This is a genomic window from Halomonas sp. ALS9 (assembly GCF_001651035.1).
In the GTDB taxonomy this organism is placed as follows: domain Bacteria; phylum Pseudomonadota; class Gammaproteobacteria; order Pseudomonadales; family Halomonadaceae; genus Vreelandella.
Window position 1 is genome coordinate 1 of sequence record NZ_LXRG01000231.1, and the last position, 57,671, is coordinate 57,671.

Annotated in this window: 42 protein-coding genes (1 of these 42 running past the window's edge); 24 read left to right on the forward strand and 18 right to left on the reverse strand. The window is 51.6% G+C overall.

The window, feature by feature from the left end; genetic code table 11:
- Window positions 1–477: 477 nt before the first annotated feature.
- Complete coding sequence (locus tag A6R74_RS22455) at window positions 478–633, reverse strand: metallothionein (protein ID WP_082906767.1); 156 nt, start codon at window positions 631–633, stop codon at window positions 478–480.
- A 79-nt stretch (window positions 634–712) separates the two neighbouring features.
- On the reverse strand, window positions 713–1,492 hold the full coding sequence (locus A6R74_RS20155; protein ID WP_064236249.1) for a CLCA_X family protein: 780 nt from the start codon (window positions 1,490–1,492) through the stop codon (window positions 713–715).
- Between the two features lie 93 nt (window positions 1,493–1,585).
- Here A6R74_RS20155 and A6R74_RS20160 point away from each other — a divergent pair, with 93 nt between their 5' ends.
- Window positions 1,586–2,272 (forward strand): type 1 glutamine amidotransferase domain-containing protein, encoded by a 687-nt coding sequence (locus tag A6R74_RS20160; protein WP_064236250.1) that lies wholly within the window; start codon window positions 1,586–1,588, stop codon window positions 2,270–2,272.
- Between the two features lie 1,069 nt (window positions 2,273–3,341).
- Here A6R74_RS20160 and A6R74_RS20170 read toward each other — a convergent pair.
- On the reverse strand, window positions 3,342–4,691 hold the full coding sequence (locus tag A6R74_RS20170) for a M20/M25/M40 family metallo-hydrolase (protein WP_064236252.1): 1,350 nt from the start codon (window positions 4,689–4,691) through the stop codon (window positions 3,342–3,344).
- 81 nt (window positions 4,692–4,772) lie between these two features.
- Window positions 4,773–5,657: a LysR family transcriptional regulator gene (locus A6R74_RS20175; RefSeq protein ID WP_064236253.1), complete on the reverse strand. Its 885-nt coding sequence runs from the start codon at window positions 5,655–5,657 to the stop codon at window positions 4,773–4,775.
- Window positions 5,658–5,815: 158 nt separating this feature from the next.
- Between A6R74_RS20175 and A6R74_RS20180 the strand changes: the two genes are divergently transcribed.
- From A6R74_RS20180 to A6R74_RS20205, 6 genes are all read left to right on the forward strand, one after another.
- Window positions 5,816–6,781: a TAXI family TRAP transporter solute-binding subunit gene (locus tag A6R74_RS20180; protein WP_064236254.1), complete on the forward strand. Its 966-nt coding sequence runs from the start codon at window positions 5,816–5,818 to the stop codon at window positions 6,779–6,781.
- Between the two features lie 21 nt (window positions 6,782–6,802).
- Window positions 6,803–8,713 (forward strand): TRAP transporter permease, encoded by a 1,911-nt coding sequence (locus A6R74_RS20185; protein ID WP_240488284.1) that lies wholly within the window; start codon window positions 6,803–6,805, stop codon window positions 8,711–8,713.
- A complete protein-coding gene (locus tag A6R74_RS20190; protein WP_064236256.1) occupies window positions 8,710–10,116 on the forward strand; it encodes an acyclic terpene utilization AtuA family protein in 1,407 nt (468 codons plus the stop codon). The genes A6R74_RS20185 and A6R74_RS20190 overlap by 4 nt, the downstream gene beginning before the upstream one ends.
- On the forward strand, window positions 10,103–10,456 hold the full coding sequence (locus A6R74_RS20195; RefSeq protein ID WP_064236257.1) for an AtuA-related protein: 354 nt from the start codon (window positions 10,103–10,105) through the stop codon (window positions 10,454–10,456). The genes A6R74_RS20190 and A6R74_RS20195 overlap by 14 nt, the downstream gene beginning before the upstream one ends.
- A gap of 115 nt (window positions 10,457–10,571) precedes the next feature.
- Window positions 10,572–11,795: a YbfB/YjiJ family MFS transporter gene (locus A6R74_RS20200; RefSeq protein ID WP_064236258.1), complete on the forward strand. Its 1,224-nt coding sequence runs from the start codon at window positions 10,572–10,574 to the stop codon at window positions 11,793–11,795.
- 116 nt (window positions 11,796–11,911) lie between these two features.
- A complete protein-coding gene (locus tag A6R74_RS20205; RefSeq protein WP_064236259.1) occupies window positions 11,912–13,375 on the forward strand; it encodes a sodium-dependent transporter in 1,464 nt (487 codons plus the stop codon).
- Window positions 13,376–13,379: 4 nt separating this feature from the next.
- On the opposite strand, the gene A6R74_RS20210 is transcribed toward A6R74_RS20205, so the two are convergent.
- Genes A6R74_RS20210 through A6R74_RS20220 form a run of 3 tightly spaced genes read right to left on the reverse strand, consistent with a single transcriptional unit; the run spans window position 13,380 to window position 16,322 of the window.
- Window positions 13,380–14,489, reverse strand: coding sequence for an LBF_2804 family protein (locus A6R74_RS20210; protein ID WP_064236260.1), 1,110 nt, complete (start codon window positions 14,487–14,489; stop codon window positions 13,380–13,382).
- 42 nt (window positions 14,490–14,531) lie between these two features.
- Window positions 14,532–15,833 (reverse strand): Y-family DNA polymerase, encoded by a 1,302-nt coding sequence (locus A6R74_RS20215; RefSeq protein ID WP_064236261.1) that lies wholly within the window; start codon window positions 15,831–15,833, stop codon window positions 14,532–14,534.
- 45 nt (window positions 15,834–15,878) lie between these two features.
- Window positions 15,879–16,322 (reverse strand): LexA family protein, encoded by a 444-nt coding sequence (locus tag A6R74_RS20220; protein WP_064236262.1) that lies wholly within the window; start codon window positions 16,320–16,322, stop codon window positions 15,879–15,881.
- Window positions 16,323–16,491: 169 nt separating this feature from the next.
- Here A6R74_RS20220 and A6R74_RS20225 point away from each other — a divergent pair, with 169 nt between their 5' ends.
- The 8 genes from A6R74_RS20225 to A6R74_RS20260 all read left to right on the forward strand — a co-directional run bounded on the left by A6R74_RS20225 (window position 16,492) and on the right by A6R74_RS20260 (window position 29,196).
- On the forward strand, window positions 16,492–17,895 hold the full coding sequence (locus A6R74_RS20225; RefSeq protein WP_064236263.1) for a hypothetical protein: 1,404 nt from the start codon (window positions 16,492–16,494) through the stop codon (window positions 17,893–17,895).
- A gap of 171 nt (window positions 17,896–18,066) precedes the next feature.
- Window positions 18,067–19,332: a serine hydroxymethyltransferase gene (gene glyA / locus A6R74_RS20230; protein ID WP_064236264.1), complete on the forward strand. Its 1,266-nt coding sequence runs from the start codon at window positions 18,067–18,069 to the stop codon at window positions 19,330–19,332.
- Window positions 19,333–19,980: 648 nt separating this feature from the next.
- The gene (locus A6R74_RS20235) at window positions 19,981–21,747 is read left to right on the forward strand and encodes a type I secretion system permease/ATPase (RefSeq protein ID WP_064236265.1); all 1,767 of its coding nucleotides are present in this window, start codon (window positions 19,981–19,983) and stop codon (window positions 21,745–21,747) included.
- Window position 21,748: 1 nt separating this feature from the next.
- Window positions 21,749–23,128, forward strand: coding sequence for an HlyD family type I secretion periplasmic adaptor subunit (locus A6R74_RS20240; protein ID WP_064236266.1), 1,380 nt, complete (start codon window positions 21,749–21,751; stop codon window positions 23,126–23,128).
- The gene (locus tag A6R74_RS20245; RefSeq protein ID WP_064236267.1) at window positions 23,128–24,582 is read left to right on the forward strand and encodes a TolC family outer membrane protein; all 1,455 of its coding nucleotides are present in this window, start codon (window positions 23,128–23,130) and stop codon (window positions 24,580–24,582) included. The genes A6R74_RS20240 and A6R74_RS20245 overlap by 1 nt, the downstream gene beginning before the upstream one ends.
- Window positions 24,583–24,592: 10 nt before the next feature.
- Window positions 24,593–25,972 carry an undecaprenyl-phosphate glucose phosphotransferase gene (locus tag A6R74_RS20250; protein WP_064236268.1) on the forward strand — a complete coding sequence of 460 codons (1,380 nt, stop codon included), beginning with the start codon at window positions 24,593–24,595 and terminating at the stop codon, window positions 25,970–25,972.
- 356 nt (window positions 25,973–26,328) lie between these two features.
- Window positions 26,329–28,374: an autotransporter outer membrane beta-barrel domain-containing protein gene (locus A6R74_RS20255; protein WP_165603411.1), complete on the forward strand. Its 2,046-nt coding sequence runs from the start codon at window positions 26,329–26,331 to the stop codon at window positions 28,372–28,374.
- 144 nt (window positions 28,375–28,518) lie between these two features.
- The gene (locus A6R74_RS20260; RefSeq protein WP_165603412.1) at window positions 28,519–29,196 is read left to right on the forward strand and encodes an alpha/beta fold hydrolase; all 678 of its coding nucleotides are present in this window, start codon (window positions 28,519–28,521) and stop codon (window positions 29,194–29,196) included.
- Between the two features lie 187 nt (window positions 29,197–29,383).
- Here A6R74_RS20260 and A6R74_RS20265 read toward each other — a convergent pair whose 3' ends face one another.
- From A6R74_RS20265 to A6R74_RS20290, 6 genes are read right to left on the reverse strand one after another with little or no spacing between them, the layout of a single operon-like run.
- Complete coding sequence (locus A6R74_RS20265; protein WP_064236271.1) at window positions 29,384–30,316, reverse strand: glycosyltransferase; 933 nt, start codon at window positions 30,314–30,316, stop codon at window positions 29,384–29,386.
- Window positions 30,317–30,322: 6 nt separating this feature from the next.
- Window positions 30,323–33,778, reverse strand: coding sequence for a glycosyltransferase (locus A6R74_RS20270; protein ID WP_064236272.1), 3,456 nt, complete (start codon window positions 33,776–33,778; stop codon window positions 30,323–30,325).
- A 24-nt stretch (window positions 33,779–33,802) separates the two neighbouring features.
- Entirely contained in the window at window positions 33,803–34,708 is a 906-nt protein-coding gene (locus A6R74_RS20275; RefSeq protein ID WP_064236273.1) for a PIG-L deacetylase family protein, read from the reverse strand.
- A gap of 30 nt (window positions 34,709–34,738) precedes the next feature.
- Window positions 34,739–35,698: a GNAT family N-acetyltransferase gene (locus A6R74_RS20280; protein ID WP_064236274.1), complete on the reverse strand. Its 960-nt coding sequence runs from the start codon at window positions 35,696–35,698 to the stop codon at window positions 34,739–34,741.
- The gene (locus A6R74_RS20285) at window positions 35,691–36,971 is read right to left on the reverse strand and encodes an ABC transporter ATP-binding protein (protein ID WP_064236275.1); all 1,281 of its coding nucleotides are present in this window, start codon (window positions 36,969–36,971) and stop codon (window positions 35,691–35,693) included. Before A6R74_RS20285 ends, A6R74_RS20280 begins: the two co-directional genes overlap by 8 nt.
- Complete coding sequence (locus A6R74_RS20290; protein WP_165603413.1) at window positions 36,961–37,755, reverse strand: ABC transporter permease; 795 nt, start codon at window positions 37,753–37,755, stop codon at window positions 36,961–36,963. The genes A6R74_RS20285 and A6R74_RS20290 overlap by 11 nt, the downstream gene beginning before the upstream one ends.
- Before the next feature lie 452 nt (window positions 37,756–38,207).
- Here A6R74_RS20290 and A6R74_RS20295 point away from each other — a divergent pair, with 452 nt between their 5' ends.
- The 7 genes from A6R74_RS20295 to A6R74_RS20330 all read left to right on the forward strand — a co-directional run bounded on the left by A6R74_RS20295 (window position 38,208) and on the right by A6R74_RS20330 (window position 47,331).
- Window positions 38,208–41,330, forward strand: a complete 3,123-nt coding sequence (locus A6R74_RS20295; protein WP_064236276.1) for a hypothetical protein — start codon at window positions 38,208–38,210, stop codon at window positions 41,328–41,330.
- Between the two features lie 164 nt (window positions 41,331–41,494).
- Window positions 41,495–42,298, forward strand: coding sequence for a SapC family protein (locus A6R74_RS20300; protein ID WP_064236277.1), 804 nt, complete (start codon window positions 41,495–41,497; stop codon window positions 42,296–42,298).
- Window positions 42,299–43,271: 973 nt separating this feature from the next.
- The gene (locus tag A6R74_RS20310; RefSeq protein ID WP_064236279.1) at window positions 43,272–43,484 is read left to right on the forward strand and encodes a DUF6447 family protein; all 213 of its coding nucleotides are present in this window, start codon (window positions 43,272–43,274) and stop codon (window positions 43,482–43,484) included.
- A 119-nt stretch (window positions 43,485–43,603) separates the two neighbouring features.
- Window positions 43,604–44,002, forward strand: coding sequence for a GtrA family protein (locus A6R74_RS20315; protein WP_082906770.1), 399 nt, complete (start codon window positions 43,604–43,606; stop codon window positions 44,000–44,002).
- A gap of 5 nt (window positions 44,003–44,007) precedes the next feature.
- The gene (locus A6R74_RS20320; RefSeq protein ID WP_205634231.1) at window positions 44,008–44,937 is read left to right on the forward strand and encodes a glycosyltransferase family 2 protein; all 930 of its coding nucleotides are present in this window, start codon (window positions 44,008–44,010) and stop codon (window positions 44,935–44,937) included.
- Window positions 44,927–46,222 carry a DUF6056 family protein gene (locus tag A6R74_RS20325; RefSeq protein ID WP_064236281.1) on the forward strand — a complete coding sequence of 432 codons (1,296 nt, stop codon included), beginning with the start codon at window positions 44,927–44,929 and terminating at the stop codon, window positions 46,220–46,222. The genes A6R74_RS20320 and A6R74_RS20325 overlap by 11 nt, the downstream gene beginning before the upstream one ends.
- Before the next feature lie 119 nt (window positions 46,223–46,341).
- Window positions 46,342–47,331, forward strand: a complete 990-nt coding sequence (locus tag A6R74_RS20330) for an acyltransferase family protein (RefSeq protein ID WP_064236282.1) — start codon at window positions 46,342–46,344, stop codon at window positions 47,329–47,331.
- Window positions 47,332–47,460: 129 nt separating this feature from the next.
- On the opposite strand, the gene A6R74_RS20335 is transcribed toward A6R74_RS20330, so the two are convergent.
- Together A6R74_RS20335 and A6R74_RS20340 are read right to left on the reverse strand one after the other, a co-directional pair.
- The gene (locus tag A6R74_RS20335) at window positions 47,461–48,168 is read right to left on the reverse strand and encodes an outer membrane beta-barrel protein (protein ID WP_064236283.1); all 708 of its coding nucleotides are present in this window, start codon (window positions 48,166–48,168) and stop codon (window positions 47,461–47,463) included.
- A 19-nt stretch (window positions 48,169–48,187) separates the two neighbouring features.
- Window positions 48,188–54,184 carry a DUF4347 domain-containing protein gene (locus tag A6R74_RS20340; protein WP_064236284.1) on the reverse strand — a complete coding sequence of 1,999 codons (5,997 nt, stop codon included), beginning with the start codon at window positions 54,182–54,184 and terminating at the stop codon, window positions 48,188–48,190.
- A gap of 941 nt (window positions 54,185–55,125) precedes the next feature.
- Between A6R74_RS20340 and A6R74_RS20345 the strand changes: the two genes are divergently transcribed.
- Together A6R74_RS20345 and A6R74_RS20350 are read left to right on the forward strand one after the other, a co-directional pair.
- Window positions 55,126–55,671 (forward strand): phage tail protein, encoded by a 546-nt coding sequence (locus A6R74_RS20345; RefSeq protein ID WP_064236285.1) that lies wholly within the window; start codon window positions 55,126–55,128, stop codon window positions 55,669–55,671.
- Window positions 55,672–55,726: 55 nt separating this feature from the next.
- Complete coding sequence (locus A6R74_RS20350) at window positions 55,727–56,047, forward strand: DUF6916 family protein (protein WP_064236286.1); 321 nt, start codon at window positions 55,727–55,729, stop codon at window positions 56,045–56,047.
- On the opposite strand, the gene A6R74_RS20355 is transcribed toward A6R74_RS20350, so the two are convergent.
- The 3 genes from A6R74_RS20355 to A6R74_RS20365 form a co-directional block, all read right to left on the reverse strand.
- Window positions 56,040–56,555: a GNAT family N-acetyltransferase gene (locus A6R74_RS20355; RefSeq protein WP_064236287.1), complete on the reverse strand. Its 516-nt coding sequence runs from the start codon at window positions 56,553–56,555 to the stop codon at window positions 56,040–56,042. The genes A6R74_RS20350 and A6R74_RS20355 overlap by 8 nt on opposite strands.
- A gap of 85 nt (window positions 56,556–56,640) precedes the next feature.
- Entirely contained in the window at window positions 56,641–57,231 is a 591-nt protein-coding gene (locus A6R74_RS20360) for a FlgO family outer membrane protein (protein ID WP_064236288.1), read from the reverse strand.
- Between the two features lie 4 nt (window positions 57,232–57,235).
- Window positions 57,236–57,671, reverse strand: the 3' portion of a protein-coding gene (locus A6R74_RS20365) for a hypothetical protein (RefSeq protein WP_251041046.1). Its footprint extends 230 nt past the window's final position; 436 of the gene's 666 nt are visible here — the last part of the coding sequence; its start codon lies off the right edge, out of view; the stop codon is at window positions 57,236–57,238.

Here is a 57,671-nt window from a genome sequence, read left to right on the forward strand (position 1 = left end):
ATGTTTGAACTCTTCATTATGTTTCGCCATGAAAAACACCCCAATCGTTGGAGGAGTGTCCAACTTTTGGGGTGCAGTTCACAAAGCGGGGCTTTTTTTGCATCTATAAAAGAGGTTTCGATCCAAACGTTTGCGGTTACTAGCCCTACTTTCTAAGCACTAGAATCTCTAAGCACCAGAAATAAACCTAGCTTTTATACGCTTTCTAAAAAGGCAGCACGCCGCTGAAGCCGACACCGAGTACGGCAACGATAACAACAACGATAACGACGATGGTAGTAGTAGACATTTTCTCTTCCTTTGAGTAGTGGGCATTGCTAAAGCTTAGTCGTGATCACGCTATTTCACACGTAAGCTAAAAACACAGCAATCTTTCCTTGAAGGCAGGAAAATACCTGCCAAGACGCCTTACGGCTAAGTTTCAAATTACCCGCTGTAAGGCGTTAGTAAAATAGCAGAAAATATCCAGTAGCGGGCTTATTTTCCACACTTACAGTCGTGGCCGCAGTCGTTGGAGCCATCGGCATGGCCGGTGGCGCAAGACTCGCAGCAATAGAGTTTGCCATCTTTCTCTACGGCTTTGCTGTCGACCGCGCATTTACACTTGGGGCACGCACACTCTTGTTGAGCCATGTTGAATCTCCTGTGTTAGAGATAAAGTGTAGACCCGCTCCCAAGTGTTATGTCATTGCATTTTATCAATTCCAAGCTGCTAATTTTCACGCCCCAACGCTTTACCCAATCTTCCAAAATAGTCGCCAAACGCTGCATTAACCCGCTCTCGTTGCTTTCCTTGCGGGTAAAGACCCACCTCCGCTTCGGGGGAGGCTTTGGTGCCTTTGACTAAGAAGTGGTTGGTGATAGCGGCGTCTTGTACAAAGGCCTCAAAGGCGCGGGCGCAGAGCTCTTCGGGTTTGCTGTAGTAGAGTTGACTTAGCTTTTTATCCACTTGCACCGAGTGCTGAAACAGCTCGCTAGGCTGATTGCCTGTTGGCTGCAGCAGAATAGCTTTGAAGCAGTCCATCAATAATTGATTAAGCGGGTGGGCGATGGGAGCCGCATCGGCTAGCCACGCGGTGGAGGCGAACATACCGTTGGGCGTACCGCGAAAACATTTTGTGGCGATGTAGTGGTCGAAAGCGTGAAACCACTCATGGGCGATGCTGCCAGGGCCTGCGTTTTTGGCCAGCGCAAAGCTGCGTTGGCTGGGGTCGTAGTGGGCAGAAACGCCCGGCCGACCACCGCTGCCGTACTGCAACGCTATTGTGCCGCGCAGCGAAATCAGCGCCTCTGGCCCCTGGAGAATCAACATAAGATCGCAAAGCGCATCGTGGAAAAGCTCAGCGGCCCGGTCACGCTCGGCACTGGTGACCCAGCGGCCAATCTCAATCGAGCGAAAATCAAACTGGCGCCGAATCAATGCAAAGCTGCTTGCCTGCCCATGACGATGGTCAGGCCCACTGCGGTAAAAATCCCGCGCTTCAATGCTCACTTATCATTTCTCCTTGTATTCCTCCATCCAGGCCCCCACTAACTAACCGTAACGCATTTTAATAGCCTCATTTTTCACCGTATGGAGAGAGTTATGAGCAAGCGTATTTTAGTGGTACTGACGTCACACGATCAGTTGGGTGATACCGGCAATAAGACCGGTTTTTGGCTCGAAGAGCTGGCCGCCCCTTATTATGTCTTTAAAGATGCGGGTGCTGAAGTAACGTTGGCATCGCCCAAGGGAGGGCAGCCGCCGCTGGATCCCAAAAGCGATGCAGAGGATAGCCAAACTGATGAAACGCGCCGCTTCAAGCAGGATGAGCATGCCAATGCTGAGCTTGCCGCTACCCATCGCTTGAGCGACATGAAGGCTGATGACTTCGATGCGGTGTTTTACCCCGGTGGCCATGGCCCACTGTGGGATCTCGTCGACGACGCGGACTCTATTCGCCTGATCGAAACCTTTATCGCCCAAGGCAAGCCGGTTGCCACGGTTTGTCACGCGCCGATTGTGTTAGTGAATGCGAAAGACAGCGCTGGCGAGCCGCTTGTTAAAGGCCGCCAGGTAACGGGCTTTACCAATGGCGAAGAAGAAGCCGTTGGCTTGACCAATATCGTGCCGCATCTCGTTGAAGATGCCTTACAAAAGTGCGGCGGGATTTATAGCAAAGCGGATGATTTTACCCCTTACGTGCGGGAAGACGGCCAGCTGATCACCGGGCAAAACCCGCCTTCCTCAGCACTAACGGCTGAAACGCTGATGGCGTGGCTGAAGAAATAACGCTGAAAGCGTATTAGTCCAGGGGTACGGTCATGCTGGCCTCCCTGTTGGCAGCCATGCATGGGGTGCCAACGTTAGGTCGGAAGCTTTGTTTCTAAATACAGGAATTCAAAAAGCCGTTATAAAACAATTTATTTGCCGCTAGATATCACAGGTTAGATAAACCTCCTGGTATAAAGCGCACTGTATAGGCATAGCGAAGGGATCTCGCGATAAGGAAGAACAAGCAAGGATTGCTTGTGTGGCACAAGGATGCACAAACAGGATGTTTGTGGTGCAAGATCAGGGAAGACCCAATGAAAACCCGGCCAAGGAATGGCCGGGTTTTTTTACCCCAGAATAAATAACATATTAATTAAGCTCTTGTTACGTTTTTATTAACTGTTTTTATTAACTATGCGTTGCTTATGTTGATAAAAGGGTAGCTGCACTACTAGATTACCCATAGGTTTATAACAAGCCGTCCTTTAACAGGCATAGTGATAGTAAAGCGAGCTTAACTCATTCAGGGGTACTTCAACCGCTGTTTGACAGTTTAGGCAGCGTAAGGTGGTGCTGTTTTTGCCGGTGCCTTCTAAACGGAAGCGGTTCAAAAATGGATTTCTGGGTGACTCTGAGTTACCGCAATGACGACAGATGACATCCAGTCCATTGACTTTGTTGGTAATTATAATATCGCGCACGCTGACCTCCTACCACTAGGTTAGATGATGGTTCAGGCGTGGTAACGTCCATGTAGAGCAGTATCGTTGCCGACACTTTTAAAAGTATAGCGCTGCTGGGCATACGCGCCATTTAAAAAAGATAAAAAGCGTGCTTTAAATGGCGATCCTTGAAGCTGTGAAAAAAGATAAATTTTTTTCCGTTTTGATAACATAGGTTAAATAAATAGACCGTTTTAAGGTTCATAGTTAGCATACACCACACGGAAGTGGAAACAGGGAAGATTAAGCTAGGATGGCTTACGCTCATGGAAGCACAAACAGGATGTTTGTGAAGATGAATCAAGGAAGGTTTGATAAAGCCCCAGCCAAGGAATGGCCGGGGCTTCTTTTTTTATACGCTTGTTTTATTTCTTAGCTTTCTTCTTGTTTTTCTTGCTGTGGTTACTTTCTCCACTTTGGGTACTCGCAGCGCTTTGCTCGCTTTCGGTATTCTCATCTTTACTGTCATCACCCTCACTCTCCGGCTTATCGCTGCCTTGATGAGTGAGCGGGCTAGCTTGGTCTAAGCGCGGGTGGTTATCCAGGAATTCACGCTGTAGGTCTGGTATGGCATCCAAGGCTTGCAGGGTATGGGTGAGGGCGTGAATAGCCGCCAGCACATCCTGGGTATGGCCGGTTTCTGAAATGGTGTGCATATTGCGGATGGGGAAACCGATTGAGGTAGCGGCGCTATCGATAGACGCTAATACGCCTGCCATGCCATCGGTACCCGTATCTACACCGACAATATCGCGCTGCAGCGGGATGTCCTGCTCTTTAGCGGCGGTAGCGATAATGCGGTTGAGCTGTTCGCTGGCAATCGATCCCACCGCCATGGTGAAGCCTTTGCCCATCTCTAGCGGCTGCATGCGCTTGTCGCCAATACCGGGCGCAGCCACATAGTCGTGGTTTACGTCCACGCCAATCAAGGCATCCGGCTTCATTTCGCCCGCCATCACGCGGCTGCCGAAACGGCCAATCTCTTCATAGCTGGCAATCGCAAACAGCACGCGCACGTTTTTCGTGCCACCTGCTTCAGCAATCAAGCGCGCGACTTCGGCGGCCACAAAACAGCCCAACCCGTTATCCAGGTAAGCGCCGTAGAACGTATTAGGGCTAAAGCCGGGGCGGATAGGGCGGTCGAAAATAATCGAGTCGCCAGGGCGCACACCTAAGTTCAACACCTGTTGCTTTTTATTCTCGCCGTGGATCTGTAGATCCAGGTAGATCTGCTCTTTTTTCAGCCCTTTGCTGCCATCGCGCTGGGCAGGGTCAGAAAAGTGAATCGCGCCCAGTGCTTCTACCGTGCCGCCTTCAATGCAGCGGTAGCTGCCAGGGGCATCGGGGTCTTCGCTAAACAGCTTCACTTCATGGCCGATCAGTACGGTAGGCAGGAACGAATCGGTGTTGATCCAAATCTTGCCGTCTTCACCAATTGAGCGCACCTGCATACGGATTTTATCCGCATGGCCGATGATCATGACCTTGAACATATCGTCGCGGTCTGGGTGAGTGTCCAGCACAACGCCCGCGTTGCCCTTGAACTGGTGAAGGTGCCAGCTTTTAGGGGCAAAAGATTCAAAATGTGGCTTCAGCACGCCGTAGGTCATGGCCGCTTCCAGGCCGACGGGGCTGGGGGCAGCAAGAATTTCGCGCATTAGTTTGAACTGCGCGTCGGGCATCGGTTGTGTCCAGGGTTTTGCACTATCGCTCATCGTTGTCGCTCACTCATTTTTAGATGGATGTTAATCACCTCTAGTCTGCCAGATTCCCGCGCGGTGTGTAGAGAAAGCCGCTTATTCGTGGCAATGAATTAGCTCGCGCAGGGCGCTGGTGGCGGCGGACGGAGGATGACGTCGGCTTAATACAATGCCCAGTTCACGGCGAATCGTCGGCTCGACCAGCGGGCGGTGTTCGATGCCATCAGTAGCAATTTGGCGAAAACTGAGCGAGGGCAGCACGCTAATGCCCAATCCCGCAGCCACCATGCGCCCTACCGTGGCGATCTGGCGCGCGTCGCATAAGATATCCAGTCGTTCTCCTACGCTTTGCATAATACGGTCAATATCCTGGCGCGAGCTGGAAAGGCGATTGATACCGATAAATGGATAAGCCGCGAGTTGGCTCCAGGCAACGGCTGATTGCGCCAGCAACGAGTGCCCGCAGGGGCAAACGACCACATAGCTGTCTTCGAGTACAGGCTCAAACGTTAGATCGTCTGCGTCGCTTGGCGGCACGGAAAGCCCCAGGTCGGCGCGGCCTTCGCGCACCATTTGATTGATCTGCTCAGCCAATACATCGTGCAGGCTAAGGTTAATACGTGGGTAGGCTTCATGAAAAAGCTTAATGACGCGGGGGAATAATCCTGCCGCCAGAGTAGGCAGGGCGGCCACGGTTACCTTTCCGCGCTGTTTTGAAAACTGGTCGTTAAGATCTTCAAAGGCTTCATTCCAATCATTCAACAGCCGCACGGCAACGGGCAGAAAAGCTTCGCCTTCAGGTGTTAACGCGAGCTGGCGCGTGGTGCGGGCAAACAGGGCACCACCGACGTTCTCCTCGAGTTTACGCAGGGCAATCGAGATCGCCGGTTGGGAAAGGTGCACGCGCTCGCTGGCCTCTGCAAGGCTGCGCGAGTGGGCGACGGCAACAAAAACACGCAACTGCTGGATGCTTGGATTCATTTAGAAAGTAAAACATAAATTAAAAACTATTCAATATACAAAATTAACCCGGCAGACCATGCTTGTTTTATCGCATGCAATCAGCGTCGCGATCACCGTTTTAGATAAAAAACCGCTCTACAATAACAATAGCTCGCTTAGCGAGCTTCGGAGACACAATGAAAACGCTACTTACCGCCATGGTGGCAAGCGCCGCGGTGCTGGCTGCTGCCACTTCCCATGCCGATGAGCGCCTGCTGATTGGTTCCACCTCCAGCTCTTCCAGCCACTACAGTTACTTTGTTGCGGTTAATCAAATCATTAATAACCAAGTCGAAGGGGTGAGCTCTTCCGTTGCAGAAACCGGTGCTACGGTGGATAACCTGCGCCGGTTAGGCCGCAACCAAATCGATATGGGCTTGGTTACCACTAACACCGGTTATCACGCCTACGCTGGCGAGGAAGATTTTGAAGGCCGCCCCGTCGATAACCGCCTGCTATGGGTCTACACCGTGGCACCGCAGAATGCCGTGATGCGCCAGGATGCAGGGGTGGAAACCTTCGCTGACTTAAAAGGTGTACGTTTCAATCCAGGGATTACCGGGTCAGCCACCGAGAAAACCACCGAAGCGGTAATGCGCGCGTTAGGTATCGAACCTGATTACGTGCGCGGTTCAACGACCGATATGGTCGACGCCATGAAGGATGGCCGAGTGATGGGGTCGGTAAAATCGGGGGTCGGAGAACGCCTGGATGGCTCCTCCATGGACATCGCCACTTTCACACCGATAAGTGTGCTGTCGCTTGACCAAGAGCAGGCCGACACACTGCGCAGCGAAATGCCCGACGTAGCGATTGTCGATGTGCCCGAAGGGGCCGCAGAGGGTATTCCTGCTTACACCACTTGGGCCTTTGGTGTGGCCGTGCACGCCCATCCAGATATGGATGACGAGACCGCCTATCAAATCGTCAAAGCCGTGATGGAAAACCCAGAGCCGCAGGTTAACGCCTTCGCTGCCATGCAGGATGCGGATATGGCGAAGATGACCCTGGAGGTTGGCACCGTGCCACTTCATGCCGGCGCTGCGCGCTATTTCGAAGAGCAGGGGTACGACATCCCCGATGCCTTGCAGCCAGTCCAGTAAGGCCCATTGGAGACGATGATCATGCGCGAGACAGTGACCAAAGGCTTGGCGCTCCTGCTGGGTGGGCTAATCCTTTATACCTCTGCCACTGGGCCATTCGAGAGCTTGATTCAGCGGAGTATCTTTCTCGCGCTGGTCATCCTGCTAGGGCTTGCCGTTTACCCATTAGGCGCAGGCAAGCGCTGGCGGCCGCTGGGCATTGCTATTGATGCGGTGCTGGCAGTGGGTGTGGTAGTTGCCTGTGGCTATGTGGCGCTGAACTACGAGCAAATTCTGGTCGAACTCCCCTGGGCGACACCTCGGGATATGCTGCTGACCGGCGTACTGCTGGTGGCGATTCTAGAGCTGTCACGCCGCGCCATCGGCGTGATCTTTCCACTGTTAGTGTTAGTGGGTTTGGCTTATGCGTTGTTTGGGGCGGTAATCCCTGGGCCGCTTGGCCACCGTGGGTTTGATCTTTACTACATGACCGAAACCATCTACCTCGGCGATTTAGGCTTGTGGGGCATGCTGGTGGGTGTCGCCGCGACGACCATTGCCGCCTTCGTACTGTTCGGCTGTTTGCTGCTACATACCGGAGGCGGCAATACCTTTATGGATTTGGCGTTGCGTATTAGCGGCCGCTCGCCGGGCGGTGCTGCCAAAGTGGCCACGGTGGCCTCCGGGCTGTTTGGCATGGTCAGCGGCAGCGCGGTAGCCAATGTCGCCACCACGGGCAATTTCACCATTCCCATGATGAAGCGCTTGAACTACCCGCGCCCGTTCGCGGCTGGAGTTGAGGCCGTGGCCTCGACCGGTGGCCAAATAGCACCGCCAATTCTTGGTGCTGCGGCGTTTATCATGGCGGAGATTCTAGGCGAAAGTTACCTGCGTATCGCCTTAGCGGCTTTGCTGCCCGCGATCCTTTTCTACCTGGGGGTGTTTGTCACCATTCACTTGGTCGCCAAGCGCCGCCAACTGCAGGTAGTACCCGATGATGAGCTCCCCAGCTGGTCAGATGTGATACGCCCTGAACGAATCATTCCCATTCTGGCCGCTTTGGGCGGGCTGTTTTACGGCGTACTTAGCGGCCGTTCGATTCAAATGTCGGCGTTCTACGGCATCTTAATGACCGTGCTAACGTTCGTGCCTTTTGCGCTGATGGCCAAAATGTCGCTGCGCGAGATACTCGGCAAACTGGTGGCAGGCCTAGTCGATGCAGGCAAAGGCATGGTGATTATCGGCGTGCTATTGGCCGGGGCACAGATTCTGGTGGCGATGATCGGTATGACCGGCATCGGTGTGACGTTAGCGAGTTTGATTGTCACGGTGGGCGGAGAATCGCTGTTCCTGGTCGCCTTTATCGTTGGCGGCGTGTGCCTGATTTTAGGCATGGGCATTCCCACTACGGCAGCGTATGTGCTGGTGGCGTCGGTACTGGCTCCAGCGCTCACGGCCATTGGCGTTGAACCACTGATTGCCCACCTGTTTGTTTTCTACTTCGCTACCCTGTCGGTGATTACGCCGCCCGTCTGCATTGCGGTCTTTGTAGCCTCAGGTATTGCCGACACCAACTGGCTGCCTGCCGCGATTGAATCAGTGCGCTTGGCGGCGGCTATTTATGTGATCCCCTTCCTGCTGCTGATCTACCCGGCCTTAGCGGGGTTTGGTTCTGGCCTGGATATCATCTTGGCCAGCTGCCAAGGGGTGGTGTTCGTAATGGCGTTTGCCGCGCTGATGTCGCGGGTAGCCATGACGGGTAAGCGCTTGCTCGATGTCGTTGCGCTGATCGCGGTGATTGGGCTGGCGCTGACGCCCGGCTGGCTGACCACGCTGGCAGCGCTAGCGTTAATTATTGGGCTGTTTGTACGCCGCCGCTCGCTGCTAAGAGACGAGCTGAAGCCTGTTGCGGACGACCACCACTCTCTTCAGGCCAAGGAGACACAGCTATGAGCTTTTTATTAGGCAGCGGGGCGGGCTTTTCCGGCGACCGTACCGATGCGGCCGTGGCGGTGGTGGCAGAGTTGATCAAGCGGCAGCAACCCTCCGCGCTAGTATTTGAAACCCTGGGCGAACGGACATTAGCGGCAGCCCACCGGGCGATGCGTGACGACCCCGAAAGCGGGTTTGAACCGCTGTTGGACGAGCTGCTGGCGCCGGTGCTGCGCGACTGCCTGGACCACGGCATTAAAGTTCTAGGCAACTTCGGTGCAGCGAACCCTGGCGGCGCGTGCCAGGTAATTGCAGAGCTGGCCACACAGCTTGGGCGCGCGGATGTGCGCATTGCTCAGGTACATGGCGATGATATCCGACAGCAGCTACACAGCTTGGACTTACAGCGCTGGGAGGCCGAGCGGCTGGATATGCCGAGCGATGACGCCTTGATTTCAGCCAATGTCTACCTGGGTGCCAAGGCGCTGGCAGAAGCGTTGGCGATGCAGGCAGATGTAGTGGTCACCGGGCGCGTTGCCGACCCAGCGCTGTTTTTAGCGCCGCTGATGCACCACTTCGACTGGCGTTGGGACGATTGGGACCGTCTGGCCTGCGGCATGATGGCGGGTCATTTGGCAGAGTGCGGCGCCCAGGTGAGCGGCGGCTACTTTGCTGACCCAGGTTTTAAAGACGTACCGGAGCTTGCCACAGTGGGCTATCCGATTATTGAAGTAGAGCAGGATGGCAGCCTTATTATTACCAAGCCCGCCAACACCGGCGGCTGTGTAACCGAGCAAACGGTGAAAGAACAGCTGCTTTATGAAGTGCATGACCCGGCTAATTACCTGACCCCGGATGTCACGGTGAACCTTTCCCATGCCGAGGTGCGTCAGTTAGCACCCAACCGCGTGGCGGTGACGGGAATTCGCGGCAAGCCAGCGCCTGAGCGGCTAAAAACCACCGTGTGCTATGAAGGTGGCTGGCAGGGCGAGGCGGAGATTTCCTATGCAGGGCCCAACGCCCTGGCAAGGGCACAGCTTGCAGCGCAGGTGCTGCGTGAACGATTGGTGTTTCGTGCTCCCGCTGAGCTGCGTACCCGCTTGGATATCATTGGCCTAAGCAGCGTATTTGATAGCGATAGCGGTGAGTTGCAGCGTAGCGCTTCAGCTCCTGCCAACGGCGATTATCGGCTGCGGCTGGCGGCCGAGCACAGCGAGCGGCGCTGGGTCGCCCGTGCCACCCAAGAGCTTCTGGCGCTTTACTGTGCCGGGCCTGCGGGAGGCGGTGGCGTGCGGCGCCAATTTCAACGGCGAGTGTTTACGGCTTCATATTTGGTCAAGCGTAGCGACGTTCATGCCCATGCCAGCCTGTTTGAATCGTCGCCCCTCGGCGAACGTAGGAGTGAACGTTATGTTGCAAGCTGAACACACGCAAACGCCGGTGCACCCGCATTCTCCTGTCACCCTTCATCAACTCGCCCATGCCCGTGCAGGCGATAAGGGCGAGCGGCTTAATGTGGCGTTATTTGCCTATGACCCAAACCACTACACCACCTTACTGGAGCAGGTAACCGAGGAGCGTGTGTTGGCGCTGTTTGCCCACCGCGGTGCCAGCCGAGTGCGGCGCTACCCTTTGCCTAATTTGGCGGGCATGAACTTCGTGATCGATGACGTGCTTCAGGGCGGCGTTAATGGCGCGCTCAACTTGGATGGGCATGGCAAAACGCTGTCGTTTTTGCTGTTAAGTCTGGAGGTCAATGTCTAGCCATACCCCCGACCTAGGTCGTCATTACGCACTGCTCAAAACACCTTACTATGTTGGCTAATGTATGCTTGCTAACAAATATAACAAGCTGTAACGGTGTTTAAGGAGCCGCTTAATGACCGCAGCAACATTAAGTTCTCAGCGCTTTAAAGTGCTACTGGCGGGCGTTTTCAGCCAAATACTGTGCGTCGGGGTCGCTCGTTTTGCCTATACGCCGTTACTGCCGGTGATGCAGCAGCAGACCTGGATGGGCGACGCCGATGGCGGCTGGCTGGCGGCACTTAACTACGCGGGCTATATGCTGGGGGCGGTGCTGGCTGCTTCTATTCACAGTATTTATATCAAAGACACACTATTTCGCTGCGGGTTAATTCTAGCTGTATTCACCACGGCGGGTATGGCGCTCACCGAGCATTTCTGGGTCTGGGCAGGGCTGCGTTTTCTGGCCGGGCTTTCCAGCAGTGCTTCAATGCTATTAGCGTCAGGGCTGATTCTTCATTGGTTAATCCAGCACCGCCAGCGTGGCGAGCTGGGTATTCATTTTGCCGGTGTGGGCTTAGGCATGATTGTCGCGGCGGTGGCGGTGGAAATGATGCTGCAGCTCTCGTTTAGCTGGCAGACCCAGTGGTGGGGCTTTAGCCTGCTGGGTGCCGCACTGCTTGTGCCGGCCTGGCGCTGGCTGCCGCGCCCGGTAAAACCAGTGCTAGGTGCCCACTCAGCGAATAGCCAACCCACAATGCCGCCTACGCGCACCTTTATGCGCTGGATGCTCGCCGCCTACTTTTGTGCCGGTTACGGCTATGTGATCAGTGCGACCTTTTTAGTCGCTATCGTCGAGCGGGAACCGCTGCTGGCGGGAATGGGTAACTGGACGTTCGCCCTGGCCGGTTTGGCCGCCGCCCCTGCGGTCATGCTATGGGATTTAGTTGCCCGACGGGTGGGCTACCTGGGGGCACTGATTATCGCTATGGGGATTCAAGTGGTGGGCATAGTGCTGCCGGCTATTACCGCCAATGCCGCTGTGGTGCTGTTAAGCGCTGTGCTCTACGGTGGCACCTTTCTGGGCTGCGTCAGCCTGGTACTGACCATGGCGGGCAGGCTCTATCCGGCAAGCCCGGCACGGTTAATGGGCCAGATGACGCTGGCATACGGTGTCGCTCAAATATGCGCCCCAGCGTTAACCGGTATGTTAGCGGAAGCCTCTGGCCATTATGGCGTTGGGCTATGGTTGGCGGGCGGCTTTGTAACGCTTGGCGCCGTGTTGCTGGCCTGTTTACGCAAGGTGGATCAAACCGCTCAGCGCTTGGATGCCGCTGCCAAAGCCTCGGTGTACACCTAGGGGTTAGCGCCTAGGGCCTAGCCCTTAGGATCTAGCCCTTAAGAATAGCGCCGAGTGGGCATTACCCACGAAATCCTTTAGGATAATCGCCTTTTTCTGACGGGATAAATGGGCAAATGACCACTTCTGGGCAACCTCGCACTCAGTGGCTAGGCCGCTGGGGCTTTATGTTGGCAGCCACCGGCTCTGCGGTGGGGCTGGGCAATATCTGGAAATTTCCCTACATGACTGGGGAGTTTGGCGGCGGCGCCTTTGTATTGGTTTATCTGGCCTGTATCTTTGCTGTGGGTGTGCCGGTAATGATGGCAGAGATCGCTTTTGGGCGACGTGGTCGCGGCAGCCCGGTAAACGCCATTCGCCGTGTGGTCAACGAATCTGGCCGTTCATCGGCGTGGTCGTTGATTGGTTGGATGGCCATGCTGTGCGGTTTTATGATCTTGTCGTTCTACGTGGTGGTGGCGGGCTGGTCGTTCTCCTATCTGTGGAAAATGCTCACCGGCGGACTTGCGGGCAGCAGCGTCGATGATATGGCCGCTGTGTTTGGTGCCAATAACGACAACCCGCTCAACCTTGGTTTTTGGAGCACCTTGGTAACGCTACTGACGATGCTGATCGTGGGCAAAGGCGTGCAGCAGGGGATCGAGAAGAGCGTTAGCTGGATGATGCCGGGGCTGGTGGTCATGCTGGTGGTGCTGATTGGTTTTGGCATGTTTTCCGGCGGTTTTGGCGCCGCGGTCAATTTCCTGTTCTCGTTTAACGCGGGGAGCCTTTCCAGCGAGGGTATGCTGGCAGCCCTTGGGCATGCATTTTTTACCCTATCGCTGGGCTCCGGGGCGATTCTCACCTACGGCAGCTACCTGCCTAAAGGCGCCTCAATTGGTGGCACTACGATTAGTGTGGCGGTGGCGGATACCGTGGTGGCGCTAATGGCGGGGCTGGCGATCTTCCCGGTGATTTTTGCCAACGGCATGAACCCCGGCGAAGGCCCTGGGCTGATTTTTATGAGCCTGCCGCTGGCCTTTCAGGCAATGCCGCTTGGCACGCTGTTTGGCATCTTGTTCTTCCTTATGCTCTCCATGGCGGCGTTAACCTCCTCGATCTCTATGGTCGAGGCCACGGTTTCCTGGCTGTGCGATAACAAAGGCATCTCGCGTTCGAAAGCCTCCTGGGGAACAGGCATTGTGCTGTGGGTGATCAGCACCTTAGCGATGCTGTCGTTTAACCTTGGGGCTGACTGGACACTGGGCGGTAAAAATTTCTTTGATTGGCTGGATTATTTAACCTCACGCTGGATGATGCCGCTGGGTGGCTTGGGCACGGTGGTGTTGGCTGGGTTTGTGCTGAAAAGCAACACCTTCCGCGACGAGCTGGGGCTGTCCCCTTTGGCTTACGCGCTGTGGCTGACCATGGTGCGCTATGTTAGCCCGCTGGGAATTGTGGTGATTTTTGTCGACGCGCTGGGTGTCTATCAGGTTTCGTTTGCCGCCCACTGGCCGTGGCTGCTAGCGATTCTGGCCGCCATGGCGGTGCTTGGCGAAAGCCTAAGCCCACGCTTGCGTCACGCGCTGAAAACAGCGTAATACGCTACGGCATCTGCCCCGATAACAAACGCTGCTGCTGAGCTTTCACTTCATCGCTGCGCAGCGGCGTTTGGCAGGTCGCATACACTTCTGTTAGGAATCGCTTGCGTGACCCTCGGTAGGTACCGCTAAGTAGCGCCGCCTGGGTAAGCGTATTAAGCAGTGTTTTACGTGACTCCCCCGTCAGTTGCGCATAGCCCTGTAGGGCAGTTGGCCAATCAACGTCAATTGCCAGTGGTTTATCAGGCAGGCTGTTCAGCAGGCGAGCCAATAGCAGCACTAGATTTGGGTGCGGGTGCTGATTGCGCATAATTAGCTCACCCACCCCCTGGGCTACCAGGCGTCGGGTGTGTTCATCGCTATCAGTCAGCGTTTCCATCAAGTGCTTAACCAGGGCGGGGCCACGCGCCTGCAAGTAAGCTTCTTGAATAATGCGTGCGGCTATCCAGGCGTTCCATACGGCGTACAGCGGCCCGGTTAATATGGGTAGAAAGCCGCGCAACGTCAGTCGTCCCAATAGCCGACGCAGCAGTAAACGCAGCAGAAAGCTGCTTAAGCTGATTTTTAAACGGTAAAGCAGCGCTCGAAGCGTTAGCTTCCAGCCATGCAGGTAAGCGTGGGGGTCTACGCCATAAATAAGACTACCAGGACTGGGGTATTCCAGTGCCGACCGGGAAATGCCGTGAACGGTCAACTGAATATCGGGTTCAAGAGCTTCTGTTTGGCCGTAACGTAGGCCCGCCAAACGGGTAATACGCGCCACGCCGCGCAGTGCATTCCAGTATAAAAAGCCGATTTCCAGCGCGGTAACCAAGCCTGCGACGGCCAGATAGCCACTCCAGTAGGGGAGTTGCTCCCTAAGGCTCATGGCTTCCCAGTGGCTAGTGGCAAACTCACGCATCCACCATTCGGCGCTGCCAATCAGCGTGCCGGAAATCAACCCAGCGAGCGCTGCCCAGGCGATAATCCAGCGCCGTGCCCGCTTCAGGGCCTGCGGATCGGGGGAATTAAGTGCTGGGTGGCGGCGTAAATAGCCCTGTACATAGCGGCTAGCCCAGCGCTGCGCTAGCCCGGGGGCTGGGGCGTATTCTTTATCTGGCCGAGTGAGGGACATAAAAACAGCGGTTCCTGCGCATTGGTTCTTCCAGGGTAGCGGTTAGGTTCGTGAAGTACACGCATGAATAGCGCCGGGGTGAGTGCCTACTTTCATAAGTTCATCCCAGCGCGTGGTATAGCGGTCTGAGCGATGAGCGCAGCGTAACTGCCAGGCGGCAGGTGCGTTCGTCATGCCAAAGCTGATCGTGCCTTGCCCCATACGCTGGTTAATTTGATCCACCGTTGCCATTAAAAACGGGTGACGATTCCGGGTGGGCGGATGTAGCAACGAAAGCTGATGCTGCTCAGCGTCCACCAAATCCAACAGCATTACGCCAGCCTTCATAAACCGGTAGCTGGGACGATGCATTTGCTCAAGCCCTTGGCGAACGGCGTCGAGGATAATACGAGTGTCGTCGCTGGGTGAGGGCAGCGCTATTAAGGCATGGGGATTATATTGTAACTGGTCGCGGCGGTGGCGGTTGGTATTCAGAAATACCATTACCGCACGGGCCAGGCTCTGCTGTTCGCGCAGTTTTTCAGCACTACGCTGGGCGTGGCGTCGCAGGGCGTTATGTACTTCGGCAAAAACGCCGGTGGGTTGGCCGAAAGAGCGCGAGGTCATAATGCGCTCTCGGGGCTTATCTATTGCGTTCATCTCCAAACAGGGTACGCCGCGCAGCTCAAGCGCGGTGCGTGCTAGCACCACCGAGAAACGCTTGCGGAGCTGTTTTTCATTGCTTTCACGCAAGTCCCAGGCGGTGTTAACGCCGCCAATGGCCAAACGCTCGGCGAGTCGATGGCCGACGCCCCAAACACTGCCTACCGGCGTACGTTTGAGCAACGCCTGCGTGGTGTGATTCTGTCCATCAAGCAAGCAAACGCCTTGGTAGTGAGGGTATTGCTTGGCAAGGTGATTGGCCAGTTTGGCGAGCGTATGCGTGGGTGCCAGCCCAATACACACCGGCAAGCCCAAGTGGCGGCGTATACGCTGGCGCAGGCGTCGCCCTAGCGCCGCACATTGTTCTGTAGTGAGACCTTCTAAATAGACAAACATCTCATCGATTGAGTAGGGCGCAACCGCAGGGCAGGCATCACGCAGTAGTTGGGCCAGTCGCCCCGACATATCACCGTACAGCTCGTAGTTAGACGACAGAAGATGGATCTCGCCGCGCTGGCGCAGTCCTTCAAGCTTGAAGGCGGGCGTCCCCATGGGAATATCCAGTGCTTTCAATTCGGCTGAACGGGCGATCACACAGCCATCGTTGTTTGACATCACCCCCACGGGCCTGCCTTCAAGCTTGGGCTGAAACACCCGCTCGCAGCTTACGTAGAAGTTGTTGGCATCGACTAGACCAATCATCGCAAGTCCTCATCTCGAATATGCGTGTTTGCGCAAACAAGCATGTCAACGCACATACTCGTGCACCACGGTGCGCACCACACCCCATAGCTGGCAGTCGCTGCCTTCAAGGGGCAGCGGCGGGTAGTTTGGGTGGCTTGAACATAGATGCGGTGTGCCCCGGTAAAGCGCATAGCGTTTAATCAACGCCTCGCCCTCCAGCATAGCGACCAAAATATGCCCCAGACGCGGCTCAATACTGCGGTCAACAATCAGCAGGTCGCCTTCAAAAATACCCCAACCTTCCATACTGTCGCCGGTGGCGGTGACATAAAACGTCGCGGTGGGGTTTTTAACCAGCCGTGTATTGAGATCCAGCGTGCATGGCTCGTAATCCTGGGCAGGTGAAGGAAAGCCGCTAAAACCAGCGCGGCCCAGAAAAGTTAAATAAGGCAGCGGCTGAGAGGTTAACGGCAAGGCTGGCGTAAGGTGATCTGACTGGCCCGGCATCGTCGGCATCCTGATTTTAAAATATTGTATAAATATACAGTATTTTTTGAGGCGAGAGAAAATGAAAAATAAGTCAGGGTCTTTAACGAAATCTCCGAACGGCGCGCTTGGTATCTCACTTTTATTAGCTTAATGATATGCTTAAGGCATCTTAAAGGGAGGCCTCCGCATGCATGTCTTCGGTTATTACCGGCGCTTTACCACAGGGTTTTCGGCTCTTTTGATTTCGGGCATGGTGAATGCATCGCCCGAGCAACTTGAGGCGGATTTTCGTGAACGCATGATAGGCGAAGACGATAGGCTCACTTTTAGCCGTATCTACGAAGACAGTGAGCAGCAACGCTATATTGCTGAGGATATAGCGATTACTCACGCCAACGGCGATGTGATCACCCTTGAACGCTATAGCGTCGAGGGAGCCTATGAGCACCCCGACCAAGTAGTGATGGAGAGCATAGTCTTTAGAGAAGTTGGGCAAGCTGACCCACTCCTCAGTATCGCAACGTTAGTGCTGCCCCAGCCATCACGGGCGGTGTTCTCCGCTGAAGATTTTGATCAGGCGGTGGAGAGTGTCTCCTTCAACGCCGTGACGGCTAGCGATATTATGCTACGGATGGACGACGGTGCGGCAGAGAGTGCTTTAACAGAGATGAGTCATACTCCCGTGAAAGGCTATATTCATATTGATGACTTCACGCTGGAGGGGTTGAATCGCAGCGCCTTAGAGCTATTGAACATCGAGGGAATCAGTGCAGAGTTCAAGTACCTAGAGAGCGGTATTACCTCAGAGCTCGCGCTGACGAATCTGCGCATTGAACAACTGGTCGGGCTAGATAACCCCGGGGCAGAGAGCGTTGAGCACGCTGAGCTTAATGGCTTTAGCCTGACGGGTGACGACTGGCGCGTACTCCTTGATAAGCTGTGGGTTAACGGTAGCAACCATACCGGCGATGCGGGCTTTGAAGGGGCTTATTTCGATGTAGCTGAACTGATTCGCCTCGCGCCCCATGACGATCGCGAAGCGATCCAGAGCTTGAGTAATGTACTCACCGGCGGTACTGGGCAGTTAAGGGCAGAAGGGCGCAACCATTCCCGGTGGGAGGAGGCTGATGAGGGCAATCGGCTAATATCCGAAGGATTCTTAACGCTAAGCGGTGCCGCTGGGCTTGAATTCACCATGGATCTTCCTATCACGCTCCCGAAAGGGGTGACTATAGAGCAGGCAACGCAGAACCCCGCGTTGTTAGAGTCGGCAACGCTGCATGGCGGCGACGTAGTTGTCGCTTACTCCGATGAGGGGTTATTGCCGCGTATAGCGACTGAAATGGCCAGCCAACAAGGTATTCCCGAAGAGCGGGTGATCTCCCAGACCGCGGCACAAGCCCAGCAGTTTAGCCAGCTGTTAGGCCCGCAAGTCAGCAAATTAATGACCGGTATGGTCGATATCATGGCGGGATATTCCCAACAACTAACCGTCAATGTGGCGTTCCCCAATCCGTTTATGCTTAATCAATTTATTATGAATCCTATGGGCAACGTTGATCAGTTGAGATTCTCCTACCAATTAGAGTAGCTCCCTCTATCAGCCCGGCTGTCCAGTTGGTCAGCATTGAGCGGCCAGGGCAACATGAAACACACTCATGCACGACCTGACGCGGATGCGATGAAAGTCGCGTCAGGCTGCGTTATGATAGCGCCCTCGCTTCTTCCATGATGATGCTTTCTCGTTACGAGGTTCCCGCCGATGTTCAGCCGCGATATGACAATTGCCGGATTCGATGATGTGCTGTTTGATGCCATGCAGAAAGAAGTGGAGCGCCAAGAAGCCCACATCGAACTGATCGCTTCCGAAAACTACGCCAGCCCCCGAGTACTCGAAGCCCAGGGCAGCCAGCTGACCAATAAATACGCCGAGGGCTACCCCGGCAAGCGCTACTACGGCGGCTGTGAGTTCGTCGACATTGCTGAAAATCTGGCCATTGATTACGCCAAAGAGCTGTTCGGCGCTACCTACGTGAACGTCCAGCCCCACTCGGGCTCGCAAGCCAATAGCGCAGTATTCCAGGCGCTGGTCAAGCCCGGCGATACCATTTTGGGTATGAGTCTGGATGCGGGCGGCCACTTGACCCACGGTGCCAAGCCTAATTTTTCTGGCAAGCACTACAACGCCATTCAGTATGGTTTGAACGATCAAGAACTGATCGACTACGAGCAGGTGGCGCAGCTTGCCCGTGAGCACAAACCCAAAATGATCATCGCCGGCTTCTCAGCCTATTCACAAATCGTTGACTGGGCCAAGTTCCGCGAAATCGCCGATGAAGTGGGTGCTTACTTATTAGTTGATATGGCCCACGTCTCCGGCCTGGTCGCGGCGGGCGTTTACCCCAGCCCCTTGCCCCACGCCCACGTAGTTACCTCCACTACGCATAAAACACTGCGCGGCCCCCGCAGCGGCGTGATTCTCTCAGCGGAAAACGACGCGGATATTGAGAAAAAGCTGCAGTCAGCGGTTTTCCCCGGTGGTCAAGGTGGCCCCTTGATGCACGTCATTGCCGCTAAGGCGATCTGCTTTAAAGAAGCCATGGCACCGGAGTTCAAAACCTATCAGCAGCAGGTAGTTAAAAACGCCAAAGCCATGGCTAAGGTGTTTATCGACCGCGGTTACGACATCGTTTCTGGTGGCACCGAAGACCATCTCTTCCTACTTTCGCTGATCAAGCAGGGCGTAACCGGTAAAGATGCCGATGCCGCTTTGGGTCGTGCCCACATCACCGTGAACAAAAACGCCGTGCCTAACGACCCGCAAAGCCCGTTTGTGACCTCTGGCCTGCGTATTGGCACCCCCGCGGTGACCACGCGCGGTTTCAGCGAGCAGGAGTGTACTACGCTGGCTGGCTGGATCTGCGATATTCTGGATGTGTTGGCTAAAGGCGAAGACACCAGCGCCATTGAAGCCCAGGTGTTGGATAAAGTAGCCGAGGTCTGCGCGAAGCTGCCGGTTTATAAGTAAGCAGCTGTAGCAAGACTCCTTGACTAAGGAAGGCCCAAAAAACGGGTGGCCCATTGGGGTCATCCGTTTTTTTTGTGGCTTTAAAGGTAATGCTGAGGCTGTGTAGAAGCTTTACATTGCGATCTGTTGGTTATGCCACGAAAACAGAGTGTCGATCTCAACAATGCTCAATCAATCGGCTTCCTGGGCTAAAAGGCTAGAGTTTTCCGACAGCTGCCAGTCGGTACTAACGTTAATGCTAGTACTTGGAGCTAGTACTTGGGGCTAGTACTTGGGGCTAGTACTTGGGGGCTAGTATTTGAGAAGCGGGCAAGCTGTGCGAGTGCACAGGCCAGTTCGATGTCATGATTGAACTTGACTCGCGCAAATGTACTCGAACGGTCTTCAGGTGCGGCAGGTCAATTGTGCTAGCTCAATAAGTTAGCCAGCGAACCAGAGCGGAATGCCATTCTGATTGGCTTAGCATGATTTGAGGGGAAGTATGATGCTGCTTGACTAACTTGATGGCCTAAACTAGTTGGTTAATCATGTGTTTATCCGCTCCCTATGGTCAGTGCTCTCAACGCCCCTACCCTAAACAGGGGCGTTTCTGTTATGCTGCCGCGATTAATCTTCGTGTGATTTCTTTGATTCAACGGTGACCCTTCCATGGCAAAGCAACAGGAAGCAACGGATCTGCAGCGTGCATTAAGCGCCTGTAAAGGTTCGTTTGTATCGGTGGGCTTTTTTAGCATGTTTGTTAACTTGCTGATGCTGGTTCCCCCGATGTATATGCTCCAAGTGTATGATCGCGTTCTCAGTACGCAAAGTCTTGACACTCTGATCATGTTGACACTCGTCGTCGTGTTCTTATTTATGGTGATGGGGGGACTTGAGCTTGTACGATCAAGGATGTTGGTTAGGATCGGTAACCGTTTAGATACCACTATCAATCAGCGACTTTATAGTGCCATGTTCCGGCGCAGCATAGTCGCGCAGGGTTCCCAAAGCGCACAGCCTCTCAATGATTTGACTAGCTTAAGGCAGTTTCTTACCGGTAACGGACTGTTCGCCTTCTTCGATGCCCCTTGGGTTCCCATATACCTGGGTATTTTGTTTATTTTTCATCCATGGCTTGGAGTGTTTGCTACATGCGCTGGCATTATTTTATTCGCGCTTGCGGTGGCTAACGAAAAATCTACTAAAAACCTACTAGCTGAAGCCAACAGCGAGCAGATTCAAGCGCAAAATCTGGCTAATTCTAATTTAAGGAATTCAGAAGTATTACATGCTATGGGAATGCTCCCTGGGATTATGGGGCGTTGGTCAAAGCGCCACCATGAATTTCTTGCTAAACAGTCGCAAGCTAGTGACCGTGCAGGCGCGTTGACGAATACGTCGAAAGTAATGCGCTTACTGTTTCAGTCATTAATACTTGGTTTAGGTGCTTTCTTAGTACTCGAAGGTGAAATGTCTCCCGGTATGATGATCGCGGGTTCTATCCTTATGGGGCGAGCATTGGCTCCAATTGACCAAATGATTGGTGGATGGAAGGGGTTTGTATCCGCTCGTGGTGCCTATAGCAGGTTAAATGAGCTACTAACGCAAATACCCGACGAACAGCGCCACATGTCATTGCCGTCCCCCCAAGGTGTTGTGGACGTTGAAAACGTTGCTGCTGCACCACCTGGGGGCCGTATGGCGACCATTCGTGGTATTAACTTCAGTGTTGCGAAAGGTGAACATATCGGGATTATCGGTCCCAGCGCTGCAGGCAAATCAACGCTTGCTCGTGTATTACTGGGCATATGGCCGACTCAAGTTGGCGATGTGCGGCTTGATGGTGGGGAGATTAATCAATATAACCGTGATGAGCTGGGGCCATTTATTGGTTACCTACCACAGGATATCGAGCTGTTTGATGGCACTATTAGTGAAAATATCGCCCGGTTTGGCAATGTCGACCCAGGAAAAGTTGTGACAGCTGCTAAAAAGGCAGGTGTTCATGAAATGGTATTGGAGCTCTCTAATGGTTACGACACCATTATTGGCTCTAATAGCGGGGCTCTTTCTGGAGGCCAGCGTCAGCGCCTAGGGTTGGCACGTGCTTTATACGGTAACCCTGTGTTTGTGGTTTTAGATGAACCTAATGCAAATTTAGATGACGCTGGTGAGCGAGCGCTAAGCCAGGCAATTGCTCAATTAAAGGCAGAAGGCACAACGTTGTTTGTGATAAGTCATCGAACCAGCGTACTAAAAAATATGGATAAGCTCTTGGTCATGAAAGAAGGTCAAATGAACATGTTTGGCCCTCGGGATGAAGTGCTTGCCCAGTTCGCTAAAAAAGCACGCCCCCAGGTTAACCAGCAAAGCGCTGCCCGCCTTTCTGCCATAGCAGGCGGACGTGGTGCTGGAAATGGCAATGAGGAGTCGTAATATGAGCAACCGCAAAGACCAGCTCCCAGCCAAGCAAGAAATCGACGTAACGCCGCAAGGCCCCACCACCATTGATGGAGAAGCCCAAGAAAAGCTGCCTACTAGTGATAAAGGCTACCGTAAGCTCGGTTACGCTATTTTAGGCATAGCACTTGGTGGTTTTATTCTCTGGTCTGTGACAGCTTCATTAGCAGTGGCTGTCGTTGCACCTGGTAATGTCTCCATGGAGTCTTTTAAACGCACAGTTCAGCATCTAGAAGGTGGGATTGTTCGGGAACTGTTGGTGCAAGATGGTGATAAAGTAGAAGCTGGTCAGCCACTGGTTATTCTGAGTGATACCCAGGTACGCTCGCAGTTGGAGATTGCTCAATCTCAATACTATATCAACCGTGCCATGGAAGCGCGTCTGCTTGCAGAACAGCAAGGAGCAGAAACACTTGAAATGCCCGAAGAGCTAATGGCTGTTAATAATGCTAGAGTTCAGCAAGTAACCGCTGTTCAGCAGAGCTTGTTCCACGCACGCCGCCAATCCTTGCAAAGCACCCTAAATGCCATGGATCAGCAAATCATCCAAATGCAAGAACAGATCGATGGTCTAGAGTCGCGCATCGGCGTCAATAATCAGCGTATGAACTCACTCCGTTCTGAGGCAGAGGATTTTCGTTCTTTGTATCGCGAAGGGCTAGGCGATAATCAGCGGCTACGTGAGCTAGAGCGACAAATTCTGCAATATCAAGGTGATAATGCAGAATTTCAATCTAATATTGCCCAGCTCCGCTCGCAAATTAGCGAAAATCGCATGCAAAAAGAAACTACTTTACAAGAGTTTCAAGCTGAAGTTGGTGAGCAGCTACGCGGTGCACAGTCGCAAATAGCGGAGGCAGAGGAGCGAATTACCTCATTGACAGACCAAGTCAACCGTACCGTTATAAGTGCTCCAGTTTCAGGCACCGTAGTTGGACGCCAGGTGCATACCGTCGGAGCCGTTATTCGCGCAGGCGACGCTATAATGGAGGTGGTACCCTCAGATGATGGCTTTGTGGTTGAAGCCAGGGTGCCTACGCGGGATATCGATAATCTTTACATTGGGCAATTAGCTGAGATTCGGTTCTCTGCATTTAACCAGCGATTAACCAGCATTATTGATGGTGAAATCATTCACCTCAGCGCGGATAGTTTCGAGGACGAGGCGACTGGGCAGCGGTACTACAAAGCACGTATTCGAGTAACCGACGAAGGAAAAGAAGACATGACAGAGCAAATGCATCTACTTTCAGGGATGCCAGCTGAAGTCATGATTCGCACAGGCGAACGAACCTTTGCTAGTTACATCGCCAAACCAGTTACCGACATGCTAGCTCGCGCTATTCGGGAGGACTAATGACACGGACGCCACGTTTTACCCTCAGTGCGCTTGCACTTGCAGTCTCGCTCTTAAGCCAATCTGTGTTAGCCCAAAGTGACGTGCCTGCTGATCAGCAGGCGCTTACCGAGCTACAGGCGCTCGCAAATACTGACGCGCAGCCCCAAGTTCTACCATCCCTGCCTGGCTTATTTGCTCGAGCACTACGCCACGATTCGGATCTAACGCGCCAGCGATACGAGCTAGATGCTACTCGCGAAGAAATACCTATGGCACGCTCCCAGCTGTTGCCCCGAATTAGCGCTTCAGGCGGCTATTTATGGCAGGATTCAACGAATATTCAAACTTCTCCGGATGATTTTGGTTTGGATCAGCCTGCGCAGCGACCGGGTGAAATAGATGAAACTTACTACCAAGTTCAACTGCAGCAACCACTATTTAGCCTAGAGCGTTGGCGTAAAATGGGAGTGGCTGATGCGCAAGTAAGTGCCGCTGAGCTACAACTAGCCGTTCTTGAACAAGAAATGGCGCTTCAGGTAAGCGAAGCCTACATCAAGGCTTACTTAGCGTCGCAACGATTAGGGCTATTAGAATCTCAGCAAGATTCCCTTGATCTACAGGTGCGCCAGGCAAGTCGAGCGTTTGACTTAGGTATTGGCAACCGTGTTGATTTACTTGAAGCCCAGTCGAGATATGATCAGGCGGTATCCGACGCAGTTGAAGCTGAGAATGAGTTAGATAACTCGCTAAGCGAATTAGAACGACTTACTGGCGTTACCCCTAGGTTTCAGGGCACTGCCCCAGGTGAACTCACCACTGTAACCCTTAATGGCGATATTGGTGATCCTGAGGAGTGGATATCCCGTACTGGTCAGAATTTGAATGTCTTGTTAGCACAGCAAGAACAGGAAATAGCGCAAGCTGATACAAGCGTAAGGCGTTCAGGTTACTATCCTGAGATAAACTTAAGTCTTAGCTATTCAGACCGAACCAGCGATGATGAACTGCGGGAAAGTGAAGACTACAGAGCAAACGTTGAGCTTAGCGTGCCTATTTATCGGGGCGGCTATACTAATGCTAGCGTTCGACAAGGCGAAAAGCGTATTGAGGCAGGGTTAGCTGCCGTTGATAATGAGCGTAACCTTGCCGTCCAACAGGTACGTCAACGAATAAGATCACTGAATGGTGGCGAACGTCGCCTGGAAGCACTGAATCAGGCTATTTCCTCCAGCCAGCTATTCTTAGAAGCCGCTGAGCGCGGTGAGCAATTAGGACTGAGAGACTTGGTGGATGTGCTTGATGCACGAGCAAGCCTTTATGATCAGCGTATTAAATATGTAGACACAGTCGGTGACTACGCTTTGGATATGCTCGCACTGCATACTGCTGTGGGCAGTTTAGAGAGCGGCGATCTAGAACATATCATGACGTTACTAGCCTCGTTGTCTACGTCATCGCAGGTAGCGCAGTAGTCAAATAACTATGGCCGCTATAAAAACAAGTCAAGGCAGTGAATGGTTACGGCGTGGCATGCGATGCTTTGATGCAGCAGTAGCGATCATTGTTTCGCTTTCCACGCTTTGGCTAATGCCCAATATCGAAGTAGATGGGCATGATTACCTGTTTCTTATTCTAATTGGTAGCCTTTTACTGCCTGCTGTGGGCGAGCTGCTAGGTCTCTACCATCCTTGGCGAGGTAGAAGCCTGTACACCATGCTGGGAGTTTATTCTCTAAGTTGGATGGTGACTATTGCACTAATTAGTCTTTTATTAGTGGCTACACAAAGCACCCAATATTTTTCACGCTTATGGATGGGAAACTCTGCAGTGGTTGCTTTAGTCGCTGGCATGGCCACTCGCATGTTGCTGTATGCCTATTTACGCAGTTTAAGAGCGAGTGGCGCCAACATAAAGCGCGTATTGTTAATAGGACATAGTAGCAATGTTAAGCGGATAGAAAACCGTTTGCGTAGTATGCCCTATGCGGGTTATGGCATTAATGATACATACGAAGATGACAATAGCGCTGCATTTATCGAGACAATTATCGCTTTAGCTGACAGCTGTGCTTTTGAACGTGACTTTGATGAAATTTGGCTAAGTTATCCTTTAAGCGATGGCGAAAAGGTGAGGCGTCTTTCTGCAAGCCTGATCGGTATACCTGTTAATGTGCGTTACTTTCCTGATTTGACTGATATACGGCTGCTAAATCATAGAATGGCGCAAGTCGTAGGTCTTTACTCACTAGAGCTTAATTACAGCCCACTTGATAGTGCACCTCTACGGTTACTAAAGTCTATTGAAGACTATGTGCTAGGCACTCTTATATTCATAGTGTTTTTACCGGTAATGTTAGCCGTTGCCGGGTTGGTGAAATACAAAATGGGGGGGCCTGTGCTCTTTAAGCAGTACCGTCATGGCCTTGATGGTAAGCGTTTTCGGATTTATAAATTTCGAACCATGAGTCTGCACCATGCCAAACATACTCAGCAAGCGCGCTATGGCGACCCTAGGATAACTCCGCTGGGGGCCTTTTTGCGACGCTCCAGCTTAGATGAACTTCCTCAGCTATATAACGTGTTGCAGGGAAGAATGTCACTAGTAGGGCCGCGTCCCCACGCTATGGATCACAACGAATACTATAAAGATGTAATAGAGGACTATATGCAGCGGCATAGAGTCAAACCGGGCATGACAGGGTGGGCACAAGTACATGGTTGGCGTGGTAACACAGACGCACTCAACGATATGAAAAAAAGAGTAGAGTACGATTTATATTATATTGATAACTGGTCTTTAGGGCTAGACATTAAAATTTTGGCTATGACACTATCTAAAGGTTTTATGAATCAAAAGCCGTAATATATGCAACTGCTGACAATAATTTTTCTAAAATGAGGCGGTGTGTAGAAGTTAGCCGATTCCAAATCGCGCTGCCACCACCGCGTATCGTTAAGAAAATCACATTCTGAGAGTTCCCCCCCCCTTTCAGCGCGGCGGTTAAATGGCAGGCCGCGCAGGTATAAAAATTGACTAATTTTAGTTAATTTTTTAGCGTGGCTTATGGTAATATAGTGCTACCTGCTTAATTAGCTATGGCAGGAGGCAATGGCATGGACGCCCATAGACCCCATGGAAGTCTTTCTATGATGGCGTGGCATGCTGTTGTGTATGGCGCACGACGTGCTAACACCAAAAAGAAAGAGGAAGGGAACAAAATGCTTAAATTTAAGCAATCCTTGCTGACGATAGCGATTGGCGCTGCCACTTCAGTACCTATGCTAGCTCAGGCTGCATCAACTCTGGATTTGGCTGTCGTCATCGATGAATCGGGATCAATGGCAGGAGAGCACAACTACATCGGCTCTTATGTTGGTAACCTCGATAATCTATTGAACGATCAGGGTGTCTCTCTCAACCAGTACGGCCTAGTCGGCTTTGGAGGTACCAATTATACCTCAGTGGGAGCCAATGAAGCGGGTCGTGAGGAGGGACGTGCACTTTACCGCCACTTTATCCTGTCTCGTAGCCCTGATGGGGTATGGGGAGGCGCCGGCGATTTCCACCAAGAGACTAAGACTCTGGTAGTCAATGGCAGTTTTGAGGATGGCTATCGTGCTATTGATTACACTTTCCGAAATTTCGATTTCCGCGATGCGGCCGGCTCGGCAATAATGCTGATTTCCGATGAGGATCGTGATATCGATTCAGTAAATCTCCCTGGTGGCATGTCTTTGATCGATAAAGCGCATATTGAGCAGCAGCTCAAGGACAACGAAACCGTAGTGCATGCCGTGGTACAGCAGTCATTCAGCGATCCGGAAGGTATGAACCGAAAAGTTATTGCCGTGGCTGGTGATAACCCAGCCACGGGCTTTTCTTACGTCGAGGATGCGCAGGGAGTCATTACCAAGGTAGAGGGTTACCAGTTCGGAAATCGTAGTTTGGACACCACACAGACCGATTACTCCGAGCTTGCACTGGCCTCTGGCGGCACAGTAATGGATATTAGAACTCTGCGCTCGGTTTACAATGATGCGGCTGCACTGCAGCAGTTGACTGGTGCTTTGGCCAATATCCTTGTTGAACTTTCTGTGGATCCCATCATCGGCATCAACTGTGACAATGCCTCAGGCAATGTTCTGCAACTCTGCGCAGCTCTGGCTCAGGCTCCGGAACTTCGATCAGTGGCTGCTGAGGTGGAAACCAGCGCACAGCTTCGCCAGCTTTCCCAGTACCAGGTTAACCAGATGGTTCAAACTGCCGTTCAGAACAATCGTGCGGTGGTACAGACGGTTCGAAATCGCTTGGCCACTCTACGTCAGGCGGGTGCTAATGTTGTAGATATCAACATGATGGACTATTCAGGCGATAACATTGCCCTGAACGGTGAAACTACTTCCAATATGCGTGAAATACGTGGTGGGGCGGCTTCGGGCGATCTGAATGGTCTGGGCTATTTCATGCGCGGTACCTATATGCATGGTAAGCAGGACACCACTGAAGAGGCTAACGGCTACAGCTCTGATACTTATGCCTTGGTGCTGGGTGTTGATAGTTACTTGAACGATAAGACCCAGGTGGGGGTAGCGCTCAACTACACCACCACTGATGCCGACTTTGACCTGGCCAGTGGGGGGACTGATAGCGATACCTATGGCGTGACCCTGTATGGTTCACATGCGGTACTGCCTAATCTCTACCTTGAGGCCAGCGCTGGCTATGCGCAAGCGAGCTTCGACACCGAGCGTGATTCCGGTTTTGGTACAGTCCGCGGTGATACCGATGGCGATATCGCCTCAGTCTCACTTGGCGCACTCTACGAGCATGAAGTCAATAGCCGTCTGACTCTCCAGCCTTTCACTTACCTCAACTACACTAATGTAGAGCTAGATGGTTTCGAAGAGAGTGGAGGGATGACCGCCCTGGTCATCGACGACAGTCGCATTGAGTCGCTGGTTTCGCAAGTCGGCGCCAGTGCGGCCTACCAGCTGACTGACTCCCTTGTGGGGGTAGCTTCGCTTGCCTGGGAGCATGAGTTTGAGAATTCCGGGGGCTCTATAGCCTCCGCCTTCGCCAGCTCGCCCGATAACGTTTTCAACGTTAAAACTCCTGAAATGGATAGCGACTATGGCCGCTTCGGCCTGGGGCTATCGAAGGGGCTGGGCTTGAACCGCACCCTGTCGGTAAACGCCGAAGCGCTCTTTGCTCATAGTGATTATGAAGAGTACGGCATCGAGCTTCAATTCCGTCAGGAACTCTAAGCCAAAATGATGGCAATGCGCATTAAGGGGCCAGCTAGGTGGCTGGCCCCTCTGGTTTTTGGGGTGCTGCTTGCAGGCTGTGTCTCACCGCCAATCCATGTCGATAACTTGTCAGCCTCGCTGGCGGGGCGAGAAAGTGTAAGCGTGAGCAAACTGTACGGCGGGGACTTCGAGCTGCTAGCGATTGAGAAAGCCGGCAATGGCAGTACGATATACCTCTACCTGGAAGGCGATGGTCGCCCCTGGGTGAGTGGCGGAAGCCATGTTTCTGATGATCCCAGCCCGCGTCGACCTTATCTGCTACCTATAATGCTTGATTCACCTGGGCCGGCCCTTTATCTAGGGCGGCCCTGTTATTTTGGCCTGGGCCCAAAGCGGCACTGTCATCCGACACTTTGGACTTTTTCGCGATATTCCGATCGCGTCATTATGGCAATGGTGGAGGCAGCAGAGCAATGGCTGGCGACATACCATGAAGAGAGTATGGTGACACTGGTAGGGCATTCAGGTGGCGGTGTACTGGCGCTGTTGATGGCGGAGCGTCTGCCTCAGGTCAACAGAGTCATAGCAATGGCGACGCCAGTGAGCCTTTCAACTTGGGCTCAGCAACACGACTACTTTCCTTTATTCGATTCTCTCGACCCAATGACTCTCCAGAACTGGCGTTCCGATGTAGAGAGGCATTTCCTATTTGGCAGCGATGATCGCGTCGTGCCACCTGGGCGCTTTGCACCTCTGGCAAGGACAATCCCAGGAAGCAAGGTTGAAATCGTACGGGGTCAAGGCCACCGATGTTGCACGCTGCATCCGCGCGTAGATTGATTATCCTATTGTTGATAAGGACACTCAGTTGAGCGTTGAAATGGGGGTACTATTGAACGTGGCTTCCAGTTGCTGTTTCGCACTTTTATCCTTTCCTGGCGGCTCTCTGCAGTTAATTTTGGTAAAAAACCGAACATAGCCAAGTTTTATCAGCGGGCAAGGTGAGTAATAAACTTGTTGTGAATAATCAATCTTTAGAGCGCCAATAAGAGCTATGCATGGAAAGTATAGGTTTAATCCAGGTGGGAAGGTATTTCTCTATACGGCCTAAGCAATAGCCTAAATATTTAAAACCAGTGCGTATTATTACTTCTGGCAGCCTGTGGAGTGCTTTTTTAGCAACATAACCTAACTCAGACACAACAAAGCGCATGCCTTCGCCTTCAGCATTCCCTAGCCACTCTAATAGCCACGCCTCACGGTGATGAAGAACGCCAATATCGAAGTAACGACGAAACTCTTCCAGCAGCGAGTAGTTGTGAGAGTGAAGAACGCGGGCTTGAGAGCGATAGGCCAATTTCCACCCTCCCTTTAATAATCTTGCGCCGGCGATCATATCTTCGCTAAGAATGGTTTTTTCAGGGAAGCCATCAACAGAAAGCAAAGCTTCACGTCGGTAGGCGGTAAAGGAATTAGATAAAAATGCTGCTTTAATACCTAAATTAGGAATATCGCTTTCATCTACCACGCGCGACTGAGCAGGGTAATTAAAATAGCGGGCGTGTGCAGCGATTGGTGTAGCCTCTAAATGCGGCAATTGCCTGCCAAACGCCGCTCCGATACCAGTATCCTCAAAAGCATTTACTAACTGAATGAGGGCATTGGGTTCCTCTACCAGTGCATCCTGGGTAAGGAAAATAATAATATCGCAATCATGTAAATAACTGAGTGCCCATTGACGGGTGCCGCCATGGTCAAAGTCACAGCGCTGAATAGGAACAACTTCCCAGCCATGTTCGTGAGCAAGTGTCGGCGTGCAATCAGTTGAACTTGAATCAATGACTAGCTTTCTACAGGCCGTCCCAGAGGCTGCATTCGTCTTAGCCAACCAGTCAGACCAATCTTTGCCAGCGTTCAAGGTCGGCACGCATATACCCCAAGATAAGTTTTTTTCTGCCATGATGGTTTATAACTCTTTCAGCAGACGGCTTTTAACTTTGCGCTGTAATCCCGCTGGTACATGTCGAGATAATTCTCGTAAGAATGGCTGTGCCCTAAGCCAATAAAGCATTGAGACTAATGCTTTGCGTGCACGCATGGTGCTAGTGTCAGGATGAGATGCATGAGCTTGCCAATGAGAGGGCAAGCTAGGCAGTTGGCTATTTGGAATAGCAGCATCTATATCAATAGCATATTGCTGTGCATAAAAAGGGGTAGGAATAGATGGCCATGATGCATGTTCGGCTGCCGTTGAACCAACGACATTTTCTGGGCGTTGTAAAAAAGAAGAGAACCAATGACACCACTGGTTAGGTGAGCTATCCCACTCCAGTAGCCAAGAGTTCGGGCGCTTGGCCAGACGCTCTGGCAAAGCGCCTATATTGGTAGCCACAATCGGTAAGCCAAGTGCCAAACACGTACTGAGGGTGTAGCTATAAGTTTCCGGCCATAAAGGCGGAAACCAAGCAATATGTGGCCGCCACTCATTCAGTAATGTAGGTAATTCATCATCTTGATAAGCGCCAGTAACTGAGAGGTTTGTCAGTGGTTTAAAGGCACGATAAGCAAAACCAAAGAGCCGGAACTCAATGCTCAAGCCCAGTTTAGCTGCTTGAGCGGCAACATCCTCTAATACATCTGCACCTTTAATAGCTGAGAGAGCACCGATAACGGCCACCCGTAGTGGCTCGTGCATTTCAGGTGCTTGCCAAGCAGGAGTAGGGTACGTAGCGTTTTCTTGATCAGGGTGTACTGCAACCTTTACATCCAGGTCTGGAATGTAGCGCTTTATCCGCGCTGAAGTATCTTGGCTGGGTGTAATAACACGATCGCTTGCAAGTAACCACTCAGCATGGCGCTCACGCCATTCAGTAATACTGCTGCCATCAGGAGCTGGTTGCTGAGCCAGGCAACGTTGGCATTGTTGAATGCCTTCTTCTCCACAATAGCGGTTATCATCGCGTGTTAGTGAAATTTGCGGACACACTGCATAATAATCATGCAGCGTCACATCTTGCGGCACGCTTAACTCTTTTGCGAGACCTAAAATACTGTCATTGAAGCCCAGCCAATGGTGCACGTGAACTCTAACGACCCCAAGTGCTTTAAGCATTTCTACCATTTCATCGAAGGCATCAGGCAGGACATAATCAAGCTGCATCGCCTCTGCATCGTCTAGAAGAGAAAGCCTGGCGCCGCCTACCGGGCTTGGGCGAAGTATTAACCACTCCACCTCCTTGGCTAGTGTTTCTGCCAGCTCTTGGCAATGACGTTCTGTCCCACCGCCACGCTGATGATTTATCATTAATACGCGTGGCTTATTGCTATTGCGCAAGCGGGCCACATCGATGGCAAGACGTGCTTGTTGAGCTGGATCTTGCTGAATAAACTGGTGAACGCGCGCTTCATAATCTGGATGTAATTTATGGAGCACCTCTAGCGCGTTAGTCACTCGTTCTGGCTGACTATCGCCAAAACTCACACTTCCCTTATGCCAAGCAAAAACATCCAGGGCATGCAAATGACACCATCCTGCTTTTAAAGTGCGCATGCAGAAGTCATTTTCTTCACCGTAGCCTTTACCAAAATTATCCTCGTCGAATAGTCCTACTGCCTCTAATGCTTCACGTCGAATATACATACAAAAACCAATGCCCGTCGGTATCTCAACCGTTAGACCAGCATTGATCTGAGCGAAAAGTTGATCCAGTTCAGGTAGCGTATATCCTTCGGCTAAAAGGTTGTCTTGGCAGAAGCGTGGATAGCTACAGATAGTGGCGTTATTCGAAAAAGGGGTAACGCTAGCCGCCGGTCTGGTTGTGGGCAGGTAGGCTGCTTTAATCAGGCGATCTAGCCAATCATTGGCAACTTCAGCATCGCTATTGAGTAAGACGACATCGGCATTGTGTGAGTAAGCCATGCCGCGATTGACAGTTCCTACAAAGCCTAGGTTTTGCTCATTTTCCAATAGCACCATAGGTCGTGTTTTAGCAACTTCTCGCAACCACTCGGTGAGTGCTGGTTCAGGGCTGGCATCATTAATCACTATGAGTCGATAAGCATGAGAAGATTCACTAGCCCAAACGCTTTCCAGGCAGGCACGTGTCTCCCCTAATCCTTTATAAACAGGAACAATGATGTCCACAGGCCCAGCGGGCTGCTTTTGTTTAGCACTCGCGATAGGCAGTTGGGTGCTAAACGCTGTTTGAGCTTTAGTTGCTGAGAAAAATGAACGCTGAGAAACATTCGAACGTATATGGCGTAGCCGGTCTGTTAACCAGCGCAGAGGTGCCGTTATACGCATAGAGCGAGAGCCAACCAGGGCGTTAACTTCATTCTGTAGCGTGTTGAGCTGATCTAACGTATTTGCATGTGCTTGCTTGAGCGAAGCATGTTCTTGTTGTAATGAGCTATATTCATGCTGGAGCGCTTGGTGCTTCTTTCCAGTCTCAGTGTCGATTGGTTCAAACGGCTCAATATAATGCTCATGTTCACGTTTCAAAGCATTAAAGCGTTCCCATATGGCACTATGCTCTTGATGCAAGGAAGCATGTAATTCTTGCAGCTTTTCATAATGTTCATGCAGCTCTTGGAGTTGTCCCAGCCGCTCATGATTTTGCTGATGCAGCTTTGCTTCGCTGGCGTGTAGTTGCTCAGCATCCCACTCTAATTGCTCAAGTCGATCAATTAGTGATGCAAGGCCCTTGGCCAGAAGGTCAAAATTAACTCTGGGTAACCACTTGTTCCACACAGCACTTCTTGCCTCTTGATAGGTGGCAATATCGCGTTGTTGAGATAACCCAGAGTTGCCTAGCGCCATGCAATACGTCGCACTGTCACCCGGCACATGTATAAAGTCACCTTGTTGAGAAAGCTGTAGCCAAAAATCCCAATCCTCAAGATGAGAGAAGTGTGTGTCAAACTGACAACTCCCTGTTCGAACAGCCTCCATTCGAAACAGCACCGCATGGATAGGTAATGTGTTATGGACTAAAAGCTCACCGGGTACCCAGGGGGAGTCCATACTGATTAGCGGCTCGCCGCCAGATGACTCTAACCGCACACCGCTATAGGCGGCAGGCGCAGCAGGGAAGTCGTTCAATGCTTCCACCAAACGACGTATATGATGAGGGTCAATTAAGTCGTCATCGTCAAGAAATAACGCCAGAGGCGTCTGAACCGCCTGCAAGCCCATATTTGCAGCATCGGGACGCGACAGTGCTACGCCTGGATCAACTAATTCGCAACTGACCTCCAAATTGGGCAGAGGGCGGTGCGGCTGTCCTGATGCATTGACTACCACAATATGAAGAGGTGAGTAGTCTTGAGCGTTGGCTGACGCCAAAGCAGAAATAAGATGATCGCGATCCATGCTGCGAATAAGCAGGCTAACGGCAGGAGTATTTAGACTAAGCGTTGACATAAACTTCCTAAAAGCACGACGCGCTTATCCGCGTCCTAATAAATATTTCAACCGTGAAAGCCACCGCCAGCTACGAGTTGCATAGATAGCCTGCAAGGTTTGTTCTGCTTCCTGGCGGGCATGCTGGCTATCCTTAAGCGCCTTCTGAAGCACCGCTTTATCGCTCTGCAGTGAATCAATGTGATGTGTATATTCTAGCTGAGACTGTTGCAGTGCTTTTTCGCAGCGTAAAAGTGCCTGATCTTGGACTGAAGGCAAGGTCACAGTGGCAGACACTGCATCAGCGAACACAATATGGAAGGCTTCTGCTGCAGTCACGCCAAGGCCCAGTGTATAACTGCGATACTGATTTAGGCCGGTGATTTGTTCTGCATAACGTTGCTCTGCTAGCTGGGATGCAAAGCACGTCATGGCTTCTGCTTTCAACGCGCTAACAGATGAAATATCCACCAACTGGTTTGCACTTAAGGGAACCCCGATTTCGTACAAGGCAATGTTTAAAGGTACGTCGCTTTGTTCTACAAAGCGTGCACCAGCTTGGAGTGCTGCGTCACAGGCGGCGCGATGGTCTGGGTGCATCTCCCAGCAAGAAGGCGCCAGCAACAAGTCAGGTTGAAATTCTAACAACGTTTCCAGTAATTGTTGGGTTAGCGCTTCTCGCGCTTCTTCTAGCCCTCGGTCGGTAAACTCCCAGTTAATTGGCGCTGGGTAACCCAGTAGCTGGGCAGCCTTCTTAGACTCGCATAAGCGAAGTGCCGCCTGAGGTCCTTGTGTAGCAATAATCACTTGAATCTCAGCGCCTTGAGCTACCAAATGAGCCAAAGCACCGCCACAACCGAATACCTCATCATCTGGATGAGGGGCAAGTACTATCACGCGTTTACCTACCAGATCGCTTGCATGGTAGGGAACGTACCAAGCTTCTCTCATCGTTATATCCTTATCGTTCACTTTCCAGGGCTAGCGAAAATCCGTATCTCCGCCCATTAACCACCAGCACCCAGCTACTTCCATACCCAGTGTCAGCCCATTCACTTGGCTGCCCGGTACTACTACCTCGGTAGGCGTTAATTGTGGCTGGGTAGCAGTAAGATGCATTGCGACAGAAGGGGTCAGCCACGCGCTTAAATATTTGGCACCCAGCCGAGAGATAATGTGCTGGGTACATTTAACAACTTCAGGCATAGCCTTTAGAGGGGCAATGATATCCAGTAGTTCGACGGTATCCGCTGTATGTTGGCGAACCACACACACGCCTAACGCACGCTGCGTTACTCGCTCTTTGACTAGCCAACAAAGATACCCGCGCTCAGGACCATTAATATAGCGATGCGATAGCCATGGCCAGTCACGAACAGCGATGGCGAATGCCCCTAATTCTTTTACCATACCAGCCCAAAGGGCATCGACTACCGGCGCATGGTTAGCTTGAATTGGGGTGGCTGTACTGCGTAATCGGCGCATAGCGCGTGCAGGCCAGCGAGCTTCGTCAATGCGGTCTGTTGTACAGTAAAGTTTTAATGTCTTACCCAGACGAGCATGGCGTGCATGGGGGAAGCCAAAAGCATAGCGGTAAGGGTGGCCTATACCCACCTGCTCGGCAAAAAAGGTCTGCACTACCCGGTAAAAAGGGCCCCGACGCGTTAATATGCCGCGATAAGCAGGGTCAACCATCACATCCCCCATCTGCACGATAGAGCAGGGCTGGCCATTAACCAGTGCCTTGCGTGGCATACCTCCATTAAAAGCGATGATATCGCCTTCATATACACACACTACTCCGGGCGATGAGGCAAAACGGTACTTCCACTGCCACATTTCAAGCGGCATAGCATGGCCAAATACGCGTTCAAAAAGTGCCAATAAAGCGGGTAAATCGGCAGGTTCAGCCCAGCGCGTTTGCCATTCATTGCTAAACATGGTCACCTGCACTATTGACTACAGAGTGCCAATGGTGGGGCAAGTTCACTACGCCTCGAGCGATACCCGTTTGCGTAACATGGAAACTGCTTACCGGATCGACCCACTCGTAGCTATGCAGCCCGCGTTCACAAAACAGGTAGGCACCTACATGGTACTCACCTTTTAATAGTGCCAGCTTAGGAAAATCAAGCACGATGCTGCCCTCACCCTGAGGACTGCGTTGAATCTCGACGTTGGCTTCCCAGCTCCCAGCGCTAGTAACAATTTGTCCAGACGTTGTTGAAATGGTTACCGCAATACCAGGGCAGGGAAGTGTGGGGTCGCTGGCGAAATGGATCTCAACGCTAAGCTGGCTTTCTCCGCTAACCACTGCGTTGCGGGCACTTGCAGTCTGGCCATCAATGGATACTTGCGTGCTTACTAGGCGCGCACTGCCTTGCGGAGACACGCGTCGCTGGTCTTGAGCAGCGCTTTGGCGAACTCCTCGCTCTTTTTGGTCATCACCGGCTAAAAATTGCTCGTACCGAGGCACCACCAGCGAAGGTGCGTCATCGGCAATCACCTCACCGCCTTCTATCCATAAAGCGCGATCGCATAATGCCTCGACCTGATAGAGCGAATGCGAACAAAATAAAATAGTAGCCCCAGTATCACGCAGCGCCATAATACGGTCGAACGATTTGCGCGCAAAGGCGCCATCACCTACTGAAAGTGCTTCATCGACGACTAAAATATCTGGCTCAACACTGGTAGCCACGGCGAACGCCAAACGCACATACATGCCGCTGGAATAGGTTTTAACTGGCTGGTCTATAAAATCGCCAATGCCGGAAAATTGGTGAATTTCTTCAAATTTGGCCTGAACTTCTGCGCGGCTCAGGCCTGAAATAGCCGCCGACATAAATACATTTTCGCGACCAGTAAACTCAGGATTAAATCCAGACCCTAGCTCAAGCAAAGCAGCAATTTTACCATTAACCTGCATCTTCCCCCCACTAGGGGTAAGTGTGTTACACACTAACTGTAATAGTGTCGACTTACCTGCTCCATTGCGGCCTATCAGGCCAACGACCTCACCGCGCTGAACGGTTAAGTCGAGCGGTTTTAGGCCGCTAATAGTGTCATATCTTGCGAACCGAGCGAGGCCCTTAAACTGAAGCAGCAGACGGTCTAATGGCCTCTGATAGCGATAAAAGGTCTTGCTCACCCCTTCTAAAGCAATGGCCGTTTCAGAGCGATTTACTGCCGCGCTAGAAGTGTCAGAGCACATCAGCAAACCCCCCGCGTAGCTTATTAAATACCCAAAAACCACTGGTCAATAGCAGCGTGGCGACGACGCTCAAACCGGTAACCACTTTAAAGCTGGGCCAAGCGCTCATAAATAGCACATCACGTAATTGGGTAATCAGTAACGCCAAAGGATTAAGCAAGTAAAGGCTCTGCCAGTCGGGAGGCACATTGGATAATGGATAAAAAACAGGTGAAAGAAACATCAGTACCGATGTCGCTAGCGCCATGAAAGGACCTAGGTCGCGTAAATAAACGCCCAGTGCTGCCAGCCATAGCGCGATACCCACTAATAAGGCCATAAAGGGGAGTAGCACCAAAGGAAGCGCCAGCCAGGTTACATTGCCCCCGACCAAGAAAGCCGTGATAAGCATTAATAGTACAAGGCTGATTAAAGCTTGAAAGCTAGCCGCCAGTACTGATGAAAACGCTAGCAGCGGTAAGGGAAATACGACCTTTGTTACCAGGTTAGGCTGGCCTGTTATCAACACGGGGCCTCGGTTGACCACTTCGGCGAACCAGTTGAAGGCCAGGAGGCCGACAAAGACCTGTAATGCAAAATCCATTTGCGGCGTGCCTGTGGCTTCAACCGGCCATTTCAGTTCAAAAAAACCGTAAAACACCAAGGTGAAAGCGGCCAGCATCATAAGAGGCGAAAGCAAAGTCCAGCCTAAGCCCAGTAGAGAGCCACGGTAACGCCCAGCCACATCGCGGCGCGTGAACTGCCATAATAGATGCAGGTGACGGGAAAAAAGGTTGGCAGCCAAAGCATGCTCCAAGGTAAACAAAGGGCGCTATCTTACCCTTAGCGCCACTGGGTGCCAACCAAGCCAGAGAGAACCAAAAAGCAGCGGTAGCTCGAATTGCGCGGCTCACCGCCCGCAAGAACAATAAGTTAGCGAACAATGTTTTTTAAATGCCTGCAAAAAAAAGGTATTCGCGCAAGAGGCTGGTCGAAAAATTAAAGCTTTCAATCACCTTGTATGCCTTGGGATGCTTGCATGCAGCAAACTTAATAGGCATATTACCGAAATGCTGGCTTGAGGGATTTAGTCAATTAATATTGGCTAATAGCAAAAAGCTGCTATTATCGTCCTGCGATATCGCAAAACCGCAAGCAGCAAAGTGGTGAGGTATCTGAGCTTGTGCTAACGTCTATTTGCGTGGCTCAGGACTGAAGCCCGACAACGTTGTCAAGAATGCAAGGAGTTCTATCTCAATGGCTATTACTGAACAGCAAAAAATGAACCTGTTAGGTGTTACATCTTTCATGTTCAACTTTGCACCAGATCAAGCGTCTTTCGCCCGTTTTGAAGCGATCATCGACGCCAACCCCAGCTTTTATGCACTGGGTACCGATCTTGCTAAAACAGAGGCTTTCACTAGCCAGTTTGATGCAGATGCTACCCGTGATGAAAAAATTGATGTGATTCTAAGCCGTTTAGGCCTGGAAGAAGGTAGCCAGGGCTACGTTCGTGGTACCGACTTCATTAATCAGCGCCTTGACGACGGTATTCCTGAAGGCCAAGTGCTGATGGAAATCGGCGAGAAGCTGCTGCAAGACACCCCGCCGGAAGGCCTGGAAGGTGCAGCAGCCGTTCTTCGCAATAAAATTGCAGTTAGCGAAGCTTACCTGGAAAGCGGCGTTGAAGGTTACAGCAGCGATACACTGCCTAATCTTCTGGCTAACATTACAGCTGACCAGCAGTCTGTAAACGATGCAATTGACGCAATCGAAGAAGAAGCAGCAGGCCAAGAGCCGACAGTTCCCAGCGATACTATCAATATTAACTTCGATAGCTCTGCTGAAAAAGAAGGCAACTTCGAAGTTAACGCTGACGGCGAGCTCGTGCCACAAGTTGGCGGTACTGATAACGTTCAGACCATCGCAAACGTCGGTAAGGTCGAGTGGGATGCTGCCGGTCGCCCGGTGACTAACTCTGCTGACTACACCTTTAACCTGAGCAATCAGCTGGGTGAAGAAGAAACTTACCAAGGTTTGTTCCTGAGCCCGTTGCTGACTTCCGAGTCACGTAACACCAACTCACAGCTGTTCATCGAGCTGTTGGATATCCGCGCTGCAGGTACTGCTGAGCCGCTGGGCAACTTGCCGATCGACGGTATCCGTTTCAATGTCGATGGCGATGAGGCTGTACTACGCTCAGAGGCTATTTTCGAAGCTAAAACCTACCCAGAACTGCTGTCTGCTATTCGTGAAGCAATTGCGGAAGATAGCGACCTCGCTGGTTTTACCGCACAGATTGGTTCAAGCTTCACCGCTACCGATGGTGGTCAGCCGATCCCAGGCGCAGTGGGTAGCACCATTATCCTGACTGATGCTCAAGGCCGTGAAATTACCGGTGGTTCTTTCACTTACAGCGATCAGGTAACTGGCGGCTTCACCCTTTACGGTGACCTGTCTACTGAAGCACCTGAGTCTGTTCGTGATCTGATTTCAACCAACCTTGATCTTGATAACGTTGGTTACGGTTCGCAAGGCGCCACTATTAATCTAGCGGGTCAGTCTAACTCCAACAAAGGTGTTGAAGAGTTCAATGTCGACGCTGAAAACGGCGTATGGCTGTCTCAGCTGGCTTCACGCGATACTGACAACAACGGTCAGTACCGTCAGCACCTGAAAGAGATCAACCTGACTGGCAGCGGCTTCTTTAATGTTGGTCAGCAGGCTGCTAATGGCGAGGGCGTTCGTGGTGTTGCTGAACTGCTAAACGCTTGGACTGTTAATGCTAACAACTCGGTTGAGCTTAACAATCTAGACACCATTACTGGTTTGGTCGACGTTGAGAAATTCAACGGCCTAGACTTCGACGGTGACGTTAAGCTAAACGCTTACATTACTGAAGACGTTATCGCCCGCGATCTGAATGCTCAAGACGATCAGGCTAACCCTGCTGAAGATAACGTTAACTACAACTACCAGACTGCTGGTGGTGATGACCAAATTTCTTTGGTTGTTCAGGAAGACGTGCTTCAGCGTGAAGACGCTCTGTTGAACATCAATGCAGGCAATGGTAACAACGTAGTTGAGACCGTAATTGTTGATGCAAATGGCGCACCTGTTTCTATCGTTAACCAGCAGCTTAACCAGGACTTTGGTCAAGAGCAGGTAACCATTAGTACTGGTACTGGTGACGACGTTGTACGCACTTGGGGTGCTGGCGATGCCACCATCAGCACTGCTGCAGGTAACGACGTTATTTACGCCGACAACTCTGGTTTGATCAGCTTGGTTGATGGCTCAACGCCATTAACGGGTGCTACAGACATTAACGGCAATGCTATCGAGCAAGTCACTCGCTGGGAGTTTAACTCCACAGCAAATGGCGCTCTGCCGACAGGCGTGTCGAACAGCAATGCTGGCCTGTCTAACGATGCCAATGGTGTCGCTCAGACCTTTAATGCCTTCAAACTTCAGGTTCAAGTAAGCTTTAAAGGCTTTGAATCAGTGTGGGTTGACGTGCCGCACTCTGGTACACAGACTACTGCTCTTCAAGTCAATCAAGCTATCAAAGATGCGGTCAACAACGACGCAGTTCTTCAGAACTTGATTGAAGCCAATGATGGTAACGGTAATATTCTTGATATCGTTTCCCAAATTGACGAACAGCAAGGTCTGGGTAACCTAGATGACCTGAGCATTGACTTCCGTGGTCCCCTGGCTGCTGGCGCAAATAATCCGACAGGTCGTCCGCAGCTAACTGCTGAAGAAACCAATGCAACTGCTCAACTTGGTGCTATCCAAGATATCTACAATACTGATGATATCGGTACTGCTGCCAGCACGGTTGGTGAAGTATCTGGTGTAGCAAGTCAGGTTGAGAGCGATAACGTTATCAATGCTGGTACTGGTAACGATGTCATCGTTCTGGGTACAGGTGAGTTCAGCAACGATACTGTTAAGATCGACGGTGTATTTGATCGCAACAGCATTGTGAACTTCGAGTCTGGTGACGAAGCTACTAACACTGGCTACGACATCCTTGACTTCACTAGCCTCCTTGGCGGTGCATCTAACTTTGCTGGCGGTGTTGTCGATAACCGCGGTATTGAAATTGATACTTACGCGGGTGCTACCTATGCCCGTGATGGTGTTAACTGGGTGAACTTGAACGCAGCCGATGTTGCTGCTCGTTTTGAAGACCAAGCTAGCACGACCGCCGCTACTGAAAGCGTTCTGCTGGTGCAAGATGGCGGTGGTACTGGTCAGTACAAAGCGTTCCACCTGTCCTCTTCTGCCAACAGCGATGACTTTAACGTCAATCTGCTGGGTATCCTGGACTTCGGTGAAACTCAGACCTTCGATGCTGCCAACTTTGCTTAATGCATAGCTGATAGCTACTCGAAAGAACCCCCGGCTTTGCCGGGGGTTTTTCATTTTAAAGAACTAATATCTCCTTTTTTTGTCTTTATCCGTATGGAAGTAGCTTAGCTGAGCCCAATAGGCGCGCTTGCTACGAATGCTCGTTTGTTTTTATTAAGGATATTATGTCTCGCTTTATTCCTATTTCCAGAGACCTTCACCAAGGTAAAGGTTGGCTTAAGCCGGCTGACCACAGCTACATTGCCGGGCAAAGCGCTATTCCTTTGGTGGCTGAAGAGCTGCCCCATGCACTATCAACCATGCCTACTGGGTTTCGCCAGCAGCAAGATGGCAGTTACGAGCTAGTGGCGGTTTGCTCGTTGGATGAGCAGCGTAATTTATTTGTTCATCCGGATGGGCGGTGGATTGGTAGTTATCGGCCGGCTTCAGTGCGAGCCTATCCTTTCCAGCTACTACATAACCAAGAGCAGAAACAATATGTGCTTGGGGTCGATGAAGACAGCGGCTTGGTGCTTGATAATGTAGATGATCAAGGTCACCCTTTTTTTAATCAGAACGGCGAGCCAGCAGAACAGCTTGGTCAACTAATTAAGTTTTTAACTAAGTATGAGCAGCAGCGACGCAGTACGCAAAAAGCGATCAATATGCTGTCTAGTTTGGGGCTTATTATGCCCTGGAAAATTAACATGGCCACACAAGAAGGTGAGCCGCTTCACGCCTTAGAAGGCCTCTACCGGATAGATGAGCAGGCATTGAGGGCATTGCCTGCTGATAGGTTAGATGCCTTGCGCCAAGTGAGTGCTTTTCCGATTATTTATGGTCAGCTGTTTTCTCAACATCGGCTTGATGTGCTTATCCGCCTATATGGGCTTCATAAAAATTGGACTCAACAAGATCCGTCAACAGTCGACTTGGAATCGCTGTTTGATAGTGGGGATGACAGTATCAGTTTTGAATTTGATGATTGAGAATGGCGTTTTAACGGTTACAAGGCGAGTTCTTTACGTGTGCCTATTTGGCATTATGGGAAAATAGCCAATTCTTTCACTAGTGTTTTTAGTTTATCAATGGGCACTGATAAGGTGTCAATTTCTACCGAAGCATGTTCTTGGTGGCGCTATTGTCCGCTTAAAGTTTGGTCAATAAGTAGGCGAGAAATATTTTTACCGATGAACAAGAGTTCAGTAGAATGTTGCATTTATTTTTAGGTAACGAGCGTGAAGCATAATGCCAAAACTGCCCAAAAGCGTTGTTATTGAAGGCCGTCGGTTCCCAACTTGGGCGTTAAGTATAAATGCGCGTAAACAGCTGGTTAATTTATACCAGGTGGAGGCGCACATAGAAGAGTTGCGCGGGCGGCTCGCTTATCAGTCCTCTGTGCGTCAGCTGTGCCAAGCGCAGTTGAGAGAAGCTTTACCCCCACAGGTAAAACGCTCCACAAAGCTGGGTAAGAGTACGCTTCGCCCGCGTTACTTCTGGCATGTTGTATCTAAGGCGTTCGCTGAGGCTACCCTTCCTTTCAGCCCCTCGAAGTTGGAGTTGCACGCAATTAATGCAAGTAACCTGTACCGTGCTGGCGATCATGTTTTACTGTATGTAAAAGGGTACGGAGCTATGGGGTGGGGAGAGGTGCAGAGTGATGCATCATCGGTTCAGCAATATCTATCTCTGCGCTGCTGCGTGCCAGTGCTCTCGGCTGCACTCCCTGCTAGTGCGCTGAAAGCGTACGCATTACGTCACCCTACACGTACCACTCAACGCTTACCTGTGGGGGCTGATGTTAATGGATTACTGAAAGCGCTAGCGTGTTATCCCCATGGAGAGTGAGCAATCACTGCCTTTGTAACACATACGCCGAAGGCAGTGTCAGGCGAAAGCCATCTACTATAGCTGTTACAATGCTATACCTTTCTCGTTTATTCATTAATGGAGCATTATCAAATGGCGAAAGAAGATCCAAAAACGGTAACAATCGATGGTCATGAGTATAACCTTGCCGACTTATCTGAAAACGCACGCAACCAATTGGTTAATCTGCGTGTGACTGATCAGGAAATTCAGCGGCTGAACCAACAGCTGGCAATTGCTCAGACCGCGCGCACGGCTTATGCTAATGCCCTCAAGCAGGAATTGCCGCTGCAGAATACCCACTAAAAGTTAATTTAAGGGCCTCTAATGCAGTCATTAGAGGCCCTTGTTAATCTATGACACGCTGTGTAGTTTTCACAATTCATAGCTCTTTGTCTTAGCTTCGCTGTTTTGGAAGAAGCTTGATGCGACCACTCGTCCGATTGTTCAATCGTGATGCGTTCCGGCTGTTTCGGTTCCTCATTGTTGGTGGGGCGGCCACCTCGACTCACATGCTGGTAGCCGCGTTACTTTTTGCTTATTTTAATAATCCCTCGCCCTATGGCATCAATGCTGTCGCGTTCCTGGTGGCTTTTTTGGTCTCTTTTTACGGCCATCGCCATATTACTTTTCAGACACGAGGCTCTATCCGGCGCTTCTTTCTGGTGGCTGTAGGCGGATTCCTGGCAAATAACGCCATCCTAACGGGAGGCCTTGCACTCGGCATGGATGGCCTTGTCGCAGTGATTATCGCGACGGCCTGTGTGCCTGTGTTGACTTACCTCGCCTCGTCGCTTTGGGCTTTTAAGACAGAAGAGAAATGAACCCCATGGAAAATACTCTTTCCCTTATCGTTCCTGTGTTTAACGAAGAAGAGTCAATCGCACCATTCTTGGAAGCAATTGATCGGCATTTAGCAGAGCTTCCTGCGACCCTTGAAATCCTGTTCATCGACGATGGTTCATCAGACCGTACTATTGCGGAGATCAAGTGCGCGCAACGCGCGGATCCAAGGGTGCGGTATATTAAATTATCGCGTAACTTTGGCAAGGAAGCGGCTATGACGGCTGGGCTGGATCATGCGAGTGGTGATGCCGTCATACCAATGGATGTTGATCTTCAAGACCCGCCAGAGCTGATCCATGAGTTTTTCAGGTTATGGCAAGAAGGTTACGATACGGTATATGGCATGCGCCGGGAGCGCAATGAAGATACGCCGAGCAAGCGCGCTTCAGCGGGGCTTTTTTATAGGGTCTTCAACTGGCTTTCCCATACCGAGATCCCGGCCAATACGGGGGATTATCGGCTTATGAGCCGGCGCGTAGTGGATGCGCTTAAAAAGCTTCCCGAGCGTAATCGGTTTATGAAAGGGCTTTTTGCTTGGCCTGGCTATCGCTCAATTGGCGTGGAATACAGCCGTCCGGCAAGGCATCTAGGCCATACAAAGTGGAATACCTGGAAGCTATGGAACTTTGCACTCGACGGCCTTACTAGTTTCTCTACATGGCCGTTGCGTGTTTGGTCGTATGTGGGAATATGTATTGCGCTACTGAGCCTAGTGTATATGATATTTATTATCGCTCGTACATTGATGTTTGGTGTCGACTGGCCAGGCTATGCTTCCATAATGTCAGCCATATTGTTTTTTGGTTCAGTTCAGCTTATCTCGATAGGTGTTTTAGGTGAATATGTTGGTCGACTTTATATTGAAAGTAAGGAAAGGCCAGTGTATCTGACGGATGACCTCGATGAAGATTAATGTTACACACAGAGGTTGGTTCTACTTGGTGCTTCTGTTGACGGCTTTGTTTATACAGGTTGCTGCTGGCCCCGCATTGAATTCTGATGATGAAATGTATGCAGCTGTCGCTAATAGTGGCGACATCTTTGCGTGGCTTGTAGACCGCTACTCGACGTGGTCTTCCCGGTCTTTAATTGACCTTGTAACGATTCTTCTGGTAACGCATACAACGCTGTGGATGCTGTTGAATGCCATCGTTATTGCAAGTATGTGTTTTGCGATTTCCTCCTTAGCTAGCAAAGATAGTCGAATTTGTTTAAATATATCTGCCTTTGTGATGGCTTGCTTCTGGTTAATCCCTGCTAATATGATGCATTGGAGTGTCTGGTGGGTAACAGGTTCCATTAATTATTTGTGGCCTATTACGGCTTCGCTATGTTATTGGGCTGTTGTTAAGTATGGGTTAACCGGCCAGAAACTTAGCGTTCCTGCTATTGCTCTTGGTTTTATGCTAGCTGTTTTTAGTTCTTTTAATGAACAAGTTATGGTTGTGAACTTTATAGTTCATGTTTTCTTGTTTTTTATGTTAAGACGTGATTATTTTTATAATAAGATGATTGGGTTTGGTTTGCTGGCCAACTTTATTGGCTTTGCATTTTTTATATTGTGCGATGGAAATGCTGGAAGATTGATTTTTTCCGCTAGGAGCTACTTTCCTGAATTTTTGGACATGAGTTTTTTAGAGAAAGCATATTTTGGTATAAGCTTGGGTTTGTACCAGTTTTTCTATATTGGTAGCTGGGTTAGCATCATTTTTTGCGCCGTTATTGCATTAAGGTATAATGCAAAGGCTTCTAAGTCCATTGCGATGATCAGCCTGCTTTTTATTATGTTGACGTCAGGGTATATGTTGGGCTATGTAGGCTCTGGCTTTTCCGAGTTGACAGACAATATAGGTTTTATAGGTGGGGTGTACCAAGTTCCTTATCGAAAAGCATTTTCTCATGACTTTATCAGGGCAATGGGTTGGGGGATTGTTTTCTCTGGAGCGCTTACCTTTGCTCTTTTAGAGAATATGCACTTTGATAAGTCAAAAGTATATAGAGTATTTCTATTTGTACTTTCTTTTATACCGTCGTGCATGTTGGGGTTTTCGCCCACCATGTATGTTTCTCAAGAAAGAGTGCTTTTTGCATCAGTGGCCATCATTTTGTTGTTAATAGCCATTATTGCCGGTAAAACGCGGTATAGCTGGCATTTGTTGGCAGCGACAAGCGTTGTAGCTTATTTTACTTATTCTTAGAGTGTGCTTTTTATTGGTCAACACTAAGTGCGTCCGTTTTGTCTTGCTAACTGCAGGAAGTGTGTTGAACCATAGCGGTTGCACTACACTCATAAACTTTTCCGCAAGTGAAAGGCACAATGTCACCTTCTCTATTTAATGCGTTAAATTTAGTAAAAGTGTTTGGCGCCGCCCTTGTCGTGGCATCGCATTACGCAGGCCAGTATTTCAATACACCGTTTTATAGCTATGGTACTGGTTGTTTTTTTGTTGTTTCGGGGTACTACGCATTTAATTGGGAGCATAGCCGGGGGTGGTACTACCTAGCAAAGCGGCTAACGCGGTTATATCCGGCTTTTCTAGTCGCGGTGTTGGCTTATTTGTTGGTTCGGCAGGTACCATTGCCAGAGTGGCCAGATTTGATAGCGCATCATTTGATGTTTTTATTGGCTACTCCAGATCGCGCTACGGCATTTGCACTGAATCCCCCTTTTTGGTCTTTACCCGTTTTTTTTACCTTCTTTGCCCTGCTTGCTTTCTTGCCTAATTTCATACCTCGTTTATGGCACGTAGCCGTCTTCATGTTGATGGCAGTGGTGGCGGTTATGTTGAATGTTACTCAGTGGCGGGAAGGGTATGCGGAGTTGTGGGTGATGCCGTTACATTTGTACGCTTTCTGGTTAGGAGGGTGGCTAGGGCATCAGGCACACAAGCGCACTATCGTGACAAAGCCTTGTTATACGTGGGCAGCATTCGGCTTGTCGCTAAGCATCATCATTTGCGGTGTTTATTATCAAACTATCACACAAACTTTATTTTTGGGTGAAAGCTTTGCCTACCGCGGAATGATGGTGCTTTTATATTGCGCGCTTTTCTGGACGGTGATACATAGCAAGTTGGCGTTGCGTGATTCATCTATATTGGCATTTTTAGGTGCTATCAGCTTTGGCGTTTATTTATTTCATAATCTGCCGGTGTATTGGTTAAAAGCGCAATTTTCCGCCGAGGTAGCCGCGATTGTCTCGCTTGGAATTTCAATCCTGCTGGCCTGGTTGTCGTGGTATTTTATTGAAGTGCCGTTTCAACGCTGGTGCAAGCCACATCTTACTCGCATACACCGTAACCGTTAAAACGACATTGGTTCATTAAGTGGTCTCTCCCCGCCAGCCTAGTTGTCGGCTGAGTCTGCTCTTTCCCATTTCAAGAAGAAAGTCAGGCCGGTGGTATATTTCCCCTGCAGAAGTTTATAGGTGTTAGCGTTACCACTGCCAAGTGAGTCCAGCGCTAATAATATCTAGATCAAACGCGGGTAGGTTGTCCGTTTCGCCGGCCTCAAAGTAGCGGGTGTAGCGTCCCCGCAGAGAGAGTTCTTCGGTGACACTGAACTGAACCCCGAAACCTAGGGTGGGTGACCATGTGTGGCGGTCATCATTGATATTGGTTGTTTGGGTAGGCGCGTTAAAGTTGGTCACGATGGCATCGTAACGCCGTTCATTTTCTAAGTACGCTACCCCTGCCGTACTGAGTAGTGATAAGTGGGACGTTAGCGGCCACTGGCCAACTAGCTGTGCCCCGAAGCCACTCAGTTTGACGGCTTCGGTGGCATTTAACTGCGCGGTGGCACCTTGTCCGCTGTTGCCATTCAGGTTCATGGTGGCTTGGTAGTCACCAAGGTCTTCGTAGTAGAGCTCGACGGCAAATCGTTTGCTGAACGCATAACCTGCACCCAGGCGCCAAAGGGTGTCGCTGTCGTCGCTATTCACCTGGGCACTGCTAGCCGAGGGGTTGGCCATCCAGGCCGCGGCGGCGCGGTCGAAGGTTTGGGTGGATAGGTCTGCATAGCTCTTGCCGCCTTCCAACAGCAGGTAGCTGCTGGCGTGCGCTTGGCCTACGGTAACGCCGCAAGCGATACAGGTGAGCCAGGCCATACGAGGCAAGCGGCGTAATAAGATAAGTGCTGTTTGCATGTGATGTTTCCTTAGAATGTTAGCCCAGTCCGTTCCAGATCCAGCTGAAATCTTCTAGCCCTGGGGTTTGCGGGTTGAAAGGCGCAGCGGGTTCAGGTTCGGGTTCCGTTGGCGGCTCCGGCGTAGGCGTTGCCGTTTGGCGAAACCCCAGGGCGCCTGGGTCAATGATCACTCCATCGGCAATGCCGTCGCTATCAAATTCGCCGCCATCTTGCAGTATAAAGTCGAGCCGCAGTTTGCCATCTAGCTGCTCTAGGCCACCCCCAAAGGCTTCACTGGCAAGGTTGACCCATTCTCCGGCAGCATTCTGTTTCCAGTAGCCATTGATTTCCAGGTCGCCATCAACAAAGAGGCTAAAATCAATGATGCCGCCGATAGTGTCAGTGTCAGCCTCAAACGAGAGTAGTCCCAATGGCATATCAAGGTCGGCAGGCCGATCTTCTGGAGCATCTAACTGGCGAATATTGCGCAACAGCGGTGCATTAATACTGCCAATTGCATTGTTGGCCTCCAGGGTGATAAATATTTCAGGGGCTCCGGACGGGTTTGTGACCGCTGTAGGTGAATTCAAAAAAGGTACCGAGGAAACGTTATTCTGTTCGATGTCCGCGATACCATCACCATTGCCGTCGCCAGTTCCTCCCCCCAAAGAGGGCACGCGAGCCTCGTCATTGTCGGGTACGCCATCATTATCACTATCTAGCTCTGGCTCTGGTTCAGGCTGTGGTTCAGGTTCAGGTTGTGGTTCAGGTTGTGGTTCAGGTTGTGGCTCAGGTTCAGGTTGTGGCTCAGGTTCAGGCTGTGGCTCAGGTTCAGGCTGTGGCTGAGGTTCGGGCTGTGGCTCAGGTTCAGGCTGTGGCTCAGGTTCGGGCTGTGGCTCAGGTTCGGGCTGTGGCTCAGGCTCAGGTGTTGGGGAGGCTTGTACGGTGAAGGTTAAGGTGCCGGAGACGCTTTCCACGCCATCTTCACCGCCATCAGCCAGGGTGAAATCAAAGCTGGCATTGCCCGCACTACTGCCCGCTGTGAATGTCACTAGGCCGTTGTCGATGTCTTGTTGGGTAAAAGTCTCTCCTGCGGCCAAGGCAGTGCCGTTAAGTAATAATGTGCCGGACGTTGGCAGGGTACTCAGTGTATAAGTGAGCTCTGACCCCTCATTATCCGGATCGCCTTCATTTAAATTGGCAGTCGTCAGTGTGACGCTACGCCCCGCTTGTACGCTGGGGCCTGCGTTGGTGGCGATGGTCGGCGCATTGTTAACCCCTGCCACTGTCACCGTGAGGGTTGAAGTGCTGGTATTACCCGCTGAGTCTTGAACATCGACGGTAACGCTGGTGGTACGTGTTTCGCCATGGGCAAGGGCGTCGAACTCACCATTGGGATCAAAGTGTGCAGTGCCATCGGCATTGACGATAAAGCGCCCGCCATTGCTGCCCGCCACCGCGCTGCCCAGCGCATCGGCACGGTTATTCACAGCGGTCACAGGGGCTGTATCGTCTGCGCCTGTGTCGTTAGCAGTGAGTTTGTCGCCTGCTGAGCTAACGTTTGTCAGCGGAGCCTCCCCCGCATCTTCGCGCACTACGGCAGTCGTGTCGTCATTGGCAGTGGGCGCGGTAGTATCCAGGGTCAACGTCAGATCCGCCGACGCGCTGCTGGTATTGCCTGCGCTGTCGCTAACAACCGTATCAATGGCGTTGATGCCTTCATTCAGGTCGCCTTCGGCCAAGGTGAAGGCCCAGGTGCCGCTGCCATTGGCGGTGGCGCTACCCACGTTGATGCCATCGACACGTACCGTCACGGTAGCCCCCGCTTCGGCCCCTGTGCCGGTGAGGGTGGGCGTTGTGTGGTTGGTGAGGTTGTCGCTATTGCTCACACCGCTATCGGAAGCAACTGCTAACGTGGGTACTGAAGCCGTAGCGGGAGAGTTCGCATCAACCGCGAATGCTGCACTGTCGGCAAGGTTTTGTCCGCTAGGTAACGTATCAAGGTTCGCCGGTATGCCGTTATCGTGGGCGACCAGCGTGGCTGCTCCCGTCAGGCTTAGTGAGGCGACGTTAAGCCCAGCGGTGTCTGTCTCGCCTTCTTGCACCGTATAGCGGCCACTAAACTGCGTTTGGTTAGCGGCATCGCTATTGGTGAGGAGAATCGTAGCCCCCGTATTGAGCGTGGCCGTTAGTGCGCCGCCGTTGGCAGCAAAATCAACCGCTTTATCGAACATGACGGTGATATCAATGCTGCTGCCTACCGCAAAGGTGCCATCCGCGGTGGGCGAGGTAATCGCTTGAATGCCTGGGGCCGTGCCGGTCACCACGCTGAAAAGGTCATTTTGTGTTACGGCGACAAGCGTATTACCCGCCGCATCCTGAGCACCGCTGACTCGTACATCCACGTTATTAATCACTTCATTAGCATCGGCGGTGTCGAAGGTGGCGATATAGGTAGTGGCATTTTCCCAGTTGCCCGATTTAAACGTCAGAGTGTTGGTGGGGTTTTCTACTGGGAACGTGATCGTCGGTGCGACGCCCGTATCCATCGCTTCGTTGAAGCTCAATGTCAGGGTAAAGCGGCCACTGCCGATCTGGTCGTCAGTAATGGTGGTGAGCGACGGTACGATAGCGCCATCCAGAAGAGGTCGAGCAGCGTCGATGGCATCAGCGCTCTGGCTGATAGCGGTGGTGTAAGCATTGGAGCTATTGCCCGCCGCATCGGACAGCACAACGTTAACGGGAATGACGTCGCCTGGCGCGCGGGATGTATTCCCCTCCTGTACCGTGTAAGTGGCGGTATAGGTGCCGCCGCCTTGATCGGTAAAATCGGTGACCGCAACTCCGTTCACTGTACCGGCGTCCAGCGATAAGCCTGCCTCTCCCGCGCTAATGGTGACCGTCACGGCATCGCCGATTTTATGACTGCTATTCGGTATAGAAACGCTGGTGATTACGGGGGCTACGGCATCAACAACGATGTTCTTGTTGGCGCTCAGCGAGTTGGCGGTACCCGGTGTGGGCAGGGTAAGTTCGGTGTCGTTGCCTGCTGAATCGCGAATTGAGCTGCCATTGAGGATGATTCCGGTACCTGCCAGCGCCAGATCACTGGATTCGTCACCTGCCTGAACGGTATAAGCAAATGTCAGCGTGTCGGTACCTGAGCCAGCCACATAATCTATGGTGCGATCCGTTGCCCCGGTTTCCAGCGTCAGCTGCGGTGTACCGTTCACAGTTACGGCTTCACTGAATGCTAAGGTAATGTTAACAGTGTCGCCCGCTTTATAAGTACCGTCGGCATTCGTTGAGGTGATGTTGGTCACACTCGGTGTCACCCGATCAACGCTGTGTGCCGAACCACTGGTATAGGCGATCGCCATATTCCCCGCTGCATCCTGCACATTCGTATTGCTGTCGAGGTCAAGGCGCAGAGTGCCGTCGCCAGTGAGTGATTCTACGGTGACGGTGTAGCTACTGCCGGAGCCAGAGATGGCGGCGATGGTGCCCGACGCATTGCCGTTGAGGGTGGAGAGGGTAAAATCATCGATAGAGACACCGCTGACGTTTTCGCTAAATGTCACGGTGTAATCCACTGAGGAAGCATTAGCAGCAGGCGAACCGCTGAGCGCAATGCTGGAAACGCTGGGCACTACGGCATCGATTGCAATATCTTTATTGCTACTCAGCGAGTTAGCATCGCCCGGCGCGGGCAGGGTAACCACCGTGTCGTTACCTGCCGCATCCTTTATAGAGCCGCCATTGAGGATGATCTCGCTACCCGCCAATGATAGATCGCTGGTTTCATCCCCGGCCTGGACGGTATACCTAAACATCAGCGTATTAGTGCCAGATCCCGAGGTATAACTAACGGCCCGATCGGTCGTGCCGGTTTCCAGCGTTAGCTGTGGCGTACCGGCACCCGTGTTCACCGTAACGGCTTCACTAAAGGTCAGCGTAATGTCAACGGTGTCACCCGCTTTATAAGTCCCGTCGGCCGTCGGAGAGGTGACATTGGTGACCGTCGGTTGTACCCGGTCAACGTTGAGGGCCGTGCCGTTGGTGTATCCTGCCGGGGCGTTAGTCGCCCCATCATCGATATCGGTGCCAGTGTTAAGATCAAGACGCAGGTCGCCCGCACCACTAATACCAGTAACACTGACCGTATAGCTGTCACCGCTGCCAGCAACCGCACTAATAGTGCCAGATGCCGTACCGGTGGAGATGAGGGCGAAGTCGTCGGCCGATACATTGCTGACGCCTTCACTAAAGGTAACGGTGTAATCTACTGAGTCGGCATTGGTCGCGGGTGAACCGCTGGGGGCGATACTGATAACGCTGGGCGCCACGTCATCAACGACATTAATGGTAATATTTTGCGTCGAGGGTGTCGTGCCATCAGTGGCTTGTATGTTAAGCGTAAAGCTGCCGGTAGCGCTGGCATCGAGCTGGCTGGTATCGCTCAGGGTGATCTCGCCAGTGGTACTGTCGATAGCGAAGACGTTGCCGGTGTTGCCTGACACGATAGAGTAGGCCACCGAGTTATCGTCGCCCGTGGTAGCGACAGTGCCTATAGAGGTGCTATTGGCATCACTCTCGTTAACGCTAAAGGATTGGCCGGAGGTGACGACCGGGGCGACATCGTTAACCGAAATGGTGATATTTTGAGCAGTGGTGTTGTTGCTGCTTTCACCGTCATCGGCCTGCACCGTTAAGGTATAGCTAGTGGCGGTTTCATAATCGAGCGCTGCTGCACCGGTGGCATTTAGGCGAATCTCGCCAGTATCCCCATCGATACTAAAAATTGTTTGGCCGGTTCCACCAATGATGGAATAAGTAACGCTATCCGTGGCGCCACCATCTCCATCGTTGGCATTCACATCGTGAATAACGAAAGAGACGTTGGCGAACGTTTCATCAATGGAAAGATTCCCAGGATCCGTATTTTCAAAAATAGGGCTATTGTTAGTGATAACCGGTGACGCGACAATGTCATCCATTTCAAGGACGACCTGGGAGTTAAATGTAATCCTGATCTCATCAACGTTGTCATAGCCAGACTGAAAATTTAACGTTCCGAAGGAACCACCAGCAGTGGTGGCGTTGAAGGTATAGTAGACGTTTCCCAGTGTATCGGAAGCCGTAAAGTCAAGTGATTCCGAAGCGGTTACTGCGGCACCGTCGCGGAACCCCTGGATAGTGGCGACAGGATCAGTCGTTGCCTCGGTTATGCCAATTGCAACCGAGGCAAGATCAAATTCAGATCCATCGGTCGAAGAGAAGCTGAATTGCCGAATATCTGGGTTGGCATAGTTCATCAGCATTACTCGGTCATTAGGATCCCCTGAATTATTCAAGTTGACCGTGAAGTCTGAAGCATTGGGGGTGGCTATCCTATCAGCACCATCCATTGCAAACGTCCAGTTCCCAATGTTTATTGACGTAACAGGGTCTTCATTGATAAGGCCAACACTATCGAAATTCTCGTTGAATATTGACAGGGTCGACTGAAATAGCTCGTATACAGGCGAAAAAACGTCTGTTTCTATCAAACCTATGTGTTGTTCAAGATCCCAATTTCCACCGAGATCACTAGCCCCTGTTAGGTCATTAGAGGCGGCCACATCCGCCTCTGTCACCCGTGCTAACTCTTCCAAAAACCGCAGGCCCTGCTGACCCGCAGCAACATGACAGCCGTAAATTAGGATGTCGCCGTCTGGCCCCAAGGCTTCGCCCCACTGCTCCAGGAAGCTGACATAGCCTGGTAAAGTCTCGCTATTCAGTGTGCTACTGCCCAGTGCTATACGCCCTTCGCTACCGTGGGAAATCAGGTGGATAGCGTCAAGTCCGCCGCGCTGTGCTAACGCTTGGGCGATTTGTTCAACGCCGCTGGTGTTGAGGTCTAACAGTATGACCTCGGTATCAACGGGCACACCGTTAAGCAGTGTTTGATAATCGTCAACTCGGGGGTCGAGGAAGATAACTTCGTTACGACCATTCGATTGGATTGGGTGCGTTTGGCGGGTGGGAGTATTCATAAAGAGTACACTCTTTAAGTGGTATAGATATTTGGTTATAGGGCTGTCTAGCTTTTTTCTATGTCTTTTTTCTAAATCTTTGTTCTACTTGTTTTTTTATATCGCTTTTCTAGACGGTTTTTTTATACGGCGTCGACCCGGTAGCAGGCAAGTGACAGGTCAGAGGTGCCGCCGCCAGCGATAGCGCCCCGAAGTGCTGTAATACCTATCTTAATGCTCCTCGTGCAGCCCTCTGCTCCAGGGTCTTGCAAGAGCACGTCGCTGACAAGGGGTTGCAAGAAGCTGATACTGAAGTGATCCGTTGTGCTATGGGTGGCCGCTCTAGTGATTTCGCTGATACCCAACTGATACTGTGATTCTGCGGCATCTAAGCTGAAATGCTTAATACCACAGACGTCACTGAGTAAGCTACTACTACCTGTGATTGATATAAAGACGCTCACAGGGAGAGAGATGCATCCAACACTGTTTTAAAAACTGTTTTCAACACTACAGGATGAGCTGGTCGCTCGATTAGGCCCATCTTTACACGTTCAGAAACATGTGATCGCGCTCTTCGCTACATCAAAGGTTCCTGATGTTTTGTGAAGCATCCTAAGTTTTATTTTATTTTTTAGATTTTTCTTATTTAGATTATCTTGCTACTTTCTACTTGCTACTACTTATGCAGTTTTTTAGTTTCTTACCACAGAAAAACAATCTAGGTTCATTGAGGAAACTACCAAATAAGTACTAAGATTATAGTCGTTGGCCTAAGTGTATGCAAGATTTTACTGCTAGGTTTAATGAGGCTATGGTACTAGAACGTGCAGCAGGGTTGCCCACTCAACTAACGCGCAGCGGTTAGTGGCCTAATAACGAGTGGACAATGTAGCCACCGTAAGCATTACGCGATGCCTTATTAAAGGCATTTTTATTACAACAGTAACAAGGAGTGCTTTATGGATCCGTTTCTCGGGGAAATCAAAATGTTAGGCTTTGCATGGGCGCCCGTGGGTTGGGGACTATGCAATGGTGCCCAGCTGTCTATTTCACAGAATACTGCCCTCTACTCTTTGCTTGGCGTTGTTTATGGCGGCAACGGTCAAACCACCTTTAACCTGCCAGATCTGAGAGGGCGAATGCCCAGAGGGCAAGGTCATGGAGCGGGCATGGGAAATGTCAATATCGGCGAGGAAGCTGGAGCGGAAAACCGCACACTGACTATTAATGAAATGCCTCACCATACGCATGCCGCTGGGGCAATGACAACGCCGGAGAGCGCCAATCAAGCCACGCCTGCCACAGGGGATTATTTAGCCAGCGGGAAAACGGGTCTTAGCAGCTCTGTGAGCAATTATTTCCGTGGCACACCCTCTGGCACAGTTGCGTTAGGCAATGGCCAAACGGGCAGTAGCGGAGGGAGTCAACCGTTTAACGTAATGAACCCTTATCTTGCCCTGAACTTTAGTATTGCGTTACAGGGTATCTTTCCATCCCGCCCATAGGACAAGTTGCGGTGGCCGAATGCGTGAGGGTTCGGCCACCCACAGAGGAGTCACGATGTTAGGCACCATTACAGCGGCGGATTTTCAGCCGCTACAGGGAAAAGTGTGTGTTTTTGAAGTAACACCAACACATTCGATGCAGTTCACGGTCGAGCAAGTAGAAAGCCGCCCCGACTGCCAAGTGCCGGGATCGGGCGAGGCGCGGGAGCCTTTCTGTGTTCTTCTGTCTGGGCAACAAGACGAGGCTGGTTTTACCAGCGCTACCGGGGTTTTGCGCCTAGGCGACGCTGCAACGCTGGAAGGCGTCTACATTAACCGTGTGTTACCCCCAATGGGTGGCGACCCACGGCCCTGGTATCAACTTGTCTTTAACTAATTTTTGACGAGGGCGTTTGCGGATACCAGACCCAACGTTCCACTGCCCCCATTAATCTTTCAAAGCGGAACCCTAACTGCTGGTAAAGCTGTTTGGCATAAACATTAAACGGGTCGACGGAGAGGGAAACGGGGCTCATCACTTGAGCCCCTGCTGACTGGACTGCCCGAAGAACAACAGCCCCATAGCCCTTGTTACGTGCCCCCTTGATTAGCGCGAGATCAAGAATATGCACTTCATCGGCACCGAAATCCACAGTAACTCGGCCGATCCGCTCGCCCTGTTTTTCGACGATATAATACAAGGCATTGGGGTAAGCGGTTCCATAACCGACCGCTTGCGCCTTCACCTGCATCTCAAGCAAGGCCTCAATGACATCTTGATCAGCCAACGCCAATTGCAGGTCTTGCCGAATATCACGATAAAGCGCTTCGAGAAAAAGATGATCAGAGTCTCTAGAGGGCCGAAGTTGCAGCCCATCGTTTAAGTGCCTGCCTATGCCCGCCATTTGTTTGCCATTGCCTAAGGATATAAATTGATTGAATCGCCCACCACTACAAGATAAGCGTGAGCTTGCCAAAAATGGTGAGTGCTCACCAACCCCCTTGGCCCTCTAACAAGCTGCGGGTGTTGTTATTAAGCGGCATGCGGAAATCGGCGCTGCCGAGTACCATGGCATCGCCTGCCCGCACTACCCTAGCACTCACATAGACGTAGTCCTGGCCCTGTGCATAGGTGCCCATTAAAATTGAACGGGCGTTGTGCTGAGCGGTTAGGCGCTGAACTTGCCGTGAAAGAATTAATTCCCCCACGCTCTCTTCGATGAACATGCTGTCGCGCATTTTAACTTCGCGTACCTGCATACCCTGGCGGGCCAGGGCGGACGCCATAATTTCAGAGCTGATACGCCCCAGTGTCGACGATTGGCTTAGATTGTCGATGCTCACAAAGGTGGCAGCAATCATGGGGCTATAGCGCGTGAGCTCTGGGTTACTGGCAACCATCTGCTCGGCAGCGGCATGAACCAATTCAGACAGATCGGGTTCCGGTTCGGCGGGTCTATTGTTAGCATTACCCAGCGTGCCACAGCCAGCCAGTAACAGTAGCGTAATACCCATGGCCATCCCGCGGGCCGCATGGCTGATAGAGCGAGCGCGCCGAGCAGCGAAAAGTGTAATCAGCATGAAATTACCACGTATCTGTAAGGGAAACGGAGGGTGTGGTAGGTGCCTGGGGCACGCGGTGAGGGGCATATTGACGACGATCACCGGCATTGATGTAGTAAATGTTGGACGAAGAGTAGAGAATTCGTTCGCCATCGATAATTTGCGTGGTCACGATAATCTCTTCATTGCCGGTGTGCGTCCAGCTACCGCTGGTGGTGTCGGCAAGCATGCCTGCGGGGATTAACCCTAGTGCAGGTTCTGCCCACTGGTTATACGGAATGGTAGCCACAGCGATACCCGCGGTGAGTGCGGTAAAAGCACCGACGGGAGGGCGGATAAAGCCGCGATCACGGTGTTCGACGACTTCGACATTAAACGTGATATTGGCGCTGTTTGCAGTGGGGACGGTGGTGAGGTTGGCGCCCCGTGAGACCAGCTCGCTGGTCAGCAGTGCGCGA

Bases quoted from the DNA above. Each gene is read 5' to 3' on its own strand.
- A6R74_RS20250 (WP_064236268.1), top strand. From the start codon at position 24,593: ATGGCCGCTATAAAAACAAGTCAAGGCAGTGAATGGTTACGGCGTGGC.
- A6R74_RS20325 (WP_064236281.1), top strand. From the start codon at position 44,927: ATGAAGATTAATGTTACACACAGAGGTTGGTTCTACTTGGTGCTTCTG.
- A6R74_RS20265 (WP_064236271.1), bottom strand. From the start codon at position 30,316: ATGGCAGAAAAAAACTTATCTTGGGGTATATGCGTGCCGACCTTGAAC.
- A6R74_RS20340 (WP_064236284.1), bottom strand. From the start codon at position 54,184: ATGAATACTCCCACCCGCCAAACGCACCCAATCCAATCGAATGGTCGT.
- A6R74_RS20320 (WP_205634231.1), top strand. From the start codon at position 44,008: ATGGAAAATACTCTTTCCCTTATCGTTCCTGTGTTTAACGAAGAAGAG.
- A6R74_RS20205 (WP_064236259.1), top strand. From the start codon at position 11,912: ATGACCACTTCTGGGCAACCTCGCACTCAGTGGCTAGGCCGCTGGGGC.
- A6R74_RS20345 (WP_064236285.1), top strand. From the start codon at position 55,126: ATGGATCCGTTTCTCGGGGAAATCAAAATGTTAGGCTTTGCATGGGCG.
- A6R74_RS20270 (WP_064236272.1), bottom strand. From the start codon at position 33,778: ATGTCAACGCTTAGTCTAAATACTCCTGCCGTTAGCCTGCTTATTCGC.
- A6R74_RS22455 (WP_082906767.1), bottom strand. From the start codon at position 633: ATGGCTCAACAAGAGTGTGCGTGCCCCAAGTGTAAATGCGCGGTCGAC.
- A6R74_RS20215 (WP_064236261.1), bottom strand. From the start codon at position 15,833: ATGATTGGTCTAGTCGATGCCAACAACTTCTACGTAAGCTGCGAGCGG.
- A6R74_RS20220 (WP_064236262.1), bottom strand. From the start codon at position 16,322: ATGCCGGGCCAGTCAGATCACCTTACGCCAGCCTTGCCGTTAACCTCT.
- A6R74_RS20275 (WP_064236273.1), bottom strand. From the start codon at position 34,708: ATGAGAGAAGCTTGGTACGTTCCCTACCATGCAAGCGATCTGGTAGGT.
- A6R74_RS20280 (WP_064236274.1), bottom strand. From the start codon at position 35,698: ATGTTTAGCAATGAATGGCAAACGCGCTGGGCTGAACCTGCCGATTTA.
- A6R74_RS20360 (WP_064236288.1), bottom strand. From the start codon at position 57,231: ATGCTGATTACACTTTTCGCTGCTCGGCGCGCTCGCTCTATCAGCCAT.
- A6R74_RS20300 (WP_064236277.1), top strand. From the start codon at position 41,495: ATGTCTCGCTTTATTCCTATTTCCAGAGACCTTCACCAAGGTAAAGGT.
- A6R74_RS20295 (WP_064236276.1), top strand. From the start codon at position 38,208: ATGGCTATTACTGAACAGCAAAAAATGAACCTGTTAGGTGTTACATCT.
- A6R74_RS20185 (WP_240488284.1), top strand. From the start codon at position 6,803: ATGCGCGAGACAGTGACCAAAGGCTTGGCGCTCCTGCTGGGTGGGCTA.
- A6R74_RS20285 (WP_064236275.1), bottom strand. From the start codon at position 36,971: ATGTGCTCTGACACTTCTAGCGCGGCAGTAAATCGCTCTGAAACGGCC.
- A6R74_RS20170 (WP_064236252.1), bottom strand. From the start codon at position 4,691: ATGAGCGATAGTGCAAAACCCTGGACACAACCGATGCCCGACGCGCAG.
- A6R74_RS20350 (WP_064236286.1), top strand. From the start codon at position 55,727: ATGTTAGGCACCATTACAGCGGCGGATTTTCAGCCGCTACAGGGAAAA.
- A6R74_RS20210 (WP_064236260.1), bottom strand. From the start codon at position 14,489: ATGTCCCTCACTCGGCCAGATAAAGAATACGCCCCAGCCCCCGGGCTA.
- A6R74_RS20245 (WP_064236267.1), top strand. From the start codon at position 23,128: ATGACACGGACGCCACGTTTTACCCTCAGTGCGCTTGCACTTGCAGTC.
- A6R74_RS20355 (WP_064236287.1), bottom strand. From the start codon at position 56,555: ATGGCGGGCATAGGCAGGCACTTAAACGATGGGCTGCAACTTCGGCCC.
- A6R74_RS20255 (WP_165603411.1), top strand. From the start codon at position 26,329: ATGCTTAAATTTAAGCAATCCTTGCTGACGATAGCGATTGGCGCTGCC.
- A6R74_RS20310 (WP_064236279.1), top strand. From the start codon at position 43,272: ATGGCGAAAGAAGATCCAAAAACGGTAACAATCGATGGTCATGAGTAT.
- A6R74_RS20225 (WP_064236263.1), top strand. From the start codon at position 16,492: ATGCATGTCTTCGGTTATTACCGGCGCTTTACCACAGGGTTTTCGGCT.
- A6R74_RS20330 (WP_064236282.1), top strand. From the start codon at position 46,342: ATGTCACCTTCTCTATTTAATGCGTTAAATTTAGTAAAAGTGTTTGGC.
- glyA (WP_064236264.1), top strand. From the start codon at position 18,067: ATGTTCAGCCGCGATATGACAATTGCCGGATTCGATGATGTGCTGTTT.
- A6R74_RS20200 (WP_064236258.1), top strand. From the start codon at position 10,572: ATGACCGCAGCAACATTAAGTTCTCAGCGCTTTAAAGTGCTACTGGCG.
- A6R74_RS20180 (WP_064236254.1), top strand. From the start codon at position 5,816: ATGAAAACGCTACTTACCGCCATGGTGGCAAGCGCCGCGGTGCTGGCT.
- A6R74_RS20235 (WP_064236265.1), top strand. From the start codon at position 19,981: ATGGCAAAGCAACAGGAAGCAACGGATCTGCAGCGTGCATTAAGCGCC.
- A6R74_RS20335 (WP_064236283.1), bottom strand. From the start codon at position 48,168: ATGCAAACAGCACTTATCTTATTACGCCGCTTGCCTCGTATGGCCTGG.
- A6R74_RS20160 (WP_064236250.1), top strand. From the start codon at position 1,586: ATGAGCAAGCGTATTTTAGTGGTACTGACGTCACACGATCAGTTGGGT.
- A6R74_RS20175 (WP_064236253.1), bottom strand. From the start codon at position 5,657: ATGAATCCAAGCATCCAGCAGTTGCGTGTTTTTGTTGCCGTCGCCCAC.
- A6R74_RS20195 (WP_064236257.1), top strand. From the start codon at position 10,103: ATGTTGCAAGCTGAACACACGCAAACGCCGGTGCACCCGCATTCTCCT.
- A6R74_RS20190 (WP_064236256.1), top strand. From the start codon at position 8,710: ATGAGCTTTTTATTAGGCAGCGGGGCGGGCTTTTCCGGCGACCGTACC.
- A6R74_RS20240 (WP_064236266.1), top strand. From the start codon at position 21,749: ATGAGCAACCGCAAAGACCAGCTCCCAGCCAAGCAAGAAATCGACGTA.
- A6R74_RS20315 (WP_082906770.1), top strand. From the start codon at position 43,604: ATGCGACCACTCGTCCGATTGTTCAATCGTGATGCGTTCCGGCTGTTT.